55 protein-coding genes and 1 riboswitch (1 of these 56 only partly in view) are annotated in these 56,241 nt (G+C 73.1%); of the genes, 25 read left to right on the forward strand and 30 right to left on the reverse strand.

Going from position 1 to position 56,241, the window contains the following annotated elements; all coding sequences use genetic code 11:
- The first annotated feature begins 147 nt into the window (after window positions 1–147).
- Both J2X68_RS40360 and J2X68_RS40365 read left to right on the forward strand, forming a co-directional pair.
- The gene (locus J2X68_RS40360; RefSeq protein WP_399041519.1) at window positions 148–402 is read left to right on the forward strand and encodes a hypothetical protein; all 255 of its coding nucleotides are present in this window, start codon (window positions 148–150) and stop codon (window positions 400–402) included.
- A 121-nt stretch (window positions 403–523) separates the two neighbouring features.
- On the forward strand, window positions 524–724 hold the full coding sequence (locus J2X68_RS40365) for a hypothetical protein (RefSeq protein ID WP_399041520.1): 201 nt from the start codon (window positions 524–526) through the stop codon (window positions 722–724).
- A 20-nt stretch (window positions 725–744) separates the two neighbouring features.
- Here the strand turns inward: J2X68_RS40365 and J2X68_RS34145 are convergent, their stop codons facing one another.
- Window positions 745–1,617, reverse strand: coding sequence for a hypothetical protein (locus tag J2X68_RS34145; RefSeq protein WP_310436481.1), 873 nt, complete (start codon window positions 1,615–1,617; stop codon window positions 745–747).
- Window positions 1,614–2,183: a SigE family RNA polymerase sigma factor gene (locus J2X68_RS34150; RefSeq protein WP_310436482.1), complete on the reverse strand. Its 570-nt coding sequence runs from the start codon at window positions 2,181–2,183 to the stop codon at window positions 1,614–1,616. The genes J2X68_RS34145 and J2X68_RS34150 overlap by 4 nt, the downstream gene beginning before the upstream one ends.
- Window positions 2,184–2,451: 268 nt before the next feature.
- Here J2X68_RS34150 and J2X68_RS34155 point away from each other — a divergent pair, with 268 nt between their 5' ends.
- The gene (locus J2X68_RS34155; RefSeq protein ID WP_310436483.1) at window positions 2,452–3,903 is read left to right on the forward strand and encodes an NCS2 family permease; all 1,452 of its coding nucleotides are present in this window, start codon (window positions 2,452–2,454) and stop codon (window positions 3,901–3,903) included.
- Window positions 3,904–3,975: 72 nt separating this feature from the next.
- Here the strand turns inward: J2X68_RS34155 and J2X68_RS34160 are convergent, their stop codons facing one another.
- The 3 genes from J2X68_RS34160 to J2X68_RS34170 form a co-directional block, all read right to left on the reverse strand.
- Window positions 3,976–5,433 (reverse strand): penicillin-binding transpeptidase domain-containing protein, encoded by a 1,458-nt coding sequence (locus J2X68_RS34160; RefSeq protein ID WP_310436484.1) that lies wholly within the window; start codon window positions 5,431–5,433, stop codon window positions 3,976–3,978.
- Window positions 5,434–5,589: 156 nt separating this feature from the next.
- Window positions 5,590–6,060 carry a GNAT family N-acetyltransferase gene (locus tag J2X68_RS34165; protein WP_310436485.1) on the reverse strand — a complete coding sequence of 157 codons (471 nt, stop codon included), beginning with the start codon at window positions 6,058–6,060 and terminating at the stop codon, window positions 5,590–5,592.
- Between the two features lie 3 nt (window positions 6,061–6,063).
- A complete protein-coding gene (locus J2X68_RS34170) occupies window positions 6,064–6,837 on the reverse strand; it encodes an IclR family transcriptional regulator (RefSeq protein WP_020130471.1) in 774 nt (257 codons plus the stop codon).
- A 139-nt stretch (window positions 6,838–6,976) separates the two neighbouring features.
- Between J2X68_RS34170 and J2X68_RS34175 the strand changes: the two genes are divergently transcribed.
- The 5 genes from J2X68_RS34175 (at window position 6,977) to J2X68_RS34195 (ending at window position 11,851) form a co-directional block, all read left to right on the forward strand.
- Window positions 6,977–8,506 carry an aldehyde dehydrogenase (NADP(+)) gene (locus tag J2X68_RS34175; protein WP_310436486.1) on the forward strand — a complete coding sequence of 510 codons (1,530 nt, stop codon included), beginning with the start codon at window positions 6,977–6,979 and terminating at the stop codon, window positions 8,504–8,506.
- A gap of 116 nt (window positions 8,507–8,622) precedes the next feature.
- On the forward strand, window positions 8,623–9,231 hold the full coding sequence (locus J2X68_RS34180) for a DUF1349 domain-containing protein (protein WP_310436487.1): 609 nt from the start codon (window positions 8,623–8,625) through the stop codon (window positions 9,229–9,231).
- 41 nt (window positions 9,232–9,272) lie between these two features.
- Window positions 9,273–9,788 carry a GNAT family N-acetyltransferase gene (locus J2X68_RS34185; protein ID WP_310436488.1) on the forward strand — a complete coding sequence of 172 codons (516 nt, stop codon included), beginning with the start codon at window positions 9,273–9,275 and terminating at the stop codon, window positions 9,786–9,788.
- Window positions 9,789–9,985: 197 nt separating this feature from the next.
- A complete protein-coding gene (locus J2X68_RS34190; protein ID WP_310436489.1) occupies window positions 9,986–10,702 on the forward strand; it encodes a DsbA family oxidoreductase in 717 nt (238 codons plus the stop codon).
- A 96-nt stretch (window positions 10,703–10,798) separates the two neighbouring features.
- Entirely contained in the window at window positions 10,799–11,851 is a 1,053-nt protein-coding gene (locus J2X68_RS34195; protein WP_310436490.1) for an aminotransferase class V-fold PLP-dependent enzyme, read from the forward strand.
- A 186-nt stretch (window positions 11,852–12,037) separates the two neighbouring features.
- Here J2X68_RS34195 and thpD read toward each other — a convergent pair whose 3' ends face one another.
- The 6 genes from thpD to J2X68_RS34225 all read right to left on the reverse strand — a co-directional run bounded on the left by thpD (window position 12,038) and on the right by J2X68_RS34225 (window position 17,241).
- A complete protein-coding gene (gene thpD / locus J2X68_RS34200) occupies window positions 12,038–12,925 on the reverse strand; it encodes an ectoine hydroxylase (RefSeq protein WP_310436491.1) in 888 nt (295 codons plus the stop codon).
- 5 nt (window positions 12,926–12,930) lie between these two features.
- A complete protein-coding gene (locus J2X68_RS34205; protein ID WP_310436492.1) occupies window positions 12,931–13,335 on the reverse strand; it encodes an ectoine synthase in 405 nt (134 codons plus the stop codon).
- 51 nt (window positions 13,336–13,386) lie between these two features.
- Entirely contained in the window at window positions 13,387–14,658 is a 1,272-nt protein-coding gene (ectB, locus tag J2X68_RS34210) for a diaminobutyrate--2-oxoglutarate transaminase (RefSeq protein WP_310436493.1), read from the reverse strand.
- 61 nt (window positions 14,659–14,719) lie between these two features.
- Window positions 14,720–15,226: a diaminobutyrate acetyltransferase gene (ectA, locus tag J2X68_RS34215; RefSeq protein WP_310436494.1), complete on the reverse strand. Its 507-nt coding sequence runs from the start codon at window positions 15,224–15,226 to the stop codon at window positions 14,720–14,722.
- Window positions 15,227–15,530: 304 nt separating this feature from the next.
- On the reverse strand, window positions 15,531–16,058 hold the full coding sequence (locus J2X68_RS34220) for a DinB family protein (RefSeq protein ID WP_310436495.1): 528 nt from the start codon (window positions 16,056–16,058) through the stop codon (window positions 15,531–15,533).
- A gap of 82 nt (window positions 16,059–16,140) precedes the next feature.
- Window positions 16,141–17,241, reverse strand: a complete 1,101-nt coding sequence (locus J2X68_RS34225) for an aminotransferase class V-fold PLP-dependent enzyme (protein WP_310436496.1) — start codon at window positions 17,239–17,241, stop codon at window positions 16,141–16,143.
- A gap of 184 nt (window positions 17,242–17,425) precedes the next feature.
- On the opposite strand from J2X68_RS34225, the gene J2X68_RS34230 reads away from it, so the two are divergent.
- From J2X68_RS34230 to J2X68_RS34250, 5 genes are all read left to right on the forward strand, one after another.
- Window positions 17,426–18,289, forward strand: coding sequence for a transporter substrate-binding domain-containing protein (locus J2X68_RS34230; RefSeq protein WP_310436497.1), 864 nt, complete (start codon window positions 17,426–17,428; stop codon window positions 18,287–18,289).
- Between the two features lie 4 nt (window positions 18,290–18,293).
- On the forward strand, window positions 18,294–19,127 hold the full coding sequence (locus J2X68_RS34235; RefSeq protein ID WP_310436498.1) for an amino acid ABC transporter permease: 834 nt from the start codon (window positions 18,294–18,296) through the stop codon (window positions 19,125–19,127).
- Entirely contained in the window at window positions 19,124–19,915 is a 792-nt protein-coding gene (locus J2X68_RS34240; RefSeq protein WP_310436499.1) for an amino acid ABC transporter ATP-binding protein, read from the forward strand. The genes J2X68_RS34235 and J2X68_RS34240 overlap by 4 nt, the downstream gene beginning before the upstream one ends.
- Window positions 19,916–19,936: 21 nt before the next feature.
- Complete coding sequence (locus J2X68_RS34245) at window positions 19,937–21,028, forward strand: amidohydrolase family protein (RefSeq protein ID WP_310436500.1); 1,092 nt, start codon at window positions 19,937–19,939, stop codon at window positions 21,026–21,028.
- A 166-nt stretch (window positions 21,029–21,194) separates the two neighbouring features.
- Entirely contained in the window at window positions 21,195–22,181 is a 987-nt protein-coding gene (locus J2X68_RS34250; protein WP_310436501.1) for an SCO1860 family LAETG-anchored protein, read from the forward strand.
- A 57-nt stretch (window positions 22,182–22,238) separates the two neighbouring features.
- Here the strand turns inward: J2X68_RS34250 and cobC are convergent, their stop codons facing one another.
- The 6 genes from cobC to cobM are packed head-to-tail and all read right to left on the reverse strand — an operon-like array spanning window position 22,239 to window position 28,643.
- Complete coding sequence (cobC, locus tag J2X68_RS34255; RefSeq protein ID WP_310436502.1) at window positions 22,239–23,333, reverse strand: Rv2231c family pyridoxal phosphate-dependent protein CobC; 1,095 nt, start codon at window positions 23,331–23,333, stop codon at window positions 22,239–22,241.
- Window positions 23,323–24,252: a sirohydrochlorin chelatase gene (locus J2X68_RS34260; protein WP_310436503.1), complete on the reverse strand. Its 930-nt coding sequence runs from the start codon at window positions 24,250–24,252 to the stop codon at window positions 23,323–23,325. The genes cobC and J2X68_RS34260 overlap by 11 nt, the downstream gene beginning before the upstream one ends.
- Entirely contained in the window at window positions 24,249–24,851 is a 603-nt protein-coding gene (locus J2X68_RS34265) for a precorrin-8X methylmutase (protein ID WP_310436504.1), read from the reverse strand. The genes J2X68_RS34260 and J2X68_RS34265 overlap by 4 nt, the downstream gene beginning before the upstream one ends.
- Window positions 24,848–26,566, reverse strand: coding sequence for a precorrin-3B C(17)-methyltransferase (gene cobJ / locus J2X68_RS34270; RefSeq protein ID WP_310436505.1), 1,719 nt, complete (start codon window positions 26,564–26,566; stop codon window positions 24,848–24,850). Before cobJ ends, J2X68_RS34265 begins: the two co-directional genes overlap by 4 nt.
- Window positions 26,563–27,828 (reverse strand): precorrin-6y C5,15-methyltransferase (decarboxylating) subunit CbiE, encoded by a 1,266-nt coding sequence (gene cbiE / locus J2X68_RS34275; protein WP_310436506.1) that lies wholly within the window; start codon window positions 27,826–27,828, stop codon window positions 26,563–26,565. The genes cobJ and cbiE overlap by 4 nt, the downstream gene beginning before the upstream one ends.
- Window positions 27,825–28,643, reverse strand: a complete 819-nt coding sequence (cobM, locus tag J2X68_RS34280) for a precorrin-4 C(11)-methyltransferase (protein WP_310436507.1) — start codon at window positions 28,641–28,643, stop codon at window positions 27,825–27,827. The genes cbiE and cobM overlap by 4 nt, the downstream gene beginning before the upstream one ends.
- A gap of 99 nt (window positions 28,644–28,742) precedes the next feature.
- On the opposite strand from cobM, the gene J2X68_RS34285 reads away from it, so the two are divergent.
- A complete protein-coding gene (locus J2X68_RS34285; RefSeq protein ID WP_310436508.1) occupies window positions 28,743–29,471 on the forward strand; it encodes a ZIP family metal transporter in 729 nt (242 codons plus the stop codon).
- A 17-nt stretch (window positions 29,472–29,488) separates the two neighbouring features.
- Here the strand turns inward: J2X68_RS34285 and cobI are convergent, their stop codons facing one another.
- The 9 genes from cobI to J2X68_RS34330 all read right to left on the reverse strand — a co-directional run bounded on the left by cobI (window position 29,489) and on the right by J2X68_RS34330 (window position 42,418).
- The gene (gene cobI, locus J2X68_RS34290) at window positions 29,489–30,220 is read right to left on the reverse strand and encodes a precorrin-2 C(20)-methyltransferase (protein WP_310436509.1); all 732 of its coding nucleotides are present in this window, start codon (window positions 30,218–30,220) and stop codon (window positions 29,489–29,491) included.
- On the reverse strand, window positions 30,217–31,689 hold the full coding sequence (locus tag J2X68_RS34295; RefSeq protein WP_310436510.1) for a cobyrinate a,c-diamide synthase: 1,473 nt from the start codon (window positions 31,687–31,689) through the stop codon (window positions 30,217–30,219). The genes cobI and J2X68_RS34295 overlap by 4 nt, the downstream gene beginning before the upstream one ends.
- 4 nt (window positions 31,690–31,693) lie before the next feature.
- Complete coding sequence (gene cobO, locus J2X68_RS34300) at window positions 31,694–32,293, reverse strand: cob(I)yrinic acid a,c-diamide adenosyltransferase (RefSeq protein WP_057599288.1); 600 nt, start codon at window positions 32,291–32,293, stop codon at window positions 31,694–31,696.
- Window positions 32,293–34,341, reverse strand: a complete 2,049-nt coding sequence (locus tag J2X68_RS34305; protein ID WP_310436511.1) for a putative cobaltochelatase — start codon at window positions 34,339–34,341, stop codon at window positions 32,293–32,295. The genes cobO and J2X68_RS34305 overlap by 1 nt, the downstream gene beginning before the upstream one ends.
- Window positions 34,338–37,994 carry a cobaltochelatase subunit CobN gene (gene cobN, locus J2X68_RS34310; RefSeq protein ID WP_310436512.1) on the reverse strand — a complete coding sequence of 1,219 codons (3,657 nt, stop codon included), beginning with the start codon at window positions 37,992–37,994 and terminating at the stop codon, window positions 34,338–34,340. The genes J2X68_RS34305 and cobN overlap by 4 nt, the downstream gene beginning before the upstream one ends.
- Window positions 37,991–39,523, reverse strand: a complete 1,533-nt coding sequence (locus J2X68_RS34315; protein WP_310436513.1) for a cobyric acid synthase — start codon at window positions 39,521–39,523, stop codon at window positions 37,991–37,993. The genes cobN and J2X68_RS34315 overlap by 4 nt, the downstream gene beginning before the upstream one ends.
- Entirely contained in the window at window positions 39,520–40,536 is a 1,017-nt protein-coding gene (locus J2X68_RS34320) for a cobalamin biosynthesis protein (protein WP_310436514.1), read from the reverse strand. Before J2X68_RS34320 ends, J2X68_RS34315 begins: the two co-directional genes overlap by 4 nt.
- Before the next feature lie 99 nt (window positions 40,537–40,635).
- Window positions 40,636–40,788, reverse strand: a riboswitch (cobalamin riboswitch).
- Between the two features lie 120 nt (window positions 40,789–40,908).
- Complete coding sequence (locus J2X68_RS34325; protein WP_057599283.1) at window positions 40,909–41,130, reverse strand: hypothetical protein; 222 nt, start codon at window positions 41,128–41,130, stop codon at window positions 40,909–40,911.
- Between the two features lie 34 nt (window positions 41,131–41,164).
- Window positions 41,165–42,418 carry an anion permease gene (locus J2X68_RS34330; protein ID WP_310436515.1) on the reverse strand — a complete coding sequence of 418 codons (1,254 nt, stop codon included), beginning with the start codon at window positions 42,416–42,418 and terminating at the stop codon, window positions 41,165–41,167.
- Between the two features lie 604 nt (window positions 42,419–43,022).
- On the opposite strand from J2X68_RS34330, the gene J2X68_RS34335 reads away from it, so the two are divergent.
- From J2X68_RS34335 to J2X68_RS34345, 3 genes are all read left to right on the forward strand, one after another.
- Window positions 43,023–43,754 carry a class II aldolase/adducin family protein gene (locus tag J2X68_RS34335; protein ID WP_310436516.1) on the forward strand — a complete coding sequence of 244 codons (732 nt, stop codon included), beginning with the start codon at window positions 43,023–43,025 and terminating at the stop codon, window positions 43,752–43,754.
- Between the two features lie 63 nt (window positions 43,755–43,817).
- Window positions 43,818–44,954, forward strand: a complete 1,137-nt coding sequence (locus J2X68_RS34340; RefSeq protein ID WP_310436517.1) for an alpha/beta fold hydrolase — start codon at window positions 43,818–43,820, stop codon at window positions 44,952–44,954.
- A 412-nt stretch (window positions 44,955–45,366) separates the two neighbouring features.
- The gene (locus tag J2X68_RS34345; RefSeq protein ID WP_310436518.1) at window positions 45,367–46,803 is read left to right on the forward strand and encodes a hypothetical protein; all 1,437 of its coding nucleotides are present in this window, start codon (window positions 45,367–45,369) and stop codon (window positions 46,801–46,803) included.
- Between the two features lie 52 nt (window positions 46,804–46,855).
- Here the strand turns inward: J2X68_RS34345 and J2X68_RS34350 are convergent, their stop codons facing one another.
- Window positions 46,856–47,269: a VOC family protein gene (locus tag J2X68_RS34350; RefSeq protein WP_310436519.1), complete on the reverse strand. Its 414-nt coding sequence runs from the start codon at window positions 47,267–47,269 to the stop codon at window positions 46,856–46,858.
- Window positions 47,270–47,513: 244 nt separating this feature from the next.
- On the opposite strand from J2X68_RS34350, the gene abc-f reads away from it, so the two are divergent.
- The 3 genes from abc-f (at window position 47,514) to J2X68_RS34365 (ending at window position 50,702) form a co-directional block, all read left to right on the forward strand.
- Complete coding sequence (gene abc-f, locus J2X68_RS34355; RefSeq protein WP_057599278.1) at window positions 47,514–49,112, forward strand: ribosomal protection-like ABC-F family protein; 1,599 nt, start codon at window positions 47,514–47,516, stop codon at window positions 49,110–49,112.
- A gap of 446 nt (window positions 49,113–49,558) precedes the next feature.
- Complete coding sequence (locus J2X68_RS34360) at window positions 49,559–49,780, forward strand: helix-turn-helix domain-containing protein (protein ID WP_004002281.1); 222 nt, start codon at window positions 49,559–49,561, stop codon at window positions 49,778–49,780.
- A 118-nt stretch (window positions 49,781–49,898) separates the two neighbouring features.
- Complete coding sequence (locus J2X68_RS34365) at window positions 49,899–50,702, forward strand: enoyl-CoA hydratase/isomerase family protein (RefSeq protein ID WP_310436520.1); 804 nt, start codon at window positions 49,899–49,901, stop codon at window positions 50,700–50,702.
- A 21-nt stretch (window positions 50,703–50,723) separates the two neighbouring features.
- Here the strand turns inward: J2X68_RS34365 and J2X68_RS34370 are convergent, their stop codons facing one another.
- Window positions 50,724–51,437 carry a nucleopolyhedrovirus P10 family protein gene (locus tag J2X68_RS34370; protein ID WP_310436521.1) on the reverse strand — a complete coding sequence of 238 codons (714 nt, stop codon included), beginning with the start codon at window positions 51,435–51,437 and terminating at the stop codon, window positions 50,724–50,726.
- A gap of 96 nt (window positions 51,438–51,533) precedes the next feature.
- Between J2X68_RS34370 and J2X68_RS34375 the strand changes: the two genes are divergently transcribed.
- Genes J2X68_RS34375 through amaP form a run of 5 tightly spaced genes read left to right on the forward strand, consistent with a single transcriptional unit; the run spans window position 51,534 to window position 53,838 of the window.
- Complete coding sequence (locus tag J2X68_RS34375) at window positions 51,534–52,019, forward strand: Asp23/Gls24 family envelope stress response protein (RefSeq protein WP_310436522.1); 486 nt, start codon at window positions 51,534–51,536, stop codon at window positions 52,017–52,019.
- A 43-nt stretch (window positions 52,020–52,062) separates the two neighbouring features.
- Window positions 52,063–52,248 carry a hypothetical protein gene (locus J2X68_RS34380; protein ID WP_310436523.1) on the forward strand — a complete coding sequence of 62 codons (186 nt, stop codon included), beginning with the start codon at window positions 52,063–52,065 and terminating at the stop codon, window positions 52,246–52,248.
- Window positions 52,245–52,628 carry a hypothetical protein gene (locus J2X68_RS34385; RefSeq protein WP_310436524.1) on the forward strand — a complete coding sequence of 128 codons (384 nt, stop codon included), beginning with the start codon at window positions 52,245–52,247 and terminating at the stop codon, window positions 52,626–52,628. Before J2X68_RS34380 ends, J2X68_RS34385 begins: the two co-directional genes overlap by 4 nt.
- A complete protein-coding gene (locus tag J2X68_RS34390; protein WP_310436525.1) occupies window positions 52,625–53,254 on the forward strand; it encodes a DUF6286 domain-containing protein in 630 nt (209 codons plus the stop codon). The genes J2X68_RS34385 and J2X68_RS34390 overlap by 4 nt, the downstream gene beginning before the upstream one ends.
- Window positions 53,255–53,259: 5 nt before the next feature.
- A complete protein-coding gene (gene amaP / locus J2X68_RS34395; protein WP_310436526.1) occupies window positions 53,260–53,838 on the forward strand; it encodes an alkaline shock response membrane anchor protein AmaP in 579 nt (192 codons plus the stop codon).
- A 103-nt stretch (window positions 53,839–53,941) separates the two neighbouring features.
- Here amaP and J2X68_RS34400 read toward each other — a convergent pair whose 3' ends face one another.
- Together J2X68_RS34400 and J2X68_RS34405 are read right to left on the reverse strand one after the other, a co-directional pair.
- The gene (locus J2X68_RS34400) at window positions 53,942–54,697 is read right to left on the reverse strand and encodes an SDR family oxidoreductase (RefSeq protein ID WP_310436527.1); all 756 of its coding nucleotides are present in this window, start codon (window positions 54,695–54,697) and stop codon (window positions 53,942–53,944) included.
- A gap of 5 nt (window positions 54,698–54,702) precedes the next feature.
- Window positions 54,703–56,241: the 3' portion of a glycoside hydrolase family 15 protein gene (locus J2X68_RS34405; RefSeq protein ID WP_310436528.1), read on the reverse strand. The gene runs 249 nt beyond the window's last position; the window shows 1,539 of its 1,788 coding nt (coding positions 250–1,788); the start codon falls outside the window, past its right edge; its stop codon occupies window positions 54,703–54,705.

The following is a 56,241-nucleotide window of genomic DNA, read 5'->3' on the forward strand; positions in this document are numbered from 1 at the left end:
ACCGCGGCGGCGCCCGCAATTTTTGCCCCCCCTCGGGGGGGCCCGCCCCCCGGGGGCGCCCCGGGGCCCCCGTGGGGGGGGGCCCGGGGCGGGGGGGCCCCCCCGGCCCCGCCCCCCCACCTCGCCCCCACCGAAAGGAACGCCCCCGTGCGCATCAGCACCGGACGCCACCGCAGGACCCGCACCCTCTCGATCGCCGCCGCGGTGGCGGTATCGGCGGGGGCGGGCGGCGTCTGCCTCGGCCTGTCCGGCAGCGGTGCCGAAGCCGCCTCGTCGACGGTCACCGTCTCCACCACCGCCCAGCTGGAGGCGGCCGTGCGGAACGCGGTCGCCGGCACCGTCATCCAGGTCCGCGGCGCGCGCACGTCGTCAACACCAACGCCGCCTGGGACAACACGCTGAACGGGTTCACCGAGAACTTCAACACCGGGGCGATCGCGCTGAACCGCAACACCGCCTACGCCAACGCGCAGGCGGGTTCTACTTCGCCACCGGCAAGGCCCGGCTCGCCCGCAATCTCGCGGTGGGCGACAAGGGCGGGGCGGACAAGCTGGGCGCGTCGGCCGTCTCCGCCGCGAACAGCTGGGACACCGGGGTGTCCACGCCCGCGTTCGTCTCGACGGACGCGACGACGGCGTACGGCGCCCGGAAGGCGGACGGCTCGCTGCCCGCGACGGCCTTCCTGACGACGGGCTCGACCACCGTCGGATCGACGATGAACTAGGCCGGGCCGGGCCCCCGTGGTCAGGAGTCGCCGTCGTCGTCCTCGACGGCGGCGAAACCGCCGCCCACGGCGCCCTGTTGCCGCTCCGACCGGCCCGTGACCGCGTAGCTGTCGTCCTGGGCGTCACGGCCGCCGCGGTCGTGGTCGTACTGCCCGGCGAACACCCACTCGCCCTCGGCGACCGTACGGCCCTCCTTGAGCACCCAGGTGTAGACCAGGAAGCCGTCCCGCTCGGCCACGGAGAACGTGAAGTCGTCCTCGGGCAGCGAGCGCCAGGCGCCCGCGGACGAGACCCCGCCGGTCTGCGCGACCTTCAGCTGCACCGTCAGTTCGGTGAGTGCCTCGGACGTCTTGACGGTGACGTTGCTCTGCGCCCAGAAGTCGTTGCTGTGCGGGTCGACCGAACCGTCCGACCACAGCGGGCCGTCCTCGTCGTCGGTCGTCGCCGGCAGCAGCGTGGCCGCGGGCGCGGAGGGCTTCGCCGCGGGGCTCCGCGAGGGGGAGGCGCTCGGCTTCGCCGGGTCCTTGTCGCCGCCGCCCGCACTCGGCGTGGCCGTCGGCGAGGCAGGCGGCCGGCTCGTCGCGTCCGGTGACTCGACCGGCTGCGGCGAGACGGAGACCGTCTGCCGCGCCGGGGTGTCGTCCTTCACCGCGGACGCCACCGCGTAGCCGCCGACCGCGAGCATGCCCGCGACCGCCGCCGTGGCGCCGACGATCCGCGCCCAGCCCCACAGGGCCGGGCGGCTCGCCCGGTGGTCGGACCGTTCGGCTCCCTGTCCCGCCATGCCCCGCTCGACGCGTGCCAGGATGCGCGCCCGGTCGGGTTCGTGTGCCTCGGCCGCCCCGTGCAGCCGGGCGCGCAGTTCGTCGTGCACGTCCCGCCGCATCGTCATCGGTCCCTTCCCGAGGCCGAGGCCTCACCGGTGCGCACCATCGCGGGCACCTTGAGCGGAGCTCCCTCGGTGCCGAGCAGCTTCTGGAGCTCGGCCATCCCCTTCGAGGTCTGGCTCTTCACCGTACCCACCGAGACCCCCAGGGCGAGGGCCGTGTCCTTCTCCGAGAGGTCGAAGGCGTGCCGCAGCACCACACAGGCCCGTTTGCGGAACGGGAGTCTACGCAGTGCCGACTGGACGTCCACCACGCCCGCGATGTCGGGGTTCTCCGTCTTCTCCTCGCGCTGCGACCAGAACAGCGCGACCCTGCGGCGCTCCCGGACGGCGCTGCGGATGCGGCTGCGGGCGAGGTTGGCGACGACGCCGCGGGCGTAGGCCACCGGATGGTCCGCCGCGCGCACCCGGTCCCAGCGGTTCCACAGCGCGAGCAGCGCGTCCGCCGCGAGATCGTCGGCGGCGTCCGCCTCACCGGTCAGCAGGTGGGCGAGCCGGGACAGTTCGGCGTAGTGGCGGTCGAAGAAGGCATGGAATTCCACGGAGGCGGCGTCGTCGACGACTGTGCCCACGGGTGACCTCTTCTCGCAACGACTGGTGTGCCTGTGTGTGTCATGTGAATGACATACGGATGCCCCGAGGAGGTGGCCGGGACGAGATCGGGAAGCGTAGCAGCGGTCGACTGCTCACCCTGGTGCGGGGGTTCGAACGAGCGGTGGCGGGCCGAACGACTCCGGAGTCCGATTCCGTAACACGACGAAAACCTGAAGGCGGTTCAACGCGGGAACAATCCAGCCAGCATCCGCACCCAGATCGTTCAGGCATTGAGGAGCACCAGCCATGTCCGAGACGCAAGTGACGGCCGACCGGCCAGGTACCGCGCCCCCCGCGGTGAACAGCGTCGACCGGTACTTCCGGATCTCCGAGCGGGGGTCCACCTTCGGCCGGGAGATACGCGGCGGCTTCGCCACGTTCTTCACCATGGCCTACATCCTTGTCCTGAATCCCATCATCCTGGGCAGCGCCAAGGACAAGTTCGGGCACCAGCTCGACACCGTCCAACTCACCACCGCCACCGCCCTGGTGGCCGCCGTGATGACGATCGTCATGGGTGTGGGCGGCAACCTGCCCCTCGCCCTCGCCGCGGGCCTCGGCCTGAACGCGGTCGTCGCCTTCCAGATCGCCCCGCTGATGAGCTGGGACGCCGCGATGGGCCTCATCGTGCTCGAAGGCCTGCTGATCTGCGTGCTGGTGGTGACCGGCCTGCGCGAGGCCGTCATGCACGCCATACCGCAACCGCTGAAGCAGGCGATCAGCGTCGGCATCGGCCTGTTCATCGCCTTCATCGGCTTCGTCGACGCCGGGTTCGTCAGCCGCATCCCCGACGCCGCGAACACGACCGTCCCCGTGCAGCTCGGCGGCGCCGGCACCCTCACCGGCTGGCCGGTGCTCGTCTTCTGCCTCGGTGTGCTGCTGACCATCGGTCTGCTGGCCCGCAAGGTGAAGGGCGCGATCCTGATCAGCATCGTGACGATGACGGTCCTCGCGATCGCCATCAACTCGATCGCCGACATCGCCTCCTGGGGCCTGACCACGCCCTCGTGGCCCGACAAGATCGTCGACACCCCCGACTTCGGGCTGATCGGCCACTTCAGCCTGTTCGGCGCGTTCGGCGAGACCGGCGTCGTCACCGTCGTCCTGCTGATCTTCACGCTGATCCTGTCCGACTTCTTCGACACCATGGGCACCGTCGTCGGCATCAGCGCGGAGGCCGGACTTCTGGACGAGAAGGGCGACGTGCCCCGGCTGGGCCGGGTGCTGCTCATCGACGGCGCGGCGGCGGTCGCGGGCGGCGCGGCCTCGTCGTCCTCCGCGACCTCCTACATCGAGTCGGCCGCCGGCGTCGGCGAAGGGTCCCGCACCGGCTTCTCCAACCTGGTCACCGGCGGGCTGTTCGCGCTCGCCCTGTTCCTGACGCCACTGCTGACCATCGTCCCGCTCCAGGCGGCCGCACCCGCCCTGATCGCCGTCGGCTTCCTGATGATGACCCAGGTCAAGAGCATCGACTGGGACAAGTACGAGATCGCGATCCCGGCGTTCCTCACCATCGCCGTGATGCCCTTCACCTACTCGATCACCAACGGCATCGGCGCGGGCTTCCTCGCGTACGTCCTCATCAAGACGGTGCTCGGCAAGGCGAAGGAGGTCCACTGGCTGCTGTGGGGGGCCTCGGCGCTGTTCGTCGTGTACTTCGCGATCGACCCCATCGAGCAGATCCTCGGCGTGAAGTAGAGCGCCCCGGGGTAGCGCGGTGCACCGCGCGGCCGGCCACGGCGGATCCGCCGGCCGGTCGCGCGGTGCGCCTCAGTCCTTCAGCGCCGCTTCCATCATGGCCTTGGCGACCGGCGCCGCCAGGCCGTTCCCGCTGACCTCGGACCGCGCGGCGTCGGACTGCTCGACCACGACCGCCACGGCGACCTGCTTGCCCGAGGAGTCGGACTTCCCGTACGACGTGAACCACGCGTACGGGGCCTTGCTGTTGTTCTCGCCGTTCTGGGCCGTGCCCGTCTTGCCGCCGACGGTCACGCCGTCGATGATCGCGTTCGTGCCCGTGCCCTGCTCGACGACCGTCTGCATCGCCGACCGCAGCTGCTCGGCCGTGGAGGAGCTGACGACCTGCGTGCTCGACGCCTCGTCGTCGTAGTCCTCCAGGACGTCGCCGCCGCCGTCGGTGATCTGCGCGACCATGTGCGGCGAGACCAGCTTGCCGCCGTTGGCCAGCGCGGCCGACACCATGGCCATCTGCAACGGCGTCGCGGTGACGTCGAACTGGCCGATGCCGGTCAGCGCCGTGGACGACTCGTCCATGCCGGACGGGTACACGCTCGGATACGCCCGCACCGGCACGTCCTGGCTCCGGTCGTCGAAGCCGAACTTCTCGGCCGTCGCCCTCAGCTTGTCCTGTCCGAGCTGGACGGCCATGTGCGCGAACACGTTGTTGCAGGAGTACTGCAACGCGATCCGGATCGTGGCGTTCTCGCAGGGTGCGGACGTGTTCTCGTTCTTCAGGACCGTACGCGTGCCCGGCAGGGTGTACGGGTCCGCGCTGTCGGTCTTCTCGTCCACCGAGGAGTACAGCCCGTCCTCCAGCGCGGCCGCCGCCACGACGAGTTTGAACGTCGAGCCCGGCGCCAGCGGCTGCCGCAGCGCCCGGTTGGTGAGCGGCTTGTCGGAGTCCGCGTTGAGCTTCTTCCAGGCCGTCCCGGCGGTGTTGGCGTCGGTCAGTGCCGACGGGTCGTACGACGGGGTGGACACCACCGCGAGGATCTGGCCGGTCGTCGGGTCGAGCGCGACCGCCGCGCCCTTCTTGTCACCGAGCGCGTCGTACGCCGCCTTCTGCACGTCCGGGTCGATCGTGGTGATCACGTTGCCCGGTTCCGCCCGCTTGTCGGTGACCGTGTCCAGCGCGGTCTTCAGCCGGGTGTCCGTGCCGTTGAGCAGGTCCGCGTAGATGCCCTCCAGCTGGGTGGGGGCGTAGCTCTGCGAGGCATAGCCGGTCACCGCCGCGTACAGCTCGCCGTCCGTGTACGTGCGTTTGTATCTGAGGTCGCCGCCCGTGGTGGCGGCCGAGCCGGTGATCGCCTTTCCGGCCACGATGATGTTCCCGAGCGGCTCCGCGTACGTCTCGATCGCGTTGCGCCGGTTGCCCTTGTCGTCCGCGAGCGCCCGGCCTTCGTAGAACTGCACCCAGGTCGCCCGGAGCAGCAGGGCGAACACCAGCAGCAGCGCGAAGACGGAGGCGCGCCTGATCGTCTTGTTCATTGCGAACAGAAGGACGAACGGGATGGACGCCATCGTTCCCGTCCGCCCCGTTTTCTCATCGACCGTTCATCTGAGGCCGGTTCACCCGAGGCCGGTTCACCCGAGGCCGGGGCGTCCGGAGCCGCTTCGGCCGGGCCCGCGCGCTCCGGCCGGGGCTCAGGTCTCCAGCCGCAGCACGATCTCCTCGATCTCCGCGCCCCGCGCGTTCGCGTAGCCGGTGGCCCGGGCGGTGGGCCGGAAGCCGCACTTCTCCAGGACCCGCAGGGAACCGGCGTTGTCGGCCGCGGCCCGCGCGAACAGCGGCCGTTCCGGGACCTCGGACACCAGCGCCCGCAGTGCCTCGGTGGCGATGCCCCGGCCCCAGTAGGCGCGGTCCACCCAGTACGTCACCTCGCGCTCGCCCGGTTCCCCGTACACCGCCGCGCTGCCGACGACGTCCCCGTCGGCCAGGATCGTGCGCTGCACGGCGGACGAGGCGCGGATCCTCGACCAGTGAGCGTCGAAGGCGTCCCGGTCGGCCGGGTCCTTCGCGGTGAACGCGGCCATCCTGAGGGACTCGGGGTCGTTCTGCTGCCGGAAGAACACCGGCAGATCGCTGTCGTGGACCTGGCGCAGGGTGATCAGCATGCCTCAGAGCCTACGGGTGGCCAGCGTCAGCCGGTCGCGCGCGTCGAACAGCGCGTCCTTCACGAGTTGCTCGTGCGCGGGGGTGAGCCGCGCCACCGGCACCGAGCAGCTGATCGCGTCCCGGGCCGGCGTGCGGTACGGGATGGCCACGCCGAAGCAGCGCAGGCCCAGCGTGTTCTCCTCGCGGTCCACCGAGAAGCCCTGCTCGCGGATCTGGTGCAGCTCCTCGATGAGCTTCTCGCGGTCCGTGATGGTGTGCTCGGTCAGCGCCGGCAGCGTCTCCGGCAGCAGCTTGCGGACCTGCTCGTCGGTGTAGGTGCTCAGCAGCGCCTTGCCCAGCGAGGTGGAGTGGGCGGGGAGGCGGCGCCCGACCCGGGTGAAGGGCCGCAGGTAGTGCTGGGACTGCCGGGTGGCGAGGTACACGACGTTCGTGCCGTCGAGCCGGGCCAGGTGGATGGTCTCGGTGGTGTCGTCCGAGAGCCGGTCCAGGGTCGGCCGGGCGGCGGCGACCACCTCGTCGCCGTCGATGTAGGACGTGCCGACGAGCAGCGCCCGTACCCCGATGCCGTACCGCGTGCCCGTCGCGTCCGTCTCCACCCAGCCCAGCTCCACCAACGTGCGCAGCAGCATGTAGAGACTGGACTTGGGATAGCCGACGGCCTCCTGGACCGACGCCAGGGAGTGCATTCCGGGGCGGCCGGCGAAGTATTCCAGCAGCTCAACCGTCCGCACCGCGGACTTGACCTGCGCCCCGCCCCCCGTCTCGCCAGCCGACATCGCCCTTGACCCCTTCGTTCGACGGGAAATACGCTCCGACAGCATATTCATCATCAGAGACAGCGTTCAGTATATCGAACGCCCCTGGTGGATGAGCCAGTACCAAACGTGGTCAGAACCAAGCGTGGAGGGACCCGCGGTGGCAGCAGCACCAGTCTGGAGTGTCGACCCCCGAACCGGGAAGCAGCGTGAACAGGTTGCGGTGGAGGCCACGGCCCAGGAGGTCGACGCCGTCGTCCGCGCCGCCCACGAGGCACGCGGCTTCCTCGCCGACCGCGGCGTCCGCTCCGCTTTCCTGCGTGCGGCCGCCGACCGGCTCCAGGCGGCCAAGGACACGCTCGTCGAGGTGGCCGACGCCGAGACCGCGCTCGGCCCGGTCCGGCTGACCGGGGAGCTCGCCCGCACCTGCTACCAGCTGCGCGCGTTCGCCGACATCGTCGACGAGGGCGCGTTCCTCGACGTCGTCATCGATCATCCCGACGACACCGCCACCCCGCCCGTCCCCGACCTGCGTCGCTACAAGGTGCCGCTCGGGGTGGTGGCCGTGTACTCGGCGTCCAACTTCCCCTTCGCGTTCTCCGTCGCCGGCGGCGACACGGCCAGCGCGCTCGCGGCGGGCAACCCGGTCGTCGTCAAGTCCCACCCCGACCACCCGGGCCTGTCCGAGCTGGTCGCCAAGGTGGTGCGCACGGCCGCCGCCGAGCACGGCATCCCCGCCGGGGTGCTGGGGCTGGTGCACGGCTTCGAGGCGGGCGTCGAGCTGATCAAGCACCCGCTGGTCGCCGCGGCCGGTTTCACCGGGTCGATCCGGGGCGGGCGCGCGCTGTTCGACGCGGCGGCGGCCCGTCCGGTGCCGATCCCGTTCCACGGCGAGCTGGGGTCGCTGAACCCGGTCGTGGTGACCGAGGCGGCCGCCGTCGAGCGGGCCGAGGCCATCGGCGCCGGTCTCGCCGGGTCCATGACGATGGGCGTCGGGCAGTTCTGTGTGAAGCCGGGACTGGTGCTGGTGCCGTCCGGCGCGGCCGGTGACGGGTTGGTCAAGTCGCTCACCGACGCGGTCAGCGACACCGACGCGGGCGTGCTGCTCGACCACCGGATGCGCGACAACTTCATCGCCGGCGTCGCCGAGCGGGCCGAGCTGCCCGACGTGGAGTCGCCGGTGACGCCGGGTGCGGGCGGGGAGCACACCGTCAGCGCGGGCTTCCTGACCGTGCCGGCCTCCCGGCTGGCCGCCGAGGGCGCGCACGACCTGCTGCTCGAGGAATGCTTCGGACCGGTCACCGTCGTGGTCCGCTACGACGACGAGGGCGAGGTCAAGGCGGTGCTGTCGCGCCTGCCCGGGAACCTCACGGCCACCGTCCAGCTGTCCGAGGAGGAGGCCGCGGGCGAGGGCCGGGGCGGGGAGATCCTCGCGGAGCTCACCCCGCTGGCCGGGCGCGTGCTGGTCAACGGCTGGCCCACGGGCGTCGCCGTCGCTCCGGCCCAGCACCACGGCGGGCCGTACCCGGCCACCACCTCCACGTCCACCTCGGTCGGCGGGACCGCCATCGAGCGGTGGCTGCGGCCGGTCGCCTACCAGAACGCCCCCGCGGCGCTGCTGCCCGTGGAGTTGCGGGACGAGAACGAGCTGGGGCTGCCGCGCCGGTTCAACGGGCGACTGGAGCGCTAGCGCCCCGCGCGGGCGTCGTCGAGGGGCGCGGTGGAGCGTCGGGCGCGGGTCTTCCGCGGCTCGTCGCGCGGCTCCCCGCCCCCCTCGTTCGGTCGCTCCCCTGAGATGATGAGGTCATGGACGTCTCGCTTCCCGAACTGCCCTTCCCCCTGCGTACTTACGGGCCCGACGGGCACTGGTCGCACGAGGACGGGGTGCTCACCGGCTGGGCCGGGGCCCGGCAGGACCGGTTCGTGCCGCCCACCGGGGACGGGGTGGAACCCGCCGCCGACGCGCCCAGGCTGCTGGGGGCGCCGGAGGGCGACTTCCAGCTCATCGCCCGCGTGACCGTCGGGTTCAACTGGGCCTTCGACGCGGGCGTGTTGTACGTGCACGTCGGTGAGCGGGCCTGGGCCAAGCTGTGTCTGGAGTACTCCCCGGACGTGGCCACCGTCTGCACGGTGGTCACCCGGGGGCACTCCGACGACGCCAACTCCTTCACCGTGGACGGCAGTTCCGTCTGGCTCCGGGTGAGCCGCACCGGCCGCGCCTTCGCCTTCCACGCCTCCCGGGACGGCGAGCGGTGGACCTTCGTCCGCCTGTTCACGCTGGGCGAGGAGAAGGAGACCGGCGCCGCCCTGGTCGGATTCATGACGCAGTCGCCGATGGGCGAGGGGTGCGTCGTGACGTACGACCACATCGAGTTCAGGACCGAGTGGCCGGACGACCTGCGCGACGGAAGCTAGCCGGCCGGAACCGGGGGGAGGGCTCCCTCGTCCTCTCCTGCATGATCGGAGATCGTGTCAGGGGACACCGGGTGATCCGCACCGCCGTCACCGCCGAGGCGGAGAGGGTCGCCGCGCTGCACGCGCGCGCCCGGGCCACGTACTACCCCGACGGGGTGCCGCAGGACGGCACCGACTGGCTCGCCGCCTGGCGCTCGGCCATCGAGCGGCCCGACGGTCATGTGCTGTGCGTCGTCGAACAGGGGCGGCTCGTCGGGCTCGCGTCCTTCCGTACGCCCGAGGGCGCGCCCGCGCACACGGTCAAGCTGTTCCAGTTCCACGTCGACCCCGACCACTGGCGTGCGGGGATCGGCACGGTCCTGCACGCCGCCTGCGTCGAGCAGTGGCGGGCGGACGGGCGGCGCACGGCCGTGCTCGACGTGCACGTCGACAACGGGCGGGCCCAGGCCTTCTACGCCCGGCAGGGCTGGAGCCCGGACCCGGACAATCCGCCCGGCGAGGGCGAGCACCACCTCTGGCTGAGGTACGCGGTGACCGGGGAGCAGGCGGGGGAGTGACCGGCGAGCGGCTGGGGCGGCGCCAGAGGCGGAAGCCGTAGAGGCAGTGTCGTGGGGGCAGCGCTCCGGCAGGGTCCGCGGCCGGGGAATGAAACGTCCTGCTTGAACGTTCATGCACTCGCCGGAGGGGAACCTCCGTGCGGATCTCCCGCGGGGGAGCTCCGTACCCAGCCGCACGACCTGGAGAGAGCCGAGACATGCGCGTCGAGATCTGGAGCGACATCGCCTGCCCCTGGTGCTACGTGGGCAAGGCCCGCTTCGAGAAGGCGCTCGCGGCCTTCCCGCACCGTGACCAGGTCGAGGTGGTGCACCGCTCCTTCGAACTGGACCCGGGCCGCGCCAAGGGCGACGTCCAGCCCGTCCTGGCCATGCTCACCAAGAAGTACGGGATGAGCGAGGCGCAGGCGCAGTCCGGCGAGGAGAACCTGGGCGCCCAGGCCGCCGCCGAGGGCCTCGCCTACCGCACCCGCGACCGCGACCACGGCAACACCTTCGACATGCACCGGCTGCTGCACTTCGCCAAGGAGCACGGCCGGCAGGACGAGCTGATCCAGATCCTCTACCGGGCGAACTTCGCCGAGGAGCGGTCCGTGTTCGCCGAGGGCGACGAGCGGCTCGTGGACCTGGCCGCCGAGGCCGGTCTCGACCCCGAGGCCGCCCGCGCGGTCCTCGCCGACCCGGCCCGCTACGCCGACGAGGTCCGCGCCGACGAGCGCGAGGCCGCCCAGCTCGGTGCGAACGGCGTGCCCTTCTTCGTCCTCGACCGCGCCTACGGCGTCTCCGGCGCCCAGCCCGCCGAGGTCTTCACCCAGGCCCTCACCCAGGCCTGGGGCGACCGCTCCCCCCTGAAGCTGATCGACAACGACGGCGCGCAGGCCTGCGGCCCCGAGGGGTGCGCGGTCCCGCAGCAGTGAAACCCGCAGGTGAGAGCCGATCTATAAGCTCTCCTTAGCGGAATCACGTAAAAATCGGCAATGGACGAGGGGTTCCCCGGGTCCCACAGTGGACCCATGGAGACCTTCGAGAGCCTCGTCCGCGCCGAGTTCACCCCGAAGACCACGTACCTCAACACGGCGAGCAACGGCCTGCTGCCGGCCCGCACCGTCGCCGCCCTGCACGAGGCGGCGGTGCTGCGCGCCGAGGGCAGGCCGCTGACCCCGCTGCACGAGGACGTGGAGGCCTGCCGGGCCGCGTACGCCCGGCTGGCCGGCGTCCCGGTCACCCGGGTGGCGCTGGGCGCCTCGGTCGCCGCGCACACCGGTGTGATCGCCGCCTCGCTCCCGGCGGGCGCGGAAGTGCTCACCGCCGAGGACGACTTCACCTCGGTGCTCAACCCGTTCCACGTCCGCGCCGACCTCAAGGTCCGCGCCGTCCCGTTGGAGCGCGTCGCCGAGTCCGTCCGCCCGGGCACGGCGCTGGTCGCGGTGAGCGCGGCCCAGTCCGCCGACGGCCGGATCGCCGACCTCCCCGCCCTGCGCGAGGCGGCCAGGACGCACGGCGCCCGCACCTACGTCGACTTCTCGCAGTCGGCCGGCTGGCTTCCGACGGACGCCGCCGCCCACGACTTCTCCGCCGCCGTCTCCTTCAAGTGGCTGCTCGGCCCGCACGGCGCGGCCTTCCTGGTGGTCCCGGAGGACTTCGGCGGGCTGTCCCCCGTCCTCGCCGGATGGGTGGCCGGGGAGCGGCCCTGGGACAGCTGTTACGGCCCGGTGGCCGAACTCGCCCGCTCGGCCCGGCGGTTCGATCTGACGCACGCCCTGTTCACCTACGCCGGACTGCGCCGCTCCCTCGACCTGGTGGAGGAACTCGGCGTGGCGGCGATCGGCGCCCACGACCTCGCCCTCGCCGACCGCTTCCGCGCGGGACTCGCCCGGCTCGGTCATCGCGCCGTGGACGCGCCCGGCTCCGCGATCGTCTCGGTGCCGGGACTCGGCTTCCGTCAGCCCGAGCTGGCCGCCGCCGGGATCCAGGTCTCCGACCGCTCGGGCCATCTGCGCGCTTCCTTCCACCTGTTCAACACGCCCGCGGACGTCGACCGGCTGCTCGACGCCCTCGCGCCCTGAGGGTCCGACGCGCGGCAGGCCCGGAAGCACGGCGGCCCCGACGCACGGCAGGCCCGGAAGCACGGCGGTCCCGACGCACGGCAGGCCCGGAAGCGCGGCGGTCCCGACGCACGGCAGGCCCGGACGCCGCCACCCGATCCGGGTGGGGGCGTCCGGGCCTGCCGGCGCAGCCTGCGGGAAGCCGGTTCAGCGCACCGGCGTGAAGTCCCGCGCGCCGATGTACTCCGGCCTGCGGACCGGGGCCGCGAACGGCTCCACGGCCGTGTTCTCCACGCTGTTGAACACGATGAACACGTTGCTGCGCGGGAACGGCGTGATGTTGTCGCCCGACCCGTGCATGCAGTTGCAGTCGAACCAGGTCGCCGAACCGGCCTTGCCCGTGAACAACTTGATGCCGTAGTCGCCGGCCATCGCGGTCAGCGCCTCGTCCGAGGGGGTGCCCGCGTCCTGCATCTGGAGCGACTTCTTGTAGTTGTCCTCGGGCGTCGCCCCGGCGCAGCCGAGGAACGTCCGGTGCGAGCCCGGCATGATCATGAGCCCGCCGTTGGTGTCGAGGTTCTCGGTCAGCGCGATCGACACGGACACCGTCCGCATGTTCGGCAGCCCGTCCTCGGCGTGCCACGTCTCGAAGTCGGAGTGCCAGTAGAAGCCCCCCGCGCCGAAGCCCGGCTTGACGTTGATCCGCGACTGGTGGACGTACACGTCCGAGCCCAGGATCTGCCGGGCCCGCCCCACGACCCGCTCGTCGCGGACGAGCGCGTCGAACACGGGACTGAGCTTGTGCACCTCGAAGACGGAGCGGATCTCCTTGGACTTCGGCTCGACGATCGACCGCCCGTCCGCCCGGATCTCCGGGTCGGCGACCAGCCGCTCCAGCTCCCGCCGGTAGACGGCCACCTCGTCGTCGCCGATCAGCCGGTCGACGGCGAGGAAGCCGTCGCGCTCGTACTCCTGGAGGTCTGCCGCCGGGATCGGGCCCGGCGCGTCGGGGGAGCCCCAGACGACGGGATCCTTGCGGGGCACGGACACCTCGGTGGTGCCACGGGTGGGGTAGAGATCGGTGAGGGTGGTCACGATGCTTACACCTCCTCGGGCTCGGTCAGCAGGGGGTAGACGCCGTTCTCGTCGTGGTCCTCCCGTCCCGTGACGGGCGGGTTGAACACGCAGATGCAGCGGAAGTCCTCCTTGACGCGCAGCGTGTGCCGCTCGTGCCCGTCGAGGAGGTACATGGTGCCGGGCGTGATGCTGTGCGTCCGCCCGGTCTCGTGGTCGGTCAGTTCGGCAGCGCCCTCGACGCAGACGACGGCCTCGACGTGGTTCGCGTACCACATCGACGTCTCGGTACCCGCGTACAGAATCGTTTCGTGCAGCGAGAACCCGACGCGTTCCTGGGCGAGCACGATGCGCTTGCTCTCCCAGGTGCCGGACGCCGCCCGCACATGCCGGTCGGTGCCTTCGATGTCCTTGAACGAACGGACGATCACGGTGGTGCGATGCCTCCTAGGTAGGGGATACGGATACGCGGTCCGAGGGCGTCAGACGGTCTCCCGTACGGCGCGGGCGATGACACTGAGGCCCTCGTCCAGTTCCTCGGGGGTGATGGTCAGGGCCGGCAGCAGCTTGACGACCTCGCTCTCGGGGCCGGACGTCTCGATCAGCAGCCCGAGTTCGAAGGCCCGCTTCGCGACCCGCCCGGCGCGCGCCTTCTCGTGGAACTCCAGGCCCCACACCAGGCCGCGGCCCCGGTACTCTTTGATGTCGGCCAGGTTCTCCTCGGTGATCGAGATGAGCCCCTGCTCGATCTGTTCGCCGCGCGTCCGCGTCTGCTTCTCCATCGCGGACCCGTCGGCCCAGTACGTCTCGAGGGCGGCGGTGGCGGTGACGAAGGCCGGGTTGTTGCCGCGGAAGGTGCCGTTGTGCTCACCCGGCTCCCACACGTCCAGCTCGGGCCTGAACAGGCAGAGCGACATGGGCAGTCCGTAGCCGCTGATCGACTTGGAGACCGTCACGATGTCCGGGACGATCCCGGCCTCCTCGAAGGAGAAGAAGGCCCCGGTGCGTCCGCAGCCCATCTGGATGTCGTCGACGATCAGCAGCATGTCCTGGCGCTCGCAGAGCTCCTTGAGTGCCCGCAGCCACTCCGGACGCGCGACGTTGATGCCGCCCTCGCCCTGCACCGTCTCGACGATCACGGCGGCGGGCTTGTTGAGGCCCGACCCCTGGTCCTCGAGCAGCCGCTCGAACCACAGGAAGTCGGGGACCTGGCCCTCGAAGTAGTTGTCGAACGGCATCGGCGTGCCGTGCACCAGCGGTATCCCGGCACCGGCGCGCTTGAAGGCGTTGCCGGTCACGGCGAGCGACCCGAGGGACATCCCGTGGAACGCGTTGGTGAACGACACGATGGCCTCGCGCCCCTTCACCTTCCGCGCCAGCTTCAGAGCGGACTCCACGGCGTTGGTGCCGGTCGGGCCCGGGAACATCACCTTGTAGGGCAGGTCGCGCGGCCGCAGCACCAGATCCTGGAAGGTCTGCAGGAAGGTCCGCTTGGCCACGGTCGACATGTCGAGCCCGTGCGTGACGCCGTCCCGCATCAGATAGTCGATCAACGCCCGTTTCAGCACGGGGTTGTTGTGGCCGTAGTTGAGGGATCCGGCGCCGGCGAAGAAGTCCAGGTAGCGGTGACCGTCCTCGTCGTACATCCGGCTGCCCTGCGCGCGGTCGAAGACGGCGGGCCAGCCGCGGCAGTAGCTGCGCACCTCGGACTCGAGGGTCTCGAACACGCTGAGGTCGGGCTGGGTGATGGTCACGACGAAACGCTCCTCGGAGTGGGGGTCGGAAGGAGAGGCGGGCGAAGGCGGGGCGGGCGGGTCAGAAGGCGAGGGGGCCGATCCGGTACAGCACCTCGGGGTCGTGCGGACCGTCGGGGAACTGACCGGTGTCGAACAGCACCTCACGGGTGACCGTCGCCCCGTGCCGTGCGGCGTACGAGGTGAACAGCCGCTCGGAGGCGGTGTTGCCCGGCGTGATCGTGGTCTCCACGGCGGTGAGCGGGCGCTCGGCGGCGACCCGCGCGGTCAGCCCGTCCAGCAGGGCGGCGGCGAGGCCGCGGCCCCGCTGCGCGGCGTCGACGGCCACCTGCCAGACGAGCAGGGTGCGCGGGTCCTCCGGCCGTACGTACCCGGTGACGAAACCGACCGGCTCGCCGCCCTCCGCGCGGGCCACCGCCGAGGTGGCGGCGAAGTCACGACACCACAGCAGATAGCTGTAGGACGAGTTCAGGTCGAGCGTTCCGGAATCCTTCGCGAGACGCCAGAGCGCTGCGCCGTCCTCCACGGACGGGCGGTCGATACGTAGGTCTGCTTGTACGGCAGTCATGCGGAGAAAACTTACCCAGGGAAATTCAATAACGCATGGAGGGGCCGTGGTGATTCCGTGATGCTGGCGATACGAGAGGGTGTTTCGTCCGCTTTTGCACCGCGCAAAAGGTGCATATCACCTCGCTTGTGCAATGCGTCACGCACGTGAAACCTGCTCGAAATCCCCCGCGTTTAGGTGCCGGGAATCCGGGCAGAAGAACTCAGGAAAGCTATCGTCGTGAAGGAAGCCGAGAAAGCAGGAGAAAAGAAGCGAATAAGGGGCTGGTAAAAGGTTCGGCGCCGATTCGCTAATCATCGTGAATTCAGGTTCCGGTGACGCCGTCGATACGCTCGCGGAGAAGGTCCGCGTGGCCGTTGTGCCGGGCGTACTCCTCGATCATGTGGATCAGCACCCAGCGCAGGCTGACCTCGAGCCCGGCCATCGGCCCGCCGGTGATCCGCCCCGTGGCCTCCGGCGGACACCCGGCGATCAGCTCACGCCCGCGCGCGATCTCGCGCCGCCAGACGGCCAGCGCCTCGTCGAGACCGCGCCCGGCGGCGAGGGCGTACCCGGTCCCCTCCTCGAAGACGGGCGGCACGTCGAGTCCGGCGAACGCCCGCTGGAACCAGTTGCGTTCGACCTCGGCGAGGTGCTGGACGAGGCCGAGGAGGGTCAACTCCGAGGGCTCGGCCGCCGGTTGCCGCAGCTGCTCGTCGTCCAGACCCGCGCACTTCAACTCCAGCGTGGCCCGGTGGAACTCCAGCCAGCTCTCCAGCATGGGGAGTTCGTCACCGGTCAGCAGGGGGACGGGGCGGCCGTCGGGGAGTGTGAGGGGAGTGTCGGTACCCATGCGGGACAGCATCGCAGGCGGCGCCGGCGGGCGGATGCCGTTCGTCCCGGTCCGCCCGGCGGCCCGGCCGCCGTCCCGCCGCCTAGCGCCAGGCGGCCTCGGCGGCCCGCCGGGCCCCTTCCAGGTCGACGTGCAGCCCCTTCTCCGCCAGCGCGGCGCCCAGCGCCGCCAGGCAGCCCTGCACCACGCCGACGGTCGCGTCGCCCCCGTAGTGGTTGACCCGGATCATCTCCGTGGCCAGCGCGCCCCCGCCCGCGGCCAGCGGCAGCGCGGGGTCGCTCGCCAGCGCCCGGGCCACCAGCTCCGACGCCACCACCCCCGACGGCGTCCGCAGCGTCGTGGCGACGGGCGCCGCCTCGGCGGCCTCGCGCACATACGGCTCCAGCCCGCCGCCCAGCGCGAGCGCACCCGCGCGCGTCGCGGCGGCGGCCGACGCGTGCCGGGCCATCACCGTCTCCGGCCGCTCCGCCTCGATCCGCTCGACGCAGGCCTCCAGTGCCAGCATCTCCAGCTGCGCCGGCGCGTGCAGCAGCGCCTTGCGGCCGCCGTCGACCCACCGCTCCTTCCAGTCCAGCAGGGACAGGTACGAGCGGCGCGGCGCCCTGGGGTTCGCGGCCATCCGCGCCCACGCCCGCCGGCTCACCGACACCGCCGACACGCCCGCCGGGCCGCCCATCGCCTTCTGCGCGCCGATCACGCACAGGTCCACGCCCCAGGCGTCCGGCAGCACCGGCTCCGCGCCGATCGAGGCGACCGCGTCCAGGTAGAACAGCGCGCCGTGCTCCCGCACCACCTCGCCGATCTCCGCGACCGGGTTGGTGTTGCCGGTCGCCGCCTCCGCGTGCACCAGCGACACGAAGTCGATACCGGGGTGCTCGGCGAAGGCCTGCCGGATCTGTGCGGCCGTCACCGCCGTGTGGAAGGGCACCGCCAGATCGATCACCGTCGCGCCGCAGTCCCGCAGCCAGTCCCCGAAGGTCTGCCCGTACGGACCGGTGATCACGTTCAGCGCGACGGTGCCCGGACCGGCCGTACCGCGGATCGCGCCTTCCAGCGGCAGCAGCGCCTCGCCCTGCATGATCACGACGTCCTGCCGGGTGTCCAGCAGCCGCGCCACCCGGTCCTCGATCGAGGCGAAACGCGCGGCGGTCAGCGGGGCAAGATCCAGGAACGGGTGTGTCACGGCGGTGCTCTCTTCACTCACTGGGTAGAGGTGACGAGACTAACCGGCACGCCCCCCACCCCTTCCGCCTTCCCCACCGGTCACTTTCGTAGGTCGCACGGCTCGGTAACCATCGGTTTGATTTGAGAGCCTCAAACTTCTCCTTATAATCGGAACCCATAGTTCCCTTACAGGAAGGCCCGCCGTGAACACCCTCCCCGGCCGCCGGACCCGCGTCCTGGCCGCCACCACCGTGGCGGCCGGGCTGATGCTCGTCGCCGCCTGCACCTCCACCGACGACGGTGGCAGCGCCTCCAAGACCGCCGCCGGCGGGGTCGAGCTCGTCAAGGCGGGCCAGCTCACCACCTGCACCCACCTGCCGTACCCGCCCTTCCAGTCGGAGATCGACGGCAAGGTGCAGGGCTTCGACGTGTCCCTGATCGACCTGGCCGCCAAGAACCTGGGCGTGAAGCAGGAGATCCTCGACACGCCGTTCGAGAACTTCAAGACCGGCGCCTTCCTGAACTCCGGCGAGTGCGACCTGGCCGCGGCCGGCATGACCATCACCGACGAGCGCAAGAAGAACGTCGACTTCTCCGACCCCTACTTCGAGGCCACCCAGGCCGTGCTGGTCGACAAGGGCGCGGGCGTCACCTCGCTCGCCGACGTGAAGGCCAAGGGCGTCAAGCTCGGCGCCCAGGCGCAGACCACGGGTGAGGACTACGCCAAGAAGCAGGGCCTCGACCCGGTCTCCTTCGAGTCCTCGGACGCCGTCCTCAACGGTCTGCGCACCGGCCAGGTCAAGGCCGTCATCATCGACTTCCCGGTCGTCCAGGGCTGGCTGAAGGACAAGGCCAACGCCGACGCCTTCAAGGTCGTCGACAACCTCAACACCGGTGAGCAGTACGGCTTCACGGTGAAGAAGGGCAACACGAAGCTGGTCGCCGCGATCAACAAGGCGCTGGCGGACGCCAAGGCCGACGGCACCTACAAGAAGCTCTACGAGAAGTGGATCGGTCCGTACGACGAGTCGGCCGCGTCCCCGTCGGCCGCCGCCTCGGCCTCCTGACCCCATGGCCGACAGCGACGTACGACTCCAACCGAAGAAGAAGGGCCTGACCCGGCGGCAGAAGCGCAGCCTCTCGCGCGGCGCGCAGTACGTCGTCTTCGTCGCCGCCGTGATCGTCTTCGCGGTCACGGCGGACTGGGGCCGGCTGAAGAACCAGTTCGCCCAGTGGGACATCGCGAAGGAGATGTTCCCCGACGTCATCACGCTGGCGCTGAAGAACACCGTCCTGTACACGGTGTCCGGCTTCGTCCTGGGCCTGGTGCTCGGTCTGGTCATCGCCCTGATGCGGCTGTCGTCCGTGGGCCCGTACCGCTGGCTCGCCGGCGTCTACATCGAGATCTTCCGCGGCCTGCCCGCCCTGCTGATCTTCGTGTTCATCGGCGTGGCCGTGCCGCTGGCCTTCCCCGGCACGGAGATCGTCGGCGGCACCTACGGCAAGGCGGCACTCGGGCTCGGCCTCATCGGCGCCGCGTACATGGCGGAGACCTTCCGGGCGGGCATCCAGGCCGTGCCCAAGGGCCAGCTGGAGGCGGCCCGGTCGCTGGGCTTCTCGCCCGGCCGCGCGATGATCTCGGTGATCATCCCGCAGGCGTTCCGGATCATCCTCCCGCCGCTCACCAACGAGCTGATCATGCTCTTCAAGGACTCCTCCCTGGTGCTGCTCCTCGGGGTGACGCTGGAGGAGCGCGAACTGTCCAAGTACGGCCGTGACCTGGCCAGCACGACCGCCAACTCCACGCCGATCCTGGTCGCCGGCCTGTGCTACCTGCTGGTGACCATCCCGCTCGGCTTCGTCGTGCGGCGCATGGAGGCCAAGGCCCAGGAGGCCGTGAAATGAGCCGACCCGAGATCGAGGTCCGCGACCTGCACAAGTCGTTCGGCGCCAACGAGGTGCTGCGCGGCATCGACCTGGAGATCGGCCAGGGTGAGGTCGTCTGTGTGATCGGCCCGTCCGGCTCCGGCAAGTCGACGCTGCTGCGCTGCGTGAACCTGCTGGAGGAGCCCACCAAGGGCCAGGTCCTCGTCGGCGGCACCGAGCTCACCGACCCCGACGTCGACATCGACGCCGTGCGCCGCCGTATCGGGATGGTCTTCCAGCAGTTCAACCTCTTTCCGCACCTGTCGGTGACCGAGAACCTCACGCTGCCGCAGCGCCGGGTGCTGCGGCGCGGCAAGGCGGAGGCGGCGAAGGTGGCCGCGGAGAACCTGGAGCGGGTGGGCCTGTCGGAGAAGGCGGACGCCTACCCCGCCTCCCTCTCCGGCGGCCAGCAGCAGCGCGTCGCGATCGCCCGCGCGCTGGCCATGGGCCCCGAGGTGATGCTCTTCGACGAGCCGACCTCGGCCCTCGACCCGGAACTGGTCGGCGACGTCCTCGCGGTCATGCGGATGCTCGCCGACGAGGGCATGACGATGATGGTCGTCACCCATGAGATGACCTTCGCCCGCGAGGTCGCCGACCGGGTGGTCTTCATGGACGGCGGGGTGATCGTGGAGGACGGCGCCCCGGCCCAGGTCATCGGCAACCCCGGCCACGAGCGCACCCGCCACTTCCTCTCCCGCCTCCTCGACCCGGCGATGGCCCAGGTCGAGGAGGAGACCTCCGACCAGGTGGGCAAGGCCGACTAGGCGGTCACTAAGGTGCGGTGCATGAGCGATCACTCGGTGCTGCACGTGAAGGGCCGGGTCCTTGCCGGGCCCGACGATGTCCGAGACGGGCTGTGGGTCGTCGACGGCCGGATCTCCTACGAGCGTCCCGTCGGCGCCCGCGACGTGCGGACGGTCGAGGGCTGGGCGCTGCCCGGCCTGGTCGACGCCCACTGCCATGTGGGTCTGGGCGCGCACGGCCCCGTCGACGCGGACGTCGCCGAGAAGCAGGCGCTGACCGACCGCGAGGCGGGCGCCCTGCTGATCCGCGACGCGGGTTCGCCCTCGGACACCCGCTGGGTCGACGACCGCGCGGACCTCCCGAAGATCATCCGGGCGGGCCGGCACATCGCCCGCACCCGCCGCTACATCCGCGGCTACGCGCACGAGATCGAGCCCGGCGACCTGGTCGCGTACGTCGCGCGGGAAGCCCGGCGCGGCGACGGCTGGGTCAAGCTGGTCGGTGACTGGATCGACCGCGAGGTGGGCGACCTGGCCCCCAGCTGGCCGCGAGAGGCGGCCGGGGCGGCCATCGCGGAGGCCCACCGCCTGGGCGCCCGGGTCACCGCGCACTGCTTCGCCGAGAACTCGCTGCGCGACCTGGTCGAGTCGGGCATCGACTGCGTCGAGCACGCGACGGGCCTGACCGACGAGCTGATCCCGCTGTTCGCGTCACGCGGCGTGGCGATCGTGCCGACCCTCGTCAACATCGCCACCTTCCCGGACCTCGCCGTCGGCGGCGAGGCCAGGTTCCCGCGCTGGTCGGCCCATATGCGCCGGCTCCACGCCCGCCGCTACGACACCGTCCGCTCCGCCTACGACGCCGGCATCCCGGTCTTCGTCGGAACGGACGCCGGCGGCACGCTGCCGCACGGACTGGTGGCCGCGGAGGTCGCGGAGCTGGTGACGGCGGGCATCCCCCCGCTGGCGGCGCTCTCGGCGACGACCTGGGGAGCGCGGGAATGGCTCGGACGCCCCGGTCTGGTCGAGGGCGCTCCGGCGGACCTGGTGGTCTACGAGACGGACCCGCGCGCGGACGTACGGGTGCTCGCGGCGCCGCGCCGGGTGGTACTGAACGGCGCCGTGGTGAGCTGAGAGCGCCGGGCCGCGGGGGGTGGTGGGGAACGTGCGTGCCGGTGGATTCGAAGACATGCGCGGAGAACTCACGTTGGAGTGAACTGGCGTCACCTCGCTGACCGTTCACCCCTCGTACGCAATTCTTGCGGGGTCCCGAAGCATTTCTCTTCTGGGGGTCCCACCCTTGAACGGCAACATCTTCCCGCTGCCCGCACGCGTCCGTCGCGCCGCCACCGTCGTCGCGGTCACGGCCCTGGCCGCAGGTCCCGCGGTCCTGGCGGGCGGCACCGCTCACGCGACGTCCGGCCAGGGCCGGGCGAGCGCGTCCGTCCTGCGCACCGGCCTCGACGTGGCCCTGCTCGACAAGACCGTCGACATCCCGCTCGCCGTCTCCCTCAACGAGGTACAGGCTCCGCACAGCGCCGAGAAGACCGCGCTGTCCGCCGAACTGAACGGCGTCGACGGCGGAAAACCCTTCAACGTCCTGCGCGCGGACGTCGCCGAGGCGAAGGCGACCGTCGAAGGCACCAGGGCCGAGGCCTCCACCCGCCTCGCCCACGCCAGGCTGCACGTCCCCGGCCTCCCCCTGCTCTCCCTCATCGAGGTCGGCACGGTCACCTCCAGGGCGACCTGCGAGGCCGGCAGGACGCCGGTCGCCGTCTCCAACCTGCTCGGCTCGGTCACGGTCCTGGGCAAGAGGGTGTCGGTCAGCACCGGCGGCCCGACGGACGTGAAGGTGCCGGGTGTGGGCGAGGTCCGGCTCGACCTGTCCAAGCGCGAGACCACCTCCCGCACGGCGGCCGCCACCGCCCTCGAACTCACCGTCTCCGTCAACCCGTTGAGCCTCAACGTCGCCGAGGTGACCGGCACCCTGACCCTCGCGAAGGCCACCTGCGAAACCCCCGCCGCGGCGGAACGGGGCGAGGACCGGGACCAGGGCGAGGCTCAGGGGCCGGGCGAGGAGCAGGGCGAGGCGCAGGAGCAGGGGAAGGAGCAGGCCGCCGGGCCGAGCGCCGCCCCGGCCGGTGACGTCAAGGCCCAGGGCGCGCCCGCTCGGGCCGACCTGGCACAGACCGGCGGCAGTGCGACGACCCCGTACATCGCGGGCGGCGCCGTGGCGCTGCTGGCGGCGGGCGGGGGAGCGGTGGCACTGGCGCGCCGCCGCGGCTGACCGGATCGAGCGCGGGGTACGGATCCGGGACGTCCCGCCCGGATCCGTACCCCGCCCTCATGCCCTGGTCAGGGCCAGCGCCTGGTCCAGCGCCTGGAGGAAACGGTTCACCGTCGCCCGGTTCCGTACCGCCAGCCGCAGCCACTCCTCGTCCAGCCCCGGGAAGGTGTCCCCGCGCCGGACCGCGAAGCCCAGGGCGCGCAGCCGGCGGCGGACGGCGTCGGCCCGGGGCAGCCGCACCAGCACGAACGGCCCCTCCGCGGGCCCCACGACCCGTACCCCGTCGGCGGCGAACTCCTCCAGACCGGCCACGAGATGCGCCCGGTCCGCGGCGACGCGGTGGGCGGCGTGGGCGGCCTCCGCCAGGGCCTGTGCCCCCATGCACGCCTCCGCCGCCACCAGCGCCGGCGTCGACACCGGCCACAGCGGCTGCGCCCGCTCCAGGTCGGCGACGGTCTCCGGCGCGGCGAGCACGTAGCCGATCCGCAGCCCGGCCAGCCCCCAGGTCTTGGTCAGGCTGCGCAGCACCACCAGGCCGGGCACGTCCGTGCGTCCGGCGAGAGCCTCCCGCTCGCCCGGCACCGCGTCCATGAACGCCTCGTCGACCACCAGGGTCCGTCCGGGCCGGGCCAGCCGCCGGATCGTCTCCGCGGGGTGCAGCACCGACGTGGGGTTCGTCGGATTGCCGACGACCACCAGGTCGGCCGTCTCCGGGACGGCCGCCGGATCCAGCCGGAAGCCGTCCCCCGCGCGCAGCACCACCCGGTCCACGCTGTGCCCGGCGTCCCGCAGCGCCGCCTCCGGCTCGGTGAACTGCGGGTGCACGACGACGGGCCGCCGCACCTTCAGGGCCCGCGCCAGCAGGACGAACGCCTCCGCCGCGCCCGCCGTCAGCAGGACCCGCTCGACGGGCAGCCCGTGCCGGGCCGCGACCGCCGCCCGGGCGGCCCGCCCGTCCGGGTAGGCCGCCAGGTCGCCCAGGGACGCGGCGACCCGCTCCCGCAGCCAGCGCGGAGGCGTGTCCGCGCGGACGTTCACCGCGAGGTCGACGAGGGCCGAACCGTCGTCGCGCACCTCGGCGTCCCCGTGGTGGCGCAGGTCGTGGCCGCCGGCGCGGCCCTCGGCGAGCCCGTCGGGTCCCTCAGTGCGCATGGGAGTGCGCGTGGCCGTGATGGTGGTGGCCGTCGTGGTGGTGGCCCTCGTCGTCCGGGTGGAAGTGCGGCTGCTGCGGCGCCCCCACCTTGTCCTCGAAGCCCGGCAGCGCGATCCGGTACACGCACGAGTCGCAGTTCATCCGCAGGTCGCCCTTGACGGCCTCCGCGTACCGCTCCATCACCAGGTCGAGCAGTTCCGGCTCGGGACCGATGACGTCCGCCGACCGCACGTCGACCTCCGGATGCGCGGCCGCCCAGCCCTCGGTCTGGTGCCGTACCCGCTCCGGCAGGATCCCCGTGAACAGGAAGTAGGGGAGCACGACGATCCGCTTCGCCCCCAGCCGCACGCACCGGTCGAGCCCGCTCGGCACGTCCGGCGCGGCCAGCGACACGAACGCGGTCTCCACGCCCGCGTACCCGCGGCCCTCCCACAGCAGCCGCGCCGCCTTGTACACCTCGGCGTTGGCGTCCGGGTCCGTCGACCCGCGGCCGACCAGCAGCACGGTCACGTCGGCCAGGTCCTCGGGGGTGCGCCCCGCGGTGCCCAGCGCCTCGTCGAGCCGCCGCTCCAGCACGTTCAGCAGCGCCGGGTGCGGGCCCAGCGGACGCCCGTACGTGTACGAGATCCCCGGGTGGCGCTCCTTCTCACGGGACAGCGCGGCGGGGATGTCGCCCTTGGCGTGCCCGGCGGACACCAGCATCAGCGGGACGGCGGCGAAGCGCCGTACGCCGCGTTCCACCAGTTCCGTCACGGCGTCGCCCAGCGGCGGCGGGGACAGCTCGATGAAACCGCCCGCTACGGGCAGTTCGGGGTGGCGGCGGCCCAGCTCCCGTACGAAGTCACGGAACGCCTCGGCTCCGGCCTCGTCCCGGGTGCCATGGCCGGCGATGAGCAGGGCGGGCGGCGGGGTGGTCACGATGTCTCCTCGGACTGCGGATCGGGCTGTGGAACAGGGTGGTACAGCAGGGCGTTGAGCGCGGCGGAGGCGACCGCCGAGCCGCCCTTCTCGGACATGTTGCTGACGGCGGGCAGCCCGCTCTCGCGGAGCGCGGCCTTCGACTCGACCGCCCCGACGAAGCCGACGGGCAGGCCGATGACGAGCACCGGGGCGGCGTCCAGGGTGAGCAGTTCCTCCAGCGCGGTCGGCGCGTTGCCGATCACCCAGAGGGCCCCCGGCCCGACCTGCTCGTACGCGAGTCGTATCGCGTGCGCCGAACGGGTGAGACCCGGCCCGGACTCGGCGTCCCTGAGCCGGCAGACGGTGTCGCGGCGGGTGATCCCGGCCGCCACCATCTCCACGTCCACGACGACGGGAGCCCCGGCGTGCAGCGCGGCGTGCGCCGTCGCCAACTCGCCCTCGTCCATGACGAGATCGCTCGCGTACTCCAGATCGGCGGCGGAGTGGACGACCCGCTCCACCACCGCCCGGCTCAGCGGCGCGAAGTGCGAGGTGTCCAGGCGGGCGCGCAGCCGCCGGTAGGACTCCTGCTCGATCGGATGGACCACACGGTTCACAGGGCGCCCTCCCCGGAGTCCTCCCGGGAACCGGCCGGGCGGTTCTCCTGCCAGCGGTAGCCGCGCGGCGTCACCATGCGCCCCGCGATGTTCCGGGTCGCCGTGTTGCCCACCGTCACGACCGTCATCATGTCGACCCACGCCGGGTCGAGTTCCTCGAGCGTCGTCAGCCGCGCGCTGCCGTCGGGACGCGAGGCGTTGCGCACGACACCCACCGGTGTCGTCGGCTCCCGGTGCCCGGCGAGGATCGACAGCGCTTTGGGGAGCTGCCAGTCGCGGCCCCGGGAACGGGGGTTGTAGAAGGTGACGACGAGGTCCGCCTCGGCCGCCGCGCGCACCCGTCGCTCGATGACCTCCCACGGCGTGTGCAGGTCGGACAGGCTGATCGACACATGGTCGTGGCCGAGCGGCGCGCCGAGGAGGGCGCCGGCCGCGAGAGCGGCGGTCACCCCCGGCACCCCGACGACGTCGATGTCGTCGGACGCCTCGGCGAGCGCGGGGGAGGCCATCGCGTACACGCCCGCGTCGCCGCTGCCGATCAGCGCGACGGCCTGCCCGCGCCGGGCCTCCTCGACGGCCGTCCGGGCCCGCTCCTCCTCGGCGCCGAGCCCCGACTCCAGGATCCGGGTGCCGGGCCGCAGCAGATCGCGGATCTGGTCGACGTACTGGTCGAGGCCGACGAGCACCGCGGCCCGCTCCAGCTCCGCCCTGGCGCGCGGCGTCAGCAGGTCGCGCGCGCCGGGCCCGAGCCCGACGACCGCGAGCCGTCCGCGCCCCGGCCGCCGTACGACCGCGCAGGTCGCCGTCGCGGGCACGTCGGCCGACTTCCGCTTGGGGACCAGGAGTTCACCCCCGCCGATCAGTGCCGCCGCCTCCGCCACGGACGGCGTGCCGACGGCGGCGAGCGGCGCGTCGGACGGGTTCGGCACCTCGACGCCCGCCAGCTCCCCGGCGGAGTACGTCACCACGGGCACGCCGAGCCGCCGGGCGGCCTCGACGATCCCCGGCTCGTCCGCCTTGGCGTCGACGGTGGCGAGCTCGGCGAGACTGCGGACGGACAGCCCCGCCTCCCGCAGCCCGCCCTCGACCAGGCCGAGCACCTCGTCCACCGGGGCGCCCCGGGACGCGCCGACACCGACGACGAGGGACGGCGGCCGCAGCAGCACCTCACCGGGCGCGGGCTCGACCGCGCGATCCGTCAGCCGCACGGTGTACGAACCCCGCGCGGCGAACGGCACCGGCGGCAGCGGCCACGCCGTCTCGGCGGCCAGCGCGACCGGCTCGCCGTCCAGCAGCGCCCGCGTCACGCCGGCCACATCGCCCTCCACGGGAAGGCCGAGCGTGTCGAGCCCGGGGATGCCGACGGCGTCCGTCGCCGTGGTCACCACCGGCTGAGCACCCAGCAACTCCCCGACGGCCAGCGCGAGTTCGTTCGCGCCGCCGGCGTGTCCGCCGACCACCGGGACGGCGAACCGCCCGGCCTCGTCGACGCAGACCACACCCGGGTCGGACGTCTTGTCGGACAGCAGGGGCGCGACCAGCCGGACGACCGCCCCGGTGGCCAGGAAGCAGACGAGCTGCTCACACTCGGCGAACGCCCGCCGCACGGCGTCCCCGACCGGGCCGTCGTACACGCGGGTGCGGTCCGGCCAGGCCGCGGCCAGCCGGTCGCGCGCCGCCGCCCCCGCCGCGGTGGCGGAAATGAGGCCGATCACAGGGCTACTCCTTCTCGATGGACAGGGTGCGCGCCGACGGCGTTTCTGACACCCCACAGCAGGAAAACGGGATTGGTCGCGGCCAGCCGGGTCACGTCGCCCGGCAGCGGCGCGAGCCGTGAGGAGTGCAGCAGCACGCCGTCGCAGTCGAACCCCGCGTCGCCGAGCGCGGCGCGCACCGCCGGGACCCGGTCCAGCGCGGCCATCGAGACGACGACGCCGCGCCGGGCCCGCCGGGCGCACGCGCCCACGACGTCGGGCAGCTCGCGCCCGCCACCGCCGACGAACACGGCGTCGGGATCGTCGAGTCCGGCCAGCGCGCCGGGCGCCGTGCCGTGCACCACGTGCACGTCGACGCCGTGCGCCGCGGCGTTGGCGCGGATCCGCCCGACCCCGTCCGCCGCCTTCTCGACGGCGCTGACGGCGGCGCCGAGCCGCGCGCACTCCACGGCCACGGAGCCCGACCCGGAGCCCACGTCCCAGACCAGGTCGCCGGGGCGCGGCCCGAGCCGCGCCAGGGCCAGCGCCCGCACCTCGAACTTGGTGATCATCGAGTCGCGGTGGGCGAAGTCGCCCTCGTCCAGCGCCCACCCGGCGGGCCGCGTCCCGGGCCCGGCCAGCGTCCGCGCCGGACCGCCCGCGCGCGCCTCGTCCAGGCACAGGACGACACTCACCGCCGTGCCCCAGTCGCGCTCCGCGGCCTCGGCGGGGGAGACGCGCTCCACGCGCTCGCCCGCCGGATCGCCCAGCGCGGAGGCCACCACGAGCACCCGCTCCGGCGCGCTGCGCGCGAGCACGGCGCCCAGCTCGGCGGGCCCGGCGCCCGGTCCCGTCAGGACGGCCACCTTCGGGTGCGCCCGGCAGACGTTGACGGCCGTGCGCGGATCCCGCCCGTGCGCGCTGACGACGACGGCGTCGTCCCAGGTCAGCCCGAGCCGCGCGAAGGCGGTGGCCACGGAGGAGACCCCGGGCCGGACGTCCAGCCGGTGCGCCCCGAACCGTTCGGCCAGCGCCCGCACGATCCCGAAGAACCCGGGGTCGCCGGAGGCCAGCACGACCACGCGCCGGTCCTTGCCGACGCACTCCGCCATGGCGTCGAGAGCCGGCGCGAGCGGCCCGAGCACGATCCGCTCGACGGACGCGGGCAGCTTTGCGGCCTCCAGATGGCGCCGCCCGCCCACCACGAGCCCGGCGCCGGCGAGGACCTCCCCGCCGGGCGCCGTCCCCGTCCCCGTGCCGACGACGGTGATCGGCCGGCTCACGTGCCGGCACCCCGCGACCGCAGGGCCCGGCGGGCCTCCGGGTCGGCCTTGCGATAGCCGTGGAAGTGACCGGGGTGGTACAGGTGCGAGCGGGTGCCGCGCGCGTCGAGGGCCGGGCCCACCAGGAACAGGGTGTGCTTCCAGAGCTTGTGCTCCTTGACCGTCTCCTCCAGCGTCTCGATCGTGCACCTCACGACCAGCTCCTCCGGCCAGGTCGCCTGGTAGGCGATGACCACCGGAGTGGCGGTCGGGTAGCCGCCCTCCAGCAGCTCCCGCACCAGCTGACCGCTGCGCGCGGCCGACAGGAAGATCGCCATGGTCGTGCCGTGCCGGGCGAACTCACGGACCTCCTCGCCGGGCGGCATCGGCGTCTTGCCGCCGCCGAGCCGGGTGAGGACGACCGACTGCGCGACCTCGGGGATCGTCAGCTCGCGCCGGGCGAGCGCGGCGACGGCCGAGAAGGAGGACACCCCGGGCACGATCTCGGTCTCGACGCCGATCTCCTCGCACCGGTCGAGCTGCTCCTGCGTACCGCCCCAGAGGGCGGGGTCGCCGGAGTGGATGCGGGCGACCCTCAGCCCCTCCCGGCGGGCCCGCTCGTACACGGTGACGACGTCCTCCAGGGACATGGTCGCCGAGTCGAGGATCTCCGCGCCCTCGCGCGCGTGCTCGAGGACCTCCGCCTGGACCAGGCTCGCGGCCCAGATCACGACGTCGGCGTCGGCGATGGCACGCGCGGCGCGGAACGTCAGCAGGTCGGCGGCGCCGGGGCCGGCACCGACGAAGGTCACCTTGCCGGTGGGGGCATCGGCCATGGGTTCGGGTCCTCTCATAGCGGGCTTTGTGCGTGTATGACGGCGTCAGCGGGTGGCGCGGATGTGCGCGATCGGGGGTTGATCGGATAGCAAGGGCCTATGGCGGTCTTCGTCGCGCTCGGCGCGTTCCTCATGACGCTGGCCGGCGGCTGGACGGCACAGCGCGTGACCGACCGCCGCCATCTGGTGCTGGGCCTGGCCGGCGGCCTGATGCTGGGCGTCGTCGGACTGGATCTGCTGCCGGAGGCCCTGGAGGCGGCCGGCACGGAGGTCTTCGGCGTCCCGGCCGCGCTGCTGCTCTTCGTGGCGGGCTTCCTGCTGGCCCATCTGGTGGAACGTCTGCTGGCGGTGCGGCAGGCCGCGCACGGCGCCGAGGAGCACGACGGCCGGGCCCCCGAGGTCGGCCTGACGGCGGCCGCGGCGATGGTCGGCCACAGCGCCATGGACGGCGTGGCGATCGGCGCGGCCTTCCAGGTCGGCGGCGGCATGGGCATCGCCGTCGCGCTGGCGGTCATCGCCCACGACTTCGCGGACGGCTTCAACACCTACACGATCACGAGCCTGTACGGGAACGACCGCCGCAAGGCCCTGGCCATGCTGTTCGCGGACGCCGCGGCGCCGGTCGTGGGCGCGGCCTCGACGTCCTTCGTCACCATCCCCGAGCAGCTGCTCGGCGCCTATCTGGGCTTCTTCGGCGGCGCGCTGCTGTACCTGGCGGCCGCCGAGATCCTCCCGGAGGCGCACCACGAACACCCCGCCCGCTCGACCGTGCTGTGCACGGTCGCGGGCGCGGCCTTCATCTGGCTGGTGGTGGGCCTGGCCTCGTGACCCGGCGGCGGACGCGCTCACAGCTTGCCGCCCCGGCCCCCGTCGCGCGGCGCGGGCGCGATGAGCGTGGAGAGATACGGCAGCGGCTCGCCGTCCAGCTCCCCGGCGGACCGGATGGACTCCTCCTCGAGACCGAGCGCCGACCCCCACACGGCGTCCCCGATCCGCCCGGTCTCCCGCAGCGCCTCGGCGACCTCGGCCGCCTGCCGCCCGAACTTGTAGGCCACCACGGTCCCCGGCCCGGCGAGCGCGTCCTTCAGCACGGCCGAACCCGCGGTCACCGGCACCAGCGTCAGCGGCTCGGTGCCCTCGGTCAGCACGGCGCCCGACCGCGCCGCGAGGTCCTGCATGGCGGTGATCCCCGGGACGGTCTCGATCACCACGCCCGGCACCGACTCCACGATGGTCTGCGCGAGATAGGTGAACGTGGAGTACACGTTGGGATCGCCGATGGTCGCGAAGGCGACGGCGCCGCGCTCGCGCAGCAGCTCGGCCACCCGCGACCCGGCGGCGTCCCAGGCGGCCTCCCGCCGCGCCCGGTCGGTCCGCTCGTTGAGCGCGAAGACGACCCGGACGATCTTCTCCGCCGGCACGTAGTGCAGCACGGTGGCCTCGGCCCGCCCGCGCTCCCCGCTGTCCATCACGGGCACGACGACGACCTCGGCGGCCCGCAGCGCGTTGACGCCCTTGACGGTCACCAGCTCCGGATCCCCTGGGCCCACCCCGACTCCGACCAGCCTGCTGCTCATGACGTCCGGCACCTCTCCACGAACCGACGGGCCACACCGGGCTCGGACGCCCAGTGCGTGTGCAGATAACTCGCGTGCACACCGCGCTCCACAAAACCTTCGACCCGCCGCGGGGCCAGCACGCCCCAGGCGGGAGCCGCCCCCGAGCCGGGCTCGACGACGGTCCGGTGGAACTCGTGTCCGCGCATCCGCGTCCCGGCCACGGCCAGCACGCTGTCGCTCACGGCCACGGCGTCCCGGTAGCCGAGCGTGAGCCGCTCGCTCATCCGCGCGGTGGCGTCGAGCACCCCGCACATGGGCCGTCCGTCCAGCTCCCGGCACAGGTAGAGCAGCCCGGCGCACTCGGCGGCGACCGGGGCGCCGGACTCCGCGAGCGCGGCCACCTCCTTGCGCAGCGCCTCGTTCCCGGACAGCTCGGCGGCGTACACCTCGGGGAACCCGCCCCCGACGACCAGCCCACGGGTCCCTTCCGGCAGCCCTTCGTCGCGCAGCGGATCGAACACGACGACCTCGGCCCCGGCGGCGCCGAGCAACTCCGCGTGCTCGGCGTACGAGAAGGTGAACGCGGGCCCGCCCGCGACGGCGACCCGCACCTTGCCGCCCGGGCCGCTCTTTCTCGGCCCGTCCGGCGCTTGGGAACCAGGCCGTTCAGGCCGGGAGCGGGGGTCTGGGGGCGCAGCCCCCGGGGTCGGGACGGGAAGGGGTGGCCGGAGCGAGGAATCAAGCGCCTCGGCCGCGTCCCAGGCCGCACAGGACAACGCCCCCGCACTACGCGCCAGCGCGACCAACGCCTCCAGATCGCACCCCCGTGAAACCTGCGCCGCCATGGCCGCGACGGAGTCGACCGCGGCGGCCTGCCGCTCGGCGACCGGCACCAGCCCCAGATGCCGGGACGGCGTCTCCACCTGAGCCACCCGCCGCAGCACCCCCAGCACCGGCACCCCGGCCGAGTCGAGCGCGTCCCGCAGCAGTTCCTCGTGCCGGTCGGACGCGACCTTGTTCAAGATCACGCCCCCGGTCCGCACCTCCGGATCCCAGGAGGCGAACCCGTGCACGAGCGCGGCCACCGACCGCGACTGCGACGAGGCGTCCACCACGAGCACGACCGGCGCCCGCAGCAGCTTCGCCACCTGGGCGGTGGACGCCAGCTCACCCTCCCCGGCGGCCCCGTCGAACATCCCCATGACGCCCTCGACCACGGCGATGTCGCACCCGCGCGCGCCGTGCGCGAACAGCGGCCCCACCAGAGCGGGCCCGCACAGGTACGCGTCGAGGTTGCGTCCCGTGCGCCCGGTCGCGAGCGCGTGGTAGCCGGGGTCGATGTAGTCCGGCCCGACCTTGTGCGGGGACACGGCGAGCCCCCGCGCGGTGAGCGCGGCCATCAGCCCGGTGGCGACGGTGGTCTTGCCGCTGCCCGAGGAGGGCGCGGCGACGACCAGCCGGGGGACGGAGGACGGGGAATTCAGCACGGCGTCACCACTCGATGCCCCGCTGGCCCTTCTGGCCCGCGTCCATCGGATGCTTGACCTTGGACATGTCGGTGACCAGGTCGGCGACGTCGACGAGCTTCTCCGGCGCGTTCCGCCCGGTGATCACGACGTGCTGGGTGCCCGGCCGGTGCCGCAGCACGTCGACGACCTCGTCCGTGTCGACCCAGCCCCAGTGCATCGGATACGCGAACTCGTCGAGCACGTACAGCTTGTACGTCTCGGCGGCGAGATCCCGCTTGACCTGCTCCCAGCCCTCGCGGGCCTTCTCCTCGTTGTCCATCTGGGAGTCCCGCTGGACCCAGGACCACCCCTCGCCCATCTTGTGCCAGTCGACGGAACCGCCCTCACCGGACGCCCCCAGCACGCGCAGCGCGTTCTCCTCGCCGACCTTCCACTTCGCCGACTTGACGAACTGGAACACCCCGATGGGCCACCCCTGGTTCCACGCCCGCAGCGCGAGCCCGAAGGCGGCGGTGGACTTTCCCTTGCCGACCCCCGTGTGCACGACGACCAGCGGCCGGTTGCGCCGCTGACGCGTGGTCAGCCCGTCGTCCGGCACCACACTCGGCTGTCCCTGCGGCATTACGCGGCCCTCCTCGAAGTCCCCTGCACATCCCTGACCAGCCCGGCGATGGAGTCCGCGCGCAACTCGTCCAGCGTCACGGCGGTGCCCCCCAGCTCGCCCGCGAGCTGCCCCGCGAGCCCCAGCCGCACCGGCCCCGACTCGCAGTCGACGACCACCGAGGCGATCCCCCCGGCGGCGAACAACCGGGCCGCCCGCCCGGCGAGGGCGACCGGCTCCGGGCCGCCGGTGGCCCGTCCGTCCGTCACGACGACGACCAGCGCCCGCCGGGCCGGATCCCGCAGCCGCTCGACCCGCAGCACGTCGTGCGCCCTGAGCAGCCCGGCGGCGAGCGGCGTCCGCCCGCCGGTCGGCAGCGACTCCAGCCGTACGGCGGCGGCGTCCACCGACGAGGTGGGCGGCAGCGCGAGGTCCGCCGCCGTCCCGCGGAAGCTGACGAGCCCCACCTTGTCGCGCCGCTGGTAGGCGTCGAGCAGCAGCGACAGCACGGCGCCCTTCACCGCGCTCATCCGCTGCCGGGCCGCCATCGACCCGGAGGCGTCCACGACGAAGAGCACGAGGTTCCCCTCCCGCCCCTCCCGGGTCGCCTGCCGCAGATCGTCCCGGCGCACGACGAGCCCGCGCCCGGAGCGACCCCGCTCCCGCTGGTGCGGGGCGGCGGCCATCACCGTGGCGGCCAGGTGCAGCTTGGTCAGCGTGCCCCGCGGCCGCACCGCACCCGTCGTGCGCCCGTGCTCGGTCCGCGCCCGCGAGCGCCGTCCGGCGGCGCCCTCGCCGATCCCGGGCACGCTCAGCACCTTCGTGCGGAACGGCTCGGCGGCCCGCACGGCGGACTGCTCCCCGGCACCGGAACCGGCCGGCTGCGGCTCCCCGCCCTCGCCGCTCTCCGGGGCCGCCGTGTCCTCGTCCGTCCCGGGGCCGGCCGAGGCGTCGTCGCCCCGGGGGCCGTCACCGTCGGACCGCGGCGGCTGCCCGCCGTCCCCGCCGCCGTCGCCGCCGGGCCCGTCCGGGTCGGGGTCGGGATCCTCGTCGTCCGGGCCGGCGAACTCCTCCAGCGTCTCGTCGAGCTTGTCCTCGTCGATGCCCGGGGCGTCGAAGGGGTTGCGGCGCCGGCGGTGCGGCAGCGCCAGCAGCGCCGCCTGCCGCACGTCCTCCGCGAGCACGTCCGTGCGCCCGGCCCAGGCGGCCAGCGCGGTGGCCGTCCGCGCCATCACGATGTCGGCCCGCATGCCGTCCACCTCGAAGGCCGCGCAGGTCGCCGCGATCTGCCGCAGCGCCCCGTCGCCCAGCCGCACCGACGGCAGCAGCTTCCGCGCGGCCACGATCCGCCCGCGCACGGCGCTCTCCTCGTCCGCCCACCGCTCGGCGAAGGCGGCCGGATCGTCGTCGTGGGCGAGCCTGCGCCGGACGACCTCCACCCGCTGGTCGGGCTCGCGCGAGGCGGCCACCTCCACCGTCAGCCCGAACCGGTCGAGCAGCTGCGGCCGCAGCTCGCCCTCCTCGGGGTTCATCGTCCCCACCAGCAGGAACCGCGCGGCATGGCGTACGGAGACACCCTCGCGCTCCACGTACGAGGCGCCCATCGCGGCCGCGTCGAGCAGCAGGTCCACGAGGTGGTCGTGGAGGAGGTTGACCTCGTCCACGTACAGGATCCCGCGGTGCGCGTCCGCGAGGAGCCCCGGCTCGAAGGCCTTGACGCCCTCGGCGAGCGCCCGCTCGATGTCGAGGGAGCCGACCAGCCGGTCCTCGGAGGCGCCGACGGGCAGCTCGACCATCCGGGCCGGCCGGGTCTCGAAGGCCCCCGGCTCGTGCGGCCCGTCCGGGCAGGCGGGGTCGGGGGAGTCGGGGTCGCAGGAGAACCGGCAGCCGGAGACCACGTCCACGGTGGGCATGAGTGCCGCGAGGGCGCGCACGGCCGTGGACTTGGCGGTGCCCTTCTCCCCGCGGACCAGCACCCCGCCCACCGCCGGCGAGACGGCGTTCAGCAGCAGCGCGAGCCGCAGGTCGTCCTGGCCGACGACGGCCGTGAACGGGAAAGGAGTACTCACTTGTCGTCGCCCTCCAGGTCGCCTTCCAGCTCCAGGTAGGTCGCGCGGAGCCGCTCGATCGTGTCGGCGTCCGGCTCGGCCCACAGTCCGCGGTCGGCGGCTTCGAGGAGCCGCTCGGTGATGCCCCGCAGGGCCCACGGGTTGGACTTCTGCATGAAGTCCCGGTTCTCCGCGTCGAAGACGTACTCGGCGCTGAGTTTCTCGTACATCCAGTCGTCGACGACCCCGGCGGTGGCGTCGTACCCGAAGAGGTAGTCGACGGTCGCCGCCATCTCGAAGGCGCCCTTGTAGCCGTGCCGGCGCATGGCCGCCATCCAGCGCGGGTTGACCACCCGGGCCCGGAACACGCGATGCGTCTCCTCGCCGAGCGTGCGCGTCCGCACCTGGTCCGGGACGGCCGAATCGCCCACGTAGGCCTCGGGGTTGGCGCCCGTCAGATGCCGCACCATGGCCACCATGCCGCCGTGGTACTGGAAGTAGTCGTCGGCGTCGACGAGGTCGTGCTCGCGCGTGTCCACGTTCTTGGCGGCGACGGCGATCCGCTTGAACGCCGTCTCCATGTCCCCGCGCGCCGCCCGACCGTCGAGCCCGCGCCCGTAGGCGTACCCGCCCCAGACGGCGTACACCTCGGCGAGGTCCGCGTCCGAGCGCCAGTTGCGGGCGTCGATCAGCGGCAGCAGTCCCGCCCCGTAGGCCCCCGGCTTGGAGCCGAAGACACGGGCCGTCGCGCGCCGTCGGTCGCCGTGCGCGGCCGTGTCCTCGTCCACATGGGCGCGGACGAAGTTGGACTCGGCGGGCTCGGCCAGCTCGGCCACCGCCCGCACCGCGTCGTCGATCAGCCCCACCACGTGCGGGAAGGCGTCCCGGAAGAACCCGGAGATGCGGACCGTGACGTCGATGCGCGGCCGGCCCAGCTCGTCCAGGGGCACGACCTCGAAGCCCGTCACCCGGCGCGAGGCGTCGTCCCACACCGGACGGCAGCCCAGCAGCGCCAGGATCTCGGCGATGTCGTCGCCCTGCGTACGCATCGCGGAGGTGCCCCAGACCGTCAGGCCGACGGACTTCGGGTACGCGCCCGTGTCCTGCAGGTACCGCTGCACGAGGGAGTCCGCGAGCGACTGCCCGACCTCCCAGCTCAGCCTGGACGGGATCGCCTTGGGGTCGACCGAGTAGAAGTTCCGGCCGGTCGGCAGGACGTTGACCAGCCCGCGCGTCGGAGAACCCGACGGCCCGGCCGGGACGTAACCGCCGTCCAGCGCCTTGAGGATGTGCCCGATCTCGTCGGTGGTCCGCTCCAGCCGCGGCACGACCTCCGTGCACGCGAACTCCAGCACCGCTACCGCGTCCGGGAGTTCGGTGCCCAGGACCTCACGGACGAGCGCCCGGCTCCCGGCGACGGCCCACCCGCGCGCCTCCGCGCCCTCCGCGATCCGGCGGCACAGCTGCTCCAGCAGATCGACGGCGTCGGCCCCGGTGCGGGCGGGGCCCTCGACGAGATCCGTCAGCTCGACCGGCACCTTCACCGGCGCGCCCGGCTCGGCGAGCAACTCCTTCTCGACCAGGCCGAAATGAGCGGCCAGCGCGGCCCGCAGACCCGGCAGCGCGTTCGCCTGCCCGCCCCACACCTGCGAGGCGCGCAGCACGGCCAGCACGAGGTTCACCCGCGCCTCGCCGACCGGACCGCCGCCGAGGATGTGCAGCCCGTCCCTGATCTGCACGTCCTTGATCTCGCACAGATAGCCGTCGATGTGCATGACGAACTCGTCGAACGCGTCGTCGTCCGGCTGGTCGTCGACGTGCAGGTCGTGGTGCAGCTCGGCCGCCTTCACCAGCGTCCAGATCTGCGCGCGCACGGCCGGCGCCTTCGTCGGGTCCAGGTCGGAGACGAGCGCGTACTCGTCGAGCAGCTGCTCCAGCTTGGCCAGGTCGCCGTAGGTGTCGGCGCGCGCCATCGGCGGCACGAGGTGGTCGACGACCGTGGCGTGGCCGCGCCGCTTGGCCTGGGTGCCCTCGCCGGGGTCGTTGACGATGAACGGGTAGACGAGCGGCAGATCCCCGAGGACGGCGTCGGGGGCACAGCCCCCGCTCAGCCCGAGCCCCTTGCCCGGCAGCCACTCCATCGTGCCGTGCTTGCCCATGTGCACGACGGCGTCGGCGCCGAAGCTGTTCTCCAGCCACCGGTAGGCCGCCAGGTAGTGGTGCGACGGCGGCATGTCGGGGTCGTGGTAGATCGCGATCGGGTTCTCGCCGAAGCCGCGCGGCGGCTGGATCATCACGACGACGTTCCCGAACTGCAGGGAGGCCAGCACGATGTCGTCCCCGTCGACGTACAGCGAACCCGGCGGCTCGCCCCACGCCTCCAGCATGCCGTCGCGCAGCCCGGGGTCGAGCCGGTCGAACCACTCCCGGTAGTCGGCCAGCGGGACCCGGGCCGGCGCGGCGGCCAGCTGCTCCTCGGTGAGCCATTCGACGTCGTGGCCACCGGCGTTGATGAGCCGGTGGATCAGCTCGTCGCCGTCGTCCGGGTGTCCCTGCACGCCGTACCCGGCGTCCCGCAGCGCGTCCAGGACCCGGACGGCCGAGGCGGGGGTGTCGAGACCGACCGCGTTGCCGACCCGGGAGTGCTTGGTCGGGTAGGCGGTGAAGACGAGCGCCAGCTTCTTCTCGCTGTTCGGCTTGTGCCGGAGCCGGGCGTGCCGCACGGCGATCCCGGCGACGCGTCCGGCCCGCTCGGGGTCGGCGAGGTACACCGGCACGTCGTCCGGGCCCTGCTCCTTGAAGGAGAAGGGGACCGTGATGATCCGCCCGTCGAACTCCGGGATGGCGACCTGCATCGCCGCGTCCATGGGGGAGAGCGCCGCGTCGGACGCCTCCCATGCGCTCTTCGACGAGGTGAGGCACAGACCCTGCAGCACGGGGACGTCGAGGTCGGCGAGCGCGCCGACGTCCCAGGCCTCCTCGTCCCCGCCCGCCGAGGCCTGCGAGGCGTGCGCGCCGCCGGCGGCGAGCACCGTGGCGACGAGGGTGTCCGTCCGTGCGAGGATCTCGTACAGCCCCGGATCCGCGCCGCGCAGCGAACCGCAGTACACGGGGAGGGCGTTGGCGCCGCGGGCCTCGACGGCGTCGCACAGCGTGTCCACGAAGGCGGTGTTGCCGCTCAGTTCGTGCGCCCGGTAGAAGAGCACCCCGATGGTCGGCCGGCCCTCGACGAAGGCACGCTCGCCGTGGACGCCGTACTCGGGCATCTTCTGCGGCTCGACGAACCCCTCACCGGTCAGCAGCACGGTGTCGGAGAGGAACCGGGCCAGCTCGGTCAGGTTGGCCGGGCCGCCCTCGACCAGATACCGCAGCGCCTCCGCCACCACACCGGCGGGCACCGACGACTCGGCCATCAGCTCCGCGTCGGGCACGGTTTCGCCGCCCAGCAGCACGGTCGGCACGCCGGACGCCTTGAGCGCGGCGAGGCCGTCCTCCCAGGCCCGCTTGCCGCCGAGCAGCCGGACGACCGCGATGTCTGCGCCGTCGAGGAGCGCGGGGAGTTCCCCGGCGACGTCCACCCGGGTCGGGTTGCCGATCCGGTACGAGGCGCCGGAAGCGGCCCGGGCCGCCAGCAGATCCGTGTCGGCGGTCGACAACAACAACACTGTGCTCATGCGGGCGCTCCCGGTGGAATGAAAGGCAGTCCTTGCGGCGCGCCCGACTCGATGAGCCGCCAGAGCGCGTCGGTGTCCGCGTGCTGTTCGATCAGGTCGCCGAGCCGGTCGAGCTGCTCCTCGCGCAGCCCGGCGAACGAGGTGTCGGCGGCGGGCACGAAGCGACGGCCCGCGGCGGCCGCCACCTCGCGCAGGAAGGCCCGCCGGAATCCGTCCGACTCCAGCGAGCCGTGCCAGTGCGTGCCCCAGGTCCGGCCGACCCGGCAGCCGTCCAGGCTGTGTCCGTGCTCGTCGGAGATGAACGCCTCGCCCCCCTGGACGTCGGCGACCCCGTGATGGATCTCGTAGCCCTCGACCCGCTCGCCGAGGGCTTGCCCCACCGGCCGGGTGAGGGTCTTCTCGCGGGCGAACCGCACCCGGACCGGGAGGACTCCGAGGCCCTCCACCCGTCCCAGCCGGCTCTCGACCTCGTCCTCGATGTGCTCGCCGAGGAGCTGGTAGCCACCGCAGATGCCGAGGACGGGCCGCCCCTCGGCCGCCCTGCGCAGGACGGCGTCGGCCAGCCCCCGCTCGCGCAGCCACTCCAGGGCGCGCACGGTCCCCCGGGTCCCGGGGAGCACCACCAGGTCGGCGTCGGCCAGTTCCTCGGGCCGGTCCACGAACCGCACGACGACGCCGGGTTCGGCGGCCAGCGCGTCCACGTCCGTGAAGTTCGACATGAGCGGGACGGCGCAGACGGCGATCCGCAGCACGTCCTCGCCGACGGGCGGAGCGGTGTTCGACTCCCGGACGGTCCCGCGCAGCGAGACCCGCAGCCCGTCCTCCTCGTCGATGCCGAGCCCGTGCCGGAACGGCAGCACGCCGTACGTCCGCCGCCCGGTGAGGCCGTGCAGCATGTCCAGGCCCGGCTCCAGCAGGGAGACGTCCCCCCGGAACTTGTTGACCAGGAACCCGGCGACCAGTTCCTGGTCCTCCGGCGAGAGCAGCGCGACGGTGCCGAAGAAGGAGGCGAAGACGCCCCCGCGGTCGATGTCGCCGACGACGAGCACGGGCAGCCGCGCGCCCCGCGCGATCCCCATGTTCACGATGTCGGTCCGCCGCAGATTGATCTCGGCGGGACTGCCCGCCCCCTCACAGATCACCGCGTCATACGTGCCCCGCAACTCGGCGAGGCAGTCGAGAACGGTTCCGAGGAGTTTCTGCTGCCGCCCTCCGTGATACCCGCGGGCGGTCATCTCGCCCACCGGCTTGCCCAGCAGGACGACCTGGCTGCTCTGTTCCCCGCCCGGCTTGAGCAGCACGGGGTTCATGAGCGCGGTCGGCTCCACCCGGCAGGCCTGGGCCTGCATGGCCTGGGCCCGCCCGATCTCGGCGCCCTCCGTCGTCACGAACGAGTTGAGGGACATGTTCTGCGCCTTGAAGGGCGCGACCTTCACCCCCTGCCGCACCAGCCACCGGCAGATCCCTGCCGTGACGACGCTCTTGCCGGCGTCGGAGGTGGTGCCGGCGACGAGGAGACCCCCGCTCATGTCGTACGCCCCTTCGGCTGGTTGCCCCGGTTGCTGTGATTGCTGTGATGGCCGTGGATTCTCCGCGTCCCCGCGAGGAGGTGCGTGGCGGCGAACCGCGCGGTGACGGTGACGCCGAGCGCGAGCAGCCCGACGCGGCGCGAGAGCCGCGCGGCACGTTCGATGTCCCGGGCGACGACGGGCCGTCCGGCCGCGCCGTTGAGCACGGGCCGGTGCTCCACGCGCCCGCCGTACGACAGGGTTCCGCCCAGCCGCACCCCGAGGGCGCCCGCGAACGACGCTTCCACGGGCCCGGCGTTGGGGCTCGGGTGCCGGTCCGCGTCGGCCCGCCAGGCCCGCACGGCGCCCCGGGGATCGTCCCCCGCGACGGCGGCGAGCACGGCGGTCAGCCGGGCTCCCGGCCATCCGGCGACGTCGTCGAGACGGGCGGCCGCCCAGCCGTAGCGCAGATACCGCGGCGACCGGTGACCGACCATGGCGTCCAGGGTGTTGACGGCCCGGAACCCGACCAGGCCCGGCACTCCGCCCACGGCGCCCCACACCAGCGCCCCCACGACGGCGTCGGAGGTGTTCTCGGCGACGGACTCCACGACGGCCCGGGCGATCCCGTCGGCGTCCAGCGCCTGCGGGTCCCGCCCGCACAGATGCGGCAGCCGCTCCCGGGCGGCGTCGACGTCCCCCGCTTCGAGCGCCCGACCGATGGTCCGGGCCTCCCGGACCAGGGAACTGCCCCCGACCACGGCCCAGGTGGCGGCGGAGACGAGAGCGACGGTGGCGGCGGGGGAACGGCGTACGGCCCGCTCGGCGGCGGCTCCGAGGGCCACGGCCCCGCCGGCGCACACGACGGCGTGCAGGGCTCCGCGTCCCCGGTGGTCCCGCCACAGCAGCCGTTCGACGGCGCCCGCGGCCCGTCCGAACGCGGCGACGGGATGCCCCCGGCGGGGATCGCCGAGCAGCAGGTCGCCCAGAAGGCCGGTGGCGGCGCCGTACGCGTAGAGGCGATCGGCACGCATCGGCTCAGCCGGCCGTGGGGTCGGGCAACGTCCTGGTGCGGTACCTCAACGGCCGAGCGAGCATGGCGATATGTCCTCACTCAGGGTGTCCACGCCCTGGTTCGACGAGACCGGCGGCGAGAGTTCCTGGCTCCCGGGGGTTACTACCCCGGTGACAGTGGCGGGACCGCGCCGGATTCGCACCGGCTTCCTCTTCTGCCGCCGTACATGGCTCGGGCAGTCCACCACGGCCCGCAAGAGCCGTCAACTTGCTGTTGACCTGCGAGGCTGGAGTGTGCAGAACCCCACACGGAGCCGGCCGGCGGGGCCGTGAACGCCGAAGGGTGCGGGACGGTGATCCGTCCCGCACCCCAGGGGTGTTCGGATGGTGCGTCAGGCGACGATCAGGGAGATCCCGTACGCCACAGCGGCCGCACAGGCCGCGAAGCACGCGTACGCGCCGGTCACCGCGAGGGTGGCCGAGCCGCCCTGCGCCGACGCGCGTTCCTGCCGCGACAGTCCCATGATGCCGAGGGTGAACAGGGCGACGAGACCTACGGTGACCACGAGGCTGACGCCGAAGACGGAGCCCAGGGCTGCCCAGTCGATCTTCATGCTGGTTCTCTTCCTTCGTACCGGGTGCGCGGGCTCAGACGGCCGCGGCCGGGGGAGCGGCGGGGGTCGCGGGCTCTGCCGTGGGGCCGGGGATCGTGGCCGTCAGGTCCGTAAGGTCCTCGGCCAGGGTGCCGGCGGGCGGCGGGGTGACGGCGGCGATCGCCGTCGTGACGACGCCGGCCGGCTCGTCGGGCTCGTTGACGTTCGAGGCGTCGACGACCTCGCGCCGCGAGATCTTCCAGATGGCCGCGCTGGAGGCGATCAGGAAGACCGCGACGAGGGCCGTGCCCCAGTCGCCCAGGCCGGTGACGGACTCGGCGAGCGCGCCCACCAGGGCCGCGGCCGGGAGCGTCAGGCCCCACGCGACGAACATCCGGGTCGCCGTCGACCAGCGGACCACTCCGCCCTTGCGGCCCAGCCCGGCGCCCATCACCGCACCGGACACCGAGTGGGTGGTGGAGAGGGAGAAGCCGAGGTGCGAGGAGGCCAGGATGACCGTGGCCGCGCTGGTCTGGGCGGCGAAGCCCTGCTGCGGCTGGAGGTCGGTCAGGCCCTTGCCCATGGTGCGGATGATGCGCCAGCCGCCGAGGTAGGTGCCGAGCGCGATGGCCAGGCCGGCGGAGAGGATGACCCAGGTGGGCGGGTCGGAGTCGGGGGCCACGGCGCCGCCGGCCACCAGGGCCAGGGTGATGATGCCCATCGTCTTCTGCGCGTCGTTGGTGCCGTGGGCGAGGGAGACCAGGCCGGCCGAGGCGATCTGGCCCGCGCGGTAGCCCTTGGCGGCCGCCTTGCCGTCGGCCTTCTTGCCGAGGGTGTAGGAGAGCCGGGTCGCGAGCATCGCCGCGACGCCCGCGACGATCGGCGCCGCGATCGCGGGGATCAGCACCTTGGTGACCAGGGCGTCACCGTGCACCGCGCCCATGCCGGCCGAGGCGATGGTGGCGCCGATGAGGCCGCCCATCAGGGCGTGCGAGGAACTGGAGGGCAGACCCACCAGCCAGGTCAGCAGGTTCCAGAGGATCGCGCCGACCAGGGCGGCGAAGATGACCTCGGGACGGATGCCGGTCTCGTCGACGAGACCCTTGGAGATCGTGTTGGCGACCTCCACCGAGAGGAAAGCTCCCACAAGGTTCAGCGCGGCGGACATGGCCACCGCAACCTTGGGCTTGAGTGCACCGGTCGAGATGGTGGTGGCCATCGCGTTGGCGGTGTCGTGGAAACCGTTCGTGAAATCGAACGCGAGTGCGGTAACGACCACAATCGCGAGGATCAGCGAGAAGTTTTCCATTTACCCAGGCAATCGTTCGAAGTCATTGGCGCGTTGACCGTAAGCAATCCGGGTGAACGGAAGATGAACTGAGAAGGGCATCCGGGTGTCTGTGCACGGGGGGTGCGGCGGTCTCCCGCCGCGGCGCCGTCGCCGGGGTCAAGCGCCGTACGGTCGCCCGTCCTCGGCGAGCCCGCGCGGCCGGGTCCCGGAGCCCTGAATGAGATTCCGGTCACCCTGCGGGCAGCCGCTGTCCGCGTACCGCCGGAAGGCCCCCGTCGGCCGTCCGACCGGCGGTGTCCCGGCGTCCGACAGCCCGTGACGGGCGACCCACAGGGCGTGATCCGCGGGACCGTCCGGGCCCCGTCCGGGTCCCGGTCGGGCCGTGTCATCGGCCCTCTGTCACCGGGACGGCACAGGCAGTCCTGTCGCGGGGACGGCGCCGGCGGCCGCGCGCGGGCGGCAGGGCCCGGCCGTGGGCGCGCCGGCCGCCGCCATTGTGTACGAAAAGCGCGGCCGGCTCCCGCGGCCCACCCCTCGCCCGAGCCCCTGTCGGCAGGGCGACGGGTACGCGCCGCCGAACGGCCCGGCGGCGGCCCCAGGTGCCGCCTGGCAGGATCGCGGCATGGCTGAGCAGCGACGCGAGCAGGGGGACGCCCGGGGCCACCGGGACGGCGTACGGGACGTGGCGGAGCGGCGGGGGAGGCACGCGGTCCTCGAAGAGGCGCGCGCCTGGGAAGCCCTCGTGACGGCCGCCCGCCGCACCGTGAGCGACGGACTCGTCGTCGGCACCTCGGGCAACGTCTCCGTACGGGTCGGCGACACCGTGCTGGTCACACCGTCGGGCGTGCCCTACGAGCGGCTCACCCCGGACGACGTCACGGGCGTCGACCTGGCCGGCCGGCAGGTGCTCGGCACCCTGCGCCCGACGAGCGAGCTGCCCCTGCACCTGGCCGTCTACCGCACCACGGGCGCCGGGGCGATCGTCCACACCCACGCCGTGCACGCGACCGCCGTCTCGACCCTCGTCACCGAGCTTCCGCTCGTCCACTACATGGCGGGCGCGCTCGGCGGACCCGTCCGCGTCGCCCCGTACGCGACATACGGCACCGAGGAGTTGGCCGAGAACGTGCTCCGCGCCCTCGCCGGCCGCAGCGGCTGCCTCCTGCAGAACCACGGCACCCTCACCCACGGCGCCACCCTCGACCAGGCCTACGACCGGACGGCCCAACTGGAGTGGATGTGCCGCCTGTGGCTGACGGCGTCCTCCGTGCCCGGCCTGCACCCCACGCTCCTGACGGCGGAACAGGTCGCGGAGGCGGGCGAGCGGCTGCGCGGCTACGGGCAGCGGGAGTGACCCGCCGTCACCCGACCGGCTCCACCACTGGCCGGGACGAAGGCGGGCCAGGACACTGGACGGGTGCGCACTGTCAAAGCGACGGCTGCCGCCGTCACCGCTGCCCTGGCCGCCGGCGCCGTCAGTGTCGCCGCCGGCCGGCTGGCCAGCGACGCCGCGTTGAAGGCGCCGCCCGGCCGTCCCCTGCCCACCGAACCCCGGCTCACCGTGCACGGCACGGCCGCCGGCCAGATCACCCTCACGCGTGACCTGGCAGCCCTGCGGCCCGGCACCTACGGCCTGTCCGGCAACGGCTCCCACGCGGTCGTGGGCCCCGTCCTGCCCACCGCCCCGCACTCCGCCGACACCGTCGTGCGCCGCCTGGAGCGGGTCACCCACGGCACCCTGAGCCCCGGCGACGCGGTCTGGCTCACCCCCAACCTCCATGTCGGCAACCCCGGCAGCGCCCTCGGCCTCGACCACGCCGACATCGACATCCCCGGCGAGCTGGGCAACCTGCCCGCCTGGTTCGTGCCCGGCGCGCGCCGCACCTGGGTGATCGCCGTGCACGGGCTGGGCACCACCAGGGAACACGCCCTGAACCTCATGGGCTTCCTGCACCGCCGCCGCTTCCCCGTCCTCGCCCTCGCCCATCGCGGCGACCTCGGCGCGCCCCGCTCACCGGACGGCCTGAACCACCTCGGCGAGACCGAGTGGCGCGACCTGGACGCGGCGATGCGGTACGCCGTGCGCTACGGCGCCGAACGCGTCGTCCTGTTCGGCTGGTCCACCGGCGCGACCATGGCCCTGCGGGCCGCCGCCGACTCGGGGCTGCGCGATCTCGTCTCCGGGCTGGTACTGGACTCCCCGGTCCTGGACTGGCGGACGACGGTGCGCGCCCTGGCCGCGGCCCGGCACACCCCGGGCGCGCTGCTGCCGCTCGCCGTCCGCGCCGCCGAAGGGCGCACCGGCCTGCACGCCGGACCCGGCGGTCACGGCGGCGCGATCACCGATCCGGACCGGCTGAGGGTCCCGACCCTCGTCCTGCACGGCCCCGACGACACCGTCGCCCCCTGGAGCGCCTCCCGCCGGCTCGCCCGCCTGCGCCCCGAGCTGGTCTCCCTGCACACGGTCCCGCACGCCCCGCACGGCGCCATGTGGAACCCCGACCCCGAGGCCTACGAGGAGGCCCTGCGCCGCTTCCTGACCCCGCTGATGTGATCCGCCCCGGGTGACCCGTCCTGGGTGACCCGTCCGAGGGGATCCTTTCGGGTTGACCCGCTGCGGTGCTCGACTGCGGGGGCACGACTGCGGTGCTCGACCGCCGTGCGCCCCTCAGGTGCACTCGTGAGCCGGTGCCGACGCGGCCCGCTCGGGCACGCCCCGTCGAGGCGCCCCGTCACGGCGCTCGGGAACGAGCCGTCGGGGCCCCCGACGAGCTGCCCCGACAAGGCGGCCGGGCAGGGCGGCCGGGCAGGGCGGCCGGACCGGTGCCGCCGGTTCCGTTTAAGCCCGTACCACTGGCCTGAAGGCGCCTCTCCGGCCCTCGCCGAACCCCGTGCCTTGGCCAGTCCCGTAGCCGCCCGTGACATTCCGTTTGGGTTTTCGGACCGTCAACCGGAAGACTGCACCCGTGACGTCCCGTATCCCGCGCGACTCCAGGCTTCGACTCGTCCGCCCGCGACCCCTGGCCGCCGCCCCCTCAGCTGTGAACGAGCGGCGCCCGCGCCGCCCCGCACCCCGCCCGCCGGAGGGCACCCCGGCGCCCGCGGAGCTGGCCAGAATGGCGCGCTCCGGACTGGCCGCCGCGGCCCGCGTCGCCCGCTGGGCCGACAACGCCCTCGGCCCCGGCCGAGACGCCGCCACGACCGACGGCAAGGCCACCCTCTCCGACGCGACGGCCGAACGGGCCGCCAGCGATCTGGGCCTGACCACGGACCGGATCCGCGCCGACTGGGACACCGCCCGGCTCGCCGGCCTGGTCGAGGTGCACGGCGACAGCGCCCGCCCCGGCTGGCGGCTGCGCGCCTGGAACCGTGACGACAGCGCCGTCCTGCGCGGCTGGGTCGCCCTGTTCGACGCCTGGTCGCTCGCCTCCCCGGAGCCCGCGGACCAGGAGCCCGCCGCCGTCGCCGAGGTCGTCTCGGCCATGCCCCAGGTGCTGTCCTTCCTCCAGCTGTCCGCCGGGCCCGTCCCCGTGGAGCAGCTCCTCGACCTGCTGCGCCAGCGGGTCACCGAACTGCGCACCGAGCGCTGCGAGGTGCCCTACGGCGCCGGCTCGGAACCCGCGACCCCCCTCGCCCCGGTCCTCTCCGCCGACGCCGACCCGGCGGAGCCCGCCCAGGACGCCGAACTCGCCCCCCTCCTCGACTGGGCCCTGCACGCCCTCGCCGCCGTGGGCGCCCTCACCTACGGCGCCGGACAGGCCACCCTCACGCCCCTGGGCAACTGGGCGGTCTGGGTCAAGCTGGAGCAGATCTGCGTCGCCGCGCAGAGCCCCGCCGGCAACATCGAGCAGTCCGCCGAGGCCATGCTCCGCGGCTGCGCCCAGCTCCGCCCCAACGCGGCCCGCGCCGAGTACCGCGCCTGGCTCGCCGCCCGGACCGTCGGCAGCGCCGTCGCCGAGCTGCTGTTCGCCGCCCGCGGCGACGACGCCCTGCTGCGCGGTCTCGCCTTCGAGGCGCTGCGCGTCGTCGGCGCCCCCGCCGAGCCCGACGTGCGCGCGGTCGTCGACGAACCCGCCCTGCGGCCGTACGCGCTGCTGTGGCTCGCCGAGCACGACGGCGTGGACCCCGAGGACGCCCACGAGGTGCTCACCCGGCAGGAGGCCACCTGGCTGTGGGTCGACACCGCCGCGGCCGTCGCCGACCACGGGGAGGCGCCGATGCTCGTACGCCACCTGGAGTCCGCGCTGCAGCCGACCGTCCCCGCCCTGCTCACCGAGGTGCGCGCCGCCGGACACCCGCGCACCGTGCAGGTGCTGGTGGCGCTCGCCGCCGCGCACCCCGACCCGGCGCTGGCCAAGGCCGTCCGCCGGGCCGCCTTCCAGGTGCACACCGGAGGCAGCTGAACGAGCCCGGCACGGGATCCGCACGGGCCCCGCGCCGGCCCCGGCGGTGCTCTCAGCCCTGCATCTCGGGCGCGTACGTGCCGAAGCTCCAGAGGTTGCCCTCGAGGTCGCGGGCCATGTAGTCCCGGGAGCCGTAGTCCTGGTCCGTCGGGGGCATCAGGATCTCGGTGCCGTGCTCCACGGCCCGCCGGTGGTGTGCGTCGACGTCGTCCACCACGACGTACACCCCGGTCGGACCCGCGTCCTTCATCGCCGTGTCGAAGATCCCGCCGCGGCCCTTGGAGCCGAGCATCACCGCGCCGTTGCCCTGCACCAGCTCGGCGTGCACGACCGAGCCGTCCTCGCCCTCGTAGACCGACAGCTCCGTGAACCCCAGGGCCTCCGTGAGCTGCCGGATCGCCGCCTTGGCGTCCGTGTACAGCACGGTCGGATAGATGCTGGGCCGCCCGCTGTTCGTGCCTGCCATGCAGATCACTCCCTTGTGATCGGTGCCGGATCCGCCGTCCGACGCCCAGTCTGGCACCCGGCACCGACATCGCCCCCGGGAACGGAATCCGGCGGGCGCGCGGGAAGATCGAACAGCTGAACCCAGAAAAAGTGCTTGCACGGTCCCGTTAGACTGGCCCTCATGGCCATTCTCCTCGCGCATTAGACGGCGGGAACGTCCTCGGCCGTCCATCCGCCAACGACCCCCGTTCTGGAGTCTGTCCGTGATCTCCGCCTCCGGCATCGAGCTGCGCGCCGGTGCCCGCATCCTCATCGAGAACGCCTCCTTCCGTGTGGCCAAGGGCGACCGGATCGGCCTGGTCGGGCGCAACGGCGCCGGAAAGACCACGCTGACCAAGGTCCTGGCCGGTGAGGGCATCCCGGCCGCGGGTCAGGTCACCCGCTCCGGCGAGGTCGGCTACCTCCCGCAGGACCCCCGCACCGGCGACCTCGACGTGCTGGCCCGCGACCGCATCCTCTCCGCGCGCGGCCTGGACGTCCTGATCCGCAAGATGCGCGAGAACGAACAGCGGATCGCGAACGGCTCGGGCGCCACCCGCGACAAGGCGATGCGGCAGTACGAGCGCCAGGAGACGGAGTTCCTCACCAAGGGCGGGTACTCCGCCGAGGCCGAGGCCGCCACCATCGCCGCCGCGCTCAACCTGCCCGACCGGGTGCTCGGCCAGCCCCTGCACACGCTCTCCGGCGGTCAGCGGCGCCGGGTCGAGCTCGCCCGCATCCTGTTCTCGGACGCGGACACGCTCCTCCTCGACGAGCCCACGAACCACCTCGACGCCGACTCGATCGTCTGGCTGCGCGACTACCTCAAGACCTACCGCGGCGGCTTCATCGTCATCAGCCACGACGTCGACCTGGTCGAGACGGTCGTCAACAAGGTCTTCTACCTGGACGCCAACCGCTCCCAGATCGACGTCTACAACATGGGCTGGCGGCTCTACCAGCAGCAGCGCGAGTCCGACGAGAAGCGCCGCAAGCGCGAGCGCCAGAACGCCGAGAAGAAGGCCGCCGCCCTGCACTCGCAGGCCGACAAGATGCGCGCCAAGGCCACCAAGACGGTCGCCGCGCAGAACATGGCCCGCCGCGCCGACAAGCTGCTCTCCGGCCTGGAGGCGGTCCGGCAGTCCGACAAGGTCGCCAAGCTCCGCTTCCCCGAGCCCGCGCCCTGCGGCAAGACGCCCCTGATGGCCGAGGGCCTGTCGAAGTCCTACGGCTCGCTGGAGATCTTCACCGACGTCGACCTGGCCATCGACAAGGGCTCCCGCGTCGTCATCCTCGGCCTGAACGGCGCCGGCAAGACGACCCTGCTGCGGCTGCTCGGCGGGGCCGAACAGCCCGACACCGGCGAGGTCGTCGCCGGCCACGGCCTCAAGCTCGGCTACTACGCGCAGGAGCACGAGACCCTCGACCCGGAGCGCACGGTCCTGGAGAACATGCGGTCCGCCGCCCCCGACCTGGACCTGGTCGAGGTCCGCAAGACCCTCGGCTCGTTCCTGTTCTCCGGCGACGACGTCGACAAGCCCGCCGGGGTGCTCTCCGGCGGCGAGAAGACCCGGCTGGCCCTCGCCACCCTCGTGGTCTCCTCGGCCAACGTGCTGCTGCTCGACGAGCCCACCAACAACCTCGACCCGGCCAGCCGCGAGGAGATCCTCGGCGCGCTGCGCACCTACAAGGGCGCGGTCGTCCTCGTCACGCACGACGAGGGCGCCGTGGAGGCGCTCCAGCCCGAGCGGATCATCCTGCTGCCCGACGGCGTCGAGGACCTGTGGGGCGCCGACTACGCGGACCTGGTCGCCCTGGCCTGACCGGACGCGCGCTCCACGGGGTGCGCCCGCACCTGATCCACGGCGTCGTCCGGGACGTGATCGACGGCGTGATCCACGGCGTGATCCAGGAACGTGGTCCAAGGGCGTGATCCACGGCGTTGGATCATTCGTCTGGATCATTCGGCCTACCGGTGATCCATCATCTGTGTGAGATCGCCTCGTATCGAGGTGTGTCCTACATCGATTTCACGGCCGATCCCTTTGTCGACAAGGGATCGGCCGTCTCGCGTCTCTGACCTGCCACTTCGTGCAACAACCCGTTCGGTCCCACGAACACCACCGGGTGGAATCACATGTTCCGCTTGTGGGGGCGTGCTCCTGTCGTCAAAAGCCTGTCGCACGGACCTTGCCGAATGGGTGGCCATCGCGCGCCGGAGGGGTGATCATGAGGATGACCAGAGCGCACTTCCCATGAGGAGGCACGGGTGGCCGAGACTCTGAAGAAGGGCAGCCGGGTGACCGGCGCCGCGCGCGACAAGCTCGCGGCAGACCTGAAGAAGAAGTACGACTCCGGTGCGAGCATCCGGGCGCTGGCCGAGGAAACCGGTCGCTCGTATGGCTTTGTCCACCGGATGCTCAGCGAGTCGGGCGTCACGCTGCGTGGGCGTGGCGGGGCGACCCGAGGCAAGAAGGCCGCCTCGTCCTGACCCGGGGCGGCCCACCGTTTTCGATGGTGGCCACCCGGTCGGTCGTCCGACCGGCCGGGTGGTTACTGTGCAGTCACTTAGCTGACCGCTAGCTGACCGCACTCATCGGAGGCTCCTCATGGCCACGCCCGACCAGGAACGCGTTCCCCTGCTCGACAAGGACGGCGTACGGCTCACCGTCGACGACGCGCTCGCCACGGTGACGCTGGCCAACCCGGCCAAGCGCAATGCGCAGAGCCCCGCCATGTGGCGGGCGCTCGCCGAGGCCGGGCGGCTGGTGCCGGGCTCCGTCCGCGTGGTCGTGCTGCGCGGCGAGGGCAAGTCCTTCTCCGCGGGGCTCGACCGGCAGATGTTCACGCCCGAGGGAATCGAGGGCGAGCCGTCCTTCGTCGATCTCGCACGCAGCGGCGACGCCGAACTCGACGCCGCCATCGCGGAATTCCAGGAGGGCTTCACCTGGTGGCGACGCAACGACCTCGTGTCCATCGCCGCCGTCCAGGGTCACGCCATCGGCGCGGGCTTCCAGCTGGCCCTCGCCTGTGACCTGCGCGTCGTCGCCGACGACGTGCAGTTCGCCATGCGGGAGACCGGCCTCGGCCTGGTGCCGGACCTGACGGGCACCCACCCTCTCGTCTCCCTGGTCGGCTACGGCCGGGCCGCCGAGATCTGCCTGACCGGCCGGTTCGTGCACGCCGAGGAAGCGGTGAGCTCCGGGCTCGCCAACATCGCCGTGCCCGTCCAGGACCTCGACGGCGCGACGCGTGAGCTGGCCGCGGCGATCCTGGCCGCGCCCCGGGAGGCCGTCATCGAGACCAAGGCGCTGCTGCGCGGCGCCGGCGATCGCACCTACGACGAGCAGCGCGCCGCCGAGCGCGCCGCGCAGGGCCGCCGTCTGCGGGACCTGGCCGGCATGGGCGAATGAGCCGAGCCCCCGCGGGCCCGGTCACTCCACCGCCGTGACCAGCACGGCCACCGTCGGGTGATCACTCAGCGCTTCCGACACCACCCCGCGCACCCCCCGGGCCACATCGAGGGCCCGGTGGTGCGCGCTCACCGCGATCTCCACGCGGGCGTGGCGGTTCGGCAGGGCGGTCGTGTGCGGTCGATCCTCGATCCGTACCGCCCTGCCGACGGCATCGGTCAACCGGGTCACCCCGGGCACGGACAGAGCGGCGACCGCCACGCGTGCCTCGTCACCGTGCTGTGTGGTCCCGACGGATGGCGGCTCGGGAACGGGCCGGACCGCCTCCGGTTCCGGCTCCTCGTCCCACAGCGCCGTCACGCGCAGGTCCACCTCCTGCACCACCAGGCCGAGGCGGTCCGTCGCGGCCGCCGCCAGCGCCGCGCGCAGCCGCGAGGCCAGGGCAGGCAGCGGCTCGGCCGAGGCGGCGGCGAGGTCCGCCGTCACCCGCAGAGGCCCGGGCGGCAGGCCGCTCGGCGGGGGCGGCACGGCGGGCTCGTACACCCCGTTCGGGTCAGCCACCGCGATCCGCAGCGCGCCCATGCGCACGCCCTCCACACCCCGCACCGCCTGCCGCAGCACCGCTTCGGCCGCCGCCTCGGTGATCCACGCGCCGTCCCGCGGCCCGCCCAGGGGGAGCAGCCTGCCGAGACCCAACTGCTGCCGTACCACGCTCGTCCATCCGTCCGCCGTCATTCCTCCAGCCTGCCGCATCCCTGGCGCGCGGTCGGGCAACCGCGCTTACCGTGGGGGAAGGTACGAGGAACGAACCGGACGTAAGGACGTACGGCGATGACCGAGGCAGCAGCGGAGCAGCACCGGACGCAGACCTCCGACGGCGGCACCGAGCCGCTGGGGACCCGCAGGACGACCAAGCGCGGCGGCGGTGATCCGGCGACCCGCGGGCGCACCACCATCGCGGACGGGGTCGTCGAGAAGATCGCGGGCCTCGCGGCACGCGACGTCCTGGGCGTCCACGCGATGGGCAGCGGACTCAGCCGCACCTTCGGCGCCGTGCGGGACCGGGTGCCCGGCGGCTCGAAGTCGGTGTCCCGAGGCGTGAAGGCCGAGGTCGGCGAGGTGCAGACCGCGCTCGACCTGGAGATCGTCGTCGACTACGGCGTGGCCATCGCCGATGTGGCGCAGGCCGTGCGGGAGAACGTGATCGCGGCCGTGGAGCGGATGACCGGACTGGAGGTCGTCGAGGTCAACATCGCGGTGAGCGACGTCAAGCTGCCCGACGAAGAGGACGAGGAGCCGGAGCCCCGGATCCAGTGACACGCAGACGGCCGGGTGACCGGACCGCCGAGGGGAGTGCACCTTGAGCATGGCCTTGGCCGGCATGATCGCCGGCATGGCGCTGGGCTTCGCCGGATATTTCGGCGGGTTCGGGGCCTTCCTCCTGGTGGCGGCGCTGGGCGCCATCGGGTTCGTCGTCGGCCGGTTCCTCGAAGGGGACCTGGAACTCGGCGACTTCTTCCGCAGCCGCGACGACCGGCGCCGGTGACCTCCGTGGACGCGGACGGCACCGCCGTCGACGGGCGCTCGTCCGCCGTGCCCCCGGGTGCGCGCGGCGCGACGCGCATCGCCGACCGGGTGGTGGCGAAGATCGCCTCCCAGGCCGCGCGCGAGGCGGTCGGTCCCCTGCCGCCCGACGTCAGCGGCCCGCACGCCACCGTGGTCGTCCACCACGACGCCGCGCACGTGCGGGTGCACCTCGAACTCGACTACCCGACCGATATCGGCGGACGCTGTCACCGTGTGCGTCGGCATGTCACCGAGCGGGTAGGCGCGTTGGTGGGAATGGAGGTTCCGGAGGTCGCCGTCCAGGTGGAACGGCTGCACCTGACGACGGCCCACGGCGCGGCGCACGGGAGGGCGCGATGAGCGAGCCCGGAGGCTTGCAGGGCAGCACACTGCCCGTTCTGGACAAACCCACGCAAGAGGACCGGCCCGGCCCGCCGGGTCGCGCCGACCACCGCTTCTGGTCGGCACGCCGGGTCCCGGCCGCCGTCGTGGCGCTGGCGCTGCTCGTCGTCGCGGCCGCCTTCCTCTACGACGTGGCCGCCGTACGCGCCCACCGCTCGGCCATGGCCTGGCGGAGCGGGCTCGCCCGGCAGCTCGCCGAGCGCCCCCTCGACGACATCTGGGTGCTGGTCGGCGCCGGGGTCGCGGCGGTCCTCGGCCTGTGGCTGATCCTCCTGGCCGTGACGCCGGGCCTCAGGGACGTCCTGCCGATGCGCCGCACCCGTCCGGACGTACGGGCGGGCCTCCATCGCGACGCGGCCGGACTGGTGCTGCGCGACCGGGCCATGGAGGTCGCGGGCGTCCAGTCGGTACGGGTGCGCACGGGCCGCCGGAAGGCCGACGTCCGCGCACTCTGCCACTTCCGCGACCTGGACGACGTGCACGCCGACCTGGACGCCGTCCTCACCGACGCGATCCGCGGCCTGGGCCTGGTCCGGCCGCTCACCCTTTCGGTCCATGTGCGACGACCCGGGAAGAAGGGGTGAGGACGATGCTCGCGACCGTGAACCGTGTGCTCGTCGGAGTCGTCGGGCTGGTGCTGCTCGCCGTCGGCGGTGCGGTGCTGGCCGTGGGCCTGGGCGCCTCCGCGCCCTCCTGGTGGCTCCACCAGGGCCCGCACGACGTCCTGCTCACCACCGCCGAACGCACCCGCTGGCGCGCCGAGGCCTGGTGGTGGCCGACGGTGATCGCGATCCTCGCGCTCCTCGTCCTGCTGACCCTGTGGTGGCTGACGGCCGTCCTGCGCCGCCGCCGGCTCGGCGAGCTCCTCGTCGACACGGGCGACGGCGCGGGAGCGCTGCTGCGGGGCCGCGCCCTGGAAGGCGTACTCGCCGCCGAGGCGGAGCGGCTGGACGGCGTGGCCGACGCCCATGTGGCCCTCAGGGGCCGGAGGGAGGCGCCCGAGGCGCGGGTCCGCCTGGTGCTGGAGCCCCACGTGGATCCGGCGACGGCGCTGGACCACCTGACGGCGCAGGCCCTGACCCACGCGCGGGACTCGGCCGCGCTGGCGGCCCTGCCCGCGGAGGTGCGGATGAAGGGCGCCAAGCACAAGGCCGAACGGGTCAGTTGAGCGGCCCGGGCTGCCGGGGGAGGGGCGAGCCGACCGGGCTGCCCGAGGAGGAGTGAGCTGCCCGGGCGGCCGGGCCGGCGATGCGTCCGGCGCCCGTGCCCGGTCAGAACCCGTGCCGCATCCCGCCGTCGACCGGCACCATGAGCCCCGTCAGGTAGGAGGCCGCGGGCGACAGCAGGAACGCGGCCGTCCGGCCGAACTCCTCCGGGGTCCCGTACCGACGCAACGGAATACGGGACTCGTTCGCGGCCCGGGTGGCCTCGGGGTCGGCGGACAGCCCGTCCAGCTCCCGCACCCGATCGGTGTCGATGCGGGCGGGCAGCAGTCCCACGACCCGGATCCCCCGGGGTCCCAGCTCGTCCGAGAGCGACTTCGCGAACCCGGCCAGTCCCGGCCGCAGGCCGTTGGAGATCGTCAGCCCGGGAATCGGCTCGTGCACCGAGCCCGACAGCACGAACCCGACGACCCCGCCCGCCTCCAGCTCGGCGGCGGCCGCCCGCGCCAGCCGGACCGCCCCGAGGAACACCGACTCGAACGCGGCCTGCCACTGCTCGTCCGTGTTGTCCGCGACGAACCCGGGCGGCGGGCCGCCCACGCTCACCAGCACGCCGTCGAACCCGCCGAAGGCCTCGCGCGCCGCCGCGATCAGCCGCGCCGCAGCCTCGGGATCGGCGTTGTCGACGGCGAGACCGACGGCGTTCGGCCCCAGTTCGGCCGCGGCGTCGGCGACGCGCTGCTCGTCCCGCCCGGTGAGCACGACCTTCGCGCCGTCCGCGACGAGCTCGCGCGCCGCGGCGTTGCCGAGGCCGCGCGTCGCCCCGGTGACCACGTACACCCGATCCTTCAGTCCAAGATCCATGCCCCCTATCCTGCCTCCCCGGCGCCGTACAGGGCGAGGGCGGTGTTCACCAGGCCGATGTGACTGAAGGCCTGCGGGAAGTTGCCGAGGTGCCGGCCGGTCGTCGGGTCGTACTCCTCGGCCAGCAGCCCCACGTCGTTGGCCAGGCCCACGAGCCGTTCGAACAGTTCGCGCGCCTCCTGCGTGCGGCCCGTCATGTGCAGGGCGTCGGCGAGCCAGAACGAGCAGGCCAGGAAGGTGCCCTCGTCGCCCGGCAGGCCGTCGACGGGGGCGCCGTCCGTGCTGTAGCGGCGCAGCAGTCCGTCGTGCCCGAGGTCGGCACGGACCGCGTCGACGGTCCCGACCACCCGCGGGTCGTCCGGCGGCAGGAAGCCGACGCGCGGGATGAGCAGCAGCGAGGCGTCCAGTTCGCGTGAGCCGTAGTACTGGGTGAACGTGCCCCGTTCCGGGTCGTAGCCGCGCTCGCACACCTCGCGGTGCACCTCGTCGCGCAGCGCCCGCCAGCCCGTCAGGTCACCGCTCAGGTCGGGGTACTCCTCCAGCGCGCGGACGGCCCGGTCGGCGGCCACCCACACCATCACCTTGGAGTGCACGAACTGCCGCCGGCCGCCGCGCACCTCCCACAGGCCCTCGTCCGGCTGCCGCCAGTTCTCGCAGAGCCACTTCATCAGCGCGCACTGCAGGGACCACATGTGCGGCCGGGGCGACATGCCCGAGGTCCGGGCCAGCGACAGCGAGTCCATGACCTCGCCGTAGACGTCCAGCTGGAGCTGGTCCACGGCCCCGTTGCCGATGCGCACCGGCCGGGAGTCCCCGTAGCCGGACAGCCAGGGCAGCTCGCACTCGGGCAGCCGGCGCTCGCCCGCCAGCCCGTACATGATCTGGAGGTCCGCCGGATCGCCCGCGACGGCGCGCAGCAGCCAGTTGCGCCAGGCCTCGGCCTCGTCCTGGTAGCCGGCCGCGAGGAGCGCGCCGAGGGTGAGGGTCGAGTCGCGCAGCCAGCAGTAGCGGTAGTCCCAGTTGCGGACCCCGCCCATCTCCTCCGGCAGGGAGGTGGTGAGCGCGGCGACGATGCCCCCGGTGGGGACGTACGTCAGGGCCTTGAGAGTGATCAGGGAGCGGACGACGACGTCCCGGTGGGGTCCGTCGTAGCGGCAGCGGGCGGACCACGCCCGCCAGTCGTCGACGCTGACCCGCAGCGCCTCCCACGGGTCGACGAGCGGCGGCCGCGCCTCGTGCGAGGGGTGCCAGGTCAGGACGAAGGCGACCGACTCGCCCTCGGCGACGGTGAACTCCGAGTACGTGGTGAAGTCCTCGCCCCAGGTGTGCACCTCCGGCTCGCTGCGGAACCAGACCGCGTCGGGACCGCCGACCGCCACCCGGTGCCCGTCGGCCCGGCGCATCCACGGGACGATCCAGCCGTAGTCGAACCGCAGCCGCAGCACGCTGCGGACGGTGACCCGGCCGCGCAGCCCCTGGACGATGCGTACGACGTCGGGAGCCTGGTCGCGCTGGGGCATCAGGTCGGTGACCCGGATCGCGCC

Source organism: Streptomyces sp. 3330, assembly GCF_031456635.1.
Lineage (GTDB): Bacteria > Actinomycetota > Actinomycetes > Streptomycetales > Streptomycetaceae > Streptomyces.

Bases quoted from the DNA above. Each gene is read 5' to 3' on its own strand.
- J2X68_RS34145 (WP_310436481.1), bottom strand. From the start codon at position 1,617: ATGACGATGCGGCGGGACGTGCACGACGAACTGCGCGCCCGGCTGCAC.
- J2X68_RS34155 (WP_310436483.1), top strand. From the start codon at position 2,452: ATGTCCGAGACGCAAGTGACGGCCGACCGGCCAGGTACCGCGCCCCCC.
- J2X68_RS34160 (WP_310436484.1), bottom strand. From the start codon at position 5,433: ATGAACAAGACGATCAGGCGCGCCTCCGTCTTCGCGCTGCTGCTGGTG.
- J2X68_RS34165 (WP_310436485.1), bottom strand. From the start codon at position 6,060: ATGCTGATCACCCTGCGCCAGGTCCACGACAGCGATCTGCCGGTGTTC.
- J2X68_RS34170 (WP_020130471.1), bottom strand. From the start codon at position 6,837: ATGTCGGCTGGCGAGACGGGGGGCGGGGCGCAGGTCAAGTCCGCGGTG.
- J2X68_RS34180 (WP_310436487.1), top strand. From the start codon at position 8,623: ATGGACGTCTCGCTTCCCGAACTGCCCTTCCCCCTGCGTACTTACGGG.
- J2X68_RS34185 (WP_310436488.1), top strand. From the start codon at position 9,273: ATGATCGGAGATCGTGTCAGGGGACACCGGGTGATCCGCACCGCCGTC.
- J2X68_RS34190 (WP_310436489.1), top strand. From the start codon at position 9,986: ATGCGCGTCGAGATCTGGAGCGACATCGCCTGCCCCTGGTGCTACGTG.
- J2X68_RS34195 (WP_310436490.1), top strand. From the start codon at position 10,799: ATGGAGACCTTCGAGAGCCTCGTCCGCGCCGAGTTCACCCCGAAGACC.
- ectA (WP_310436494.1), bottom strand. From the start codon at position 15,226: ATGACTGCCGTACAAGCAGACCTACGTATCGACCGCCCGTCCGTGGAG.
- J2X68_RS34220 (WP_310436495.1), bottom strand. From the start codon at position 16,058: ATGGGTACCGACACTCCCCTCACACTCCCCGACGGCCGCCCCGTCCCC.
- J2X68_RS34235 (WP_310436498.1), top strand. From the start codon at position 18,294: ATGGCCGACAGCGACGTACGACTCCAACCGAAGAAGAAGGGCCTGACC.
- J2X68_RS34240 (WP_310436499.1), top strand. From the start codon at position 19,124: ATGAGCCGACCCGAGATCGAGGTCCGCGACCTGCACAAGTCGTTCGGC.
- J2X68_RS34245 (WP_310436500.1), top strand. From the start codon at position 19,937: ATGAGCGATCACTCGGTGCTGCACGTGAAGGGCCGGGTCCTTGCCGGG.
- cobC (WP_310436502.1), bottom strand. From the start codon at position 23,333: ATGCGCACTGAGGGACCCGACGGGCTCGCCGAGGGCCGCGCCGGCGGC.
- cobM (WP_310436507.1), bottom strand. From the start codon at position 28,643: ATGGCCGATGCCCCCACCGGCAAGGTGACCTTCGTCGGTGCCGGCCCC.
- J2X68_RS34285 (WP_310436508.1), top strand. From the start codon at position 28,743: ATGGCGGTCTTCGTCGCGCTCGGCGCGTTCCTCATGACGCTGGCCGGC.
- cobI (WP_310436509.1), bottom strand. From the start codon at position 30,220: ATGAGCAGCAGGCTGGTCGGAGTCGGGGTGGGCCCAGGGGATCCGGAG.
- cobO (WP_057599288.1), bottom strand. From the start codon at position 32,293: ATGCCGCAGGGACAGCCGAGTGTGGTGCCGGACGACGGGCTGACCACG.
- cobN (WP_310436512.1), bottom strand. From the start codon at position 37,994: ATGAGCACAGTGTTGTTGTTGTCGACCGCCGACACGGATCTGCTGGCG.
- J2X68_RS34315 (WP_310436513.1), bottom strand. From the start codon at position 39,523: ATGAGCGGGGGTCTCCTCGTCGCCGGCACCACCTCCGACGCCGGCAAG.
- J2X68_RS34320 (WP_310436514.1), bottom strand. From the start codon at position 40,536: ATGCGTGCCGATCGCCTCTACGCGTACGGCGCCGCCACCGGCCTTCTG.
- J2X68_RS34325 (WP_057599283.1), bottom strand. From the start codon at position 41,130: ATGAAGATCGACTGGGCAGCCCTGGGCTCCGTCTTCGGCGTCAGCCTC.
- J2X68_RS34330 (WP_310436515.1), bottom strand. From the start codon at position 42,418: ATGGAAAACTTCTCGCTGATCCTCGCGATTGTGGTCGTTACCGCACTC.
- J2X68_RS34335 (WP_310436516.1), top strand. From the start codon at position 43,023: ATGGCTGAGCAGCGACGCGAGCAGGGGGACGCCCGGGGCCACCGGGAC.
- J2X68_RS34350 (WP_310436519.1), bottom strand. From the start codon at position 47,269: ATGGCAGGCACGAACAGCGGGCGGCCCAGCATCTATCCGACCGTGCTG.
- J2X68_RS34365 (WP_310436520.1), top strand. From the start codon at position 49,899: ATGGCCACGCCCGACCAGGAACGCGTTCCCCTGCTCGACAAGGACGGC.
- J2X68_RS34370 (WP_310436521.1), bottom strand. From the start codon at position 51,437: ATGACGGCGGACGGATGGACGAGCGTGGTACGGCAGCAGTTGGGTCTC.
- J2X68_RS34375 (WP_310436522.1), top strand. From the start codon at position 51,534: ATGACCGAGGCAGCAGCGGAGCAGCACCGGACGCAGACCTCCGACGGC.
- J2X68_RS34390 (WP_310436525.1), top strand. From the start codon at position 52,625: ATGAGCGAGCCCGGAGGCTTGCAGGGCAGCACACTGCCCGTTCTGGAC.
- amaP (WP_310436526.1), top strand. From the start codon at position 53,260: ATGCTCGCGACCGTGAACCGTGTGCTCGTCGGAGTCGTCGGGCTGGTG.
- J2X68_RS34400 (WP_310436527.1), bottom strand. From the start codon at position 54,697: ATGGATCTTGGACTGAAGGATCGGGTGTACGTGGTCACCGGGGCGACG.